This window comes from Frigoribacterium sp. PhB160, assembly GCF_003751785.1.
Classification (GTDB): domain Bacteria; phylum Actinomycetota; class Actinomycetes; order Actinomycetales; family Microbacteriaceae; genus Frigoribacterium.
In genome coordinates, this window is the sequence record NZ_RKIE01000001.1 from 535564 (window position 1) to 589787 (window position 54224).

Here is a 54224-nt window from a genome sequence, read left to right on the forward strand (position 1 = left end):
GCGGCGCGCAGCGCGTGCGGTGGTGGCCGGTGTGGCGAACTCAGGCAGAAGTGTCGCGGCGCAGCCGCTCGGCGGGGCTCCGGGTCTGCGCGGGGCGGCGTTGCCTGAGTCGTCGACGCTGCGCGTCGCGCTCCTGCCGGGCGGCCTGGCGGCGCGCAGCGCGTGCGGTGGTGGCCGGTGTGGCGAACTCAGGCAGAAGTGTCGCGGCGCAGCCGCTCGGCGGGGCTCCGGGTCTGCGCGGGGCGACGTTGCCTGAGTCGTCGACGCTGCGCGCCGCGCTCCTGCCGGGCGGCCTGGCGGCGCGCAGCGCGTGCAGTGGTGGCCGGTGTGGCGAACTCAGGAGAGAGCGTCGCGGCGCAGCCGCTCGACCAGGCTCCGGGCCGGCGCCGGTCGACGTTGCCTGAGTCGTCGACGCTGCGCGTAGCGCTCCCGCCGGGCGGCCTGGCGGCGGCCCGACTCAGCGTCGCAGGAACGGGATGACGGGGAACGTCACCTCGCGCCCGCTCATCGCCTGCACGAGCCCGGTGATCGCCGCGGCCAGGTTGACGATGCCGAGCACGACCCACACGATGACGCTGATGCCCCAGGGGAAGAACCCCTGGGCCTCGATGATGAGAGCCGTGAGCCAGAGGGCGATGCTGGGCACGATGAGCACGAGCACCGTCAGGCCCCAGTTCGCCGCGCGTCGACCGTTGACCTCGGCGAGGCCGCCGTGCTTCCGCTGGGCGAGCCCGACCGCGACCATGACGATGCCCGAGACGAGCAAGTTGACGAACGGCAGGAAGACCAGCCCGAGCAGGGCGAGGCCCCACGGCAGGGCCCCTCGGGCCGGCGCGGGCGCGACCGTCCCGTAGTCGACGGGGGCGGGCGGCAGTGGCGGGGGAGTGGTCACCGCATGAGCGTACCGACCGTTCTGCCGTGATCGATCGTGCGAAACAGGGTCGTCGCTCCGCCCTCTGCACCCGGGCCCGGCACCGTCGGTGGCTCCGCCTACGGTCGCGACATGGGAGTCAGGGGATCAGGGGACGCGATGAAGGCCGTCCTCCGACGGCCGGTGCCGACGCATCCGCTCGCCGTGCCGCCGATCCCCGACGGCTTCGGCGTCTGGCAGGTGCGCCGCGTGCCGGAGGCGCCCCTCGGCTACGTCCGGTCCGAGCACCGTGGTCGCGACCTCGCCTACCACTGCTACGCCCACGGTCGCGACGACGCGGGCGGGCGGCCGTGGCTGCACACGGCCTCGTCGCTGAACAGCGCGGTCGCGTGGCTGCTCCAGCACGAGTCCGAGCTCGGTGCCCAGCGACGAGGCCTCCGGCCCGAGCCGGAGGCGTGGCCGCGCTGAGGAGGCCCTGCAGCACGTCCGGGCGGCCAGCCGTCGGGAGCGAGCAGACTGGAGGAGCCCATCACGAAGGAAGAAGCCTCATGTCAGCGCTGACAGTCCTGTTCATCGGCGGTACCGGGATCATCAGCTCGGCGGCCGCCGTCCGGGCCGTCGAGCTGGGTCACGACCTCACCGTCCTCAACCGCGGGTCGTCCTCGACGCGGCCCGTGCCCGCCGGCGTCGAGGTGCTGACCGGGGACGTGTCCGACCCGGCGTCGATCCGCCGTGCCGTCGGCGACCGGCACTTCGACGTCGTGGTCGACTTCGTCGCCTTCACGCCCGACCAGGTCCAGGCCGACGTCGACCTCTTCACGGGCCGCTGTGGCCAGTACGTCTTCATCAGCTCGGCGTCGGCGTACCAGAAGCCCGTCGCGGCCCTGCCGATCCGGGAGTCGTCTCCCCTCCGCAACCCGTTCTGGCAGTACTCCCGCGACAAGATCGCGTGCGAGGACCTCCTGGTCGCCGCCTACCGCGACCGCGGCTTCCCGGCCACGATCATCCGGCCCTCGCACACCTACGACCGCACCTCGATCCCCGTCACCGGCGGGTGGACCGTCGTCGACCGGATGCGCCGCGGCCTCGAGGTCGTCGTCCCCGGCGACGGCACCTCGCTGTGGACGCTGACGCACCACGCCGACTTCGCCCGCGCCTTCGTCGGGCTGCTGGGCCTCCCGGCCGCCGTGGGCGACGTCTTCCACATCACCTCCGACGAGGCCCTGCCGTGGGACCAGATCTACACGACGCTCGCCGCCGCGGCGGGGGTGGACGACCCGAGGCTCGTCCACGTGGCGAGCGAGAGCGTCGCCGTCGTCGAGCCCGAGTGGGGTCCGGGCCTGCTGGGTGACAAGGCGCACTCGGTGGTCTTCGACAACGCGAAGGCCAAGGCCTTCGTCCCGGGCTGGCGCGCCACGACGTCGTGGGCCACGGGCGCGCGGGAGATCGTCGAGTGGTTCGACGCCGACCCGTCGCGTCGTGAGGTCGACCCGGCGGCCGAGGCCGCCTTCGACCGCCTCCTCGCGGGCGCCCGCGCCTTCGGGGCCTGAGCGAGACGCCGAGGCGAGGCGATAGGTCGCCGCACCCGACGGCAGCGACCTACCCACGGCCGTGACCGTGCCCTCGAACCCCTCGGCTCGAGGTGGCGCTGAGGCTACGCCTGATCAGCCCGCACCGGGAGAGCGGCGGACACCTTCCCTGAAGTCACCGTGGGGGAGGTGCCCGCTGACCGGTACCCGACCAGGCGGGTCTGATGTGATCAACGCGATGCCTGAGGTTCGGGTTCAGGGCTGGATCACCAGACGTTCGCTGCCTGGTGGTCGTGTTCCGAGAAGATCGGGGCCGACTGCTCCGGAAGCTACACCCGTCGTCGCTCGGCCACCAGGTGCAGTCCTGCGTGCGTCCCCGGACGTCGACCGCGGCTGCGCGTCGCGTCGGGACGACCTCCAGATGAGGTCTTCTCGGGAATCGTTAGGCGATGCGACGATGCGGGCATATGGTCGGCCTCACCGGTCGGGTACCAGCAGTGGGACGGACCACAGGAGGCCCCTCCCTATGCCTGCCTGTCGTCCCACGGGCCCGAGTTCGTCACTGAGGCCCTCGACGGCCGGTGGCTCGAGGTGCCCTGGCTCGACGAGGCGGCAGGGTGCCTCAAGTCGGATCGTCACCCGCCGGCCAGGAACGACCAGAGGAGCTGCCATGGACGTCGACGCACTCGACCGAGCACTCGACTCGACGGTCCTGAGCATCGGACGCGAGCTCGACCGCGCCGAACGGGCCGCGATCCCGGGCCACCGTGTGCTCCGGACACGGTTGCGGAGCGTGTCGGACGGCATGGAGCAGGGCACGCTGACCCCGGCTCATGCCTGGTTCGCCCTCTCCGACGTCCAGACGGGCGTCACTCAGCTCCTCGCCTGAGCGTCGCGCCGCCGCCTCGTCAGCCCCGCCGGTAGCTGCTGCCGTCGCAGGTGTGCACGGCCGTGTCGTCGGCCAACGCCCTCAGGGTGTAGCTCGCGCAGTCGACGAACGTGCCGATGCTGATGCGACGGGACGACCGCTGCAGCTCGCCCTTCGACGGGCCGTCGGAGCCGATGCCGGCGCGGTGGACCATCCACTCGAGATCGCGCGCCTCCTCGTCGAGGTAGCGCATGACCGCCTCGTTGTCCTCGTGCTGGCCGACGTAGCCGCGGGCGAGCGTGCCCCGCACCACCCGGAGCACCGCAGGCAGCCGGGTGCCGGGAGCCGCGCTCAGCCCGCCCGCCTGGTAGAGGAGGCGCCGGGTCCCGCTCCGACGCATGGCCGGCACCAGCCGGCGGACGAGAGCGGTGTTGACCTTCCGCTCCCGCTGCGCGGCCGCGTCGCCCAGCATCATCACGACCGCGTCGGTGCCGTCGAGCAGCGCGTCGAGGTCGAGGTCGTCGTCGATCGACCCCTGCACGACCTCGAGGTCGTCGTCGGCGAGCGTGAGCTTCGAGGGCGTCCTCGCGAGGACCCGGACGCGGTGTCCGGCGGCGAGGGCGAGTCGGGTGAAGTGCTGGCCGGTCTGCCCCGTGCCGCCGAACACCAGGAGGTTCTCGTGATCTGTCATGGTCCCCAAACTAGGCGGTGTCTAGAAAATAGGCAATGCCTAGAGCGGGTTTATGATGACCGGATGACGCAGCAGCCCTTCCACCACGGGAACCTGCGGGCCGTGCTGCTCGACGAGGCGACGACGGTCCTCCGCGAGTCGGGCGTGGAGGGCCTATCGCTCCGCGACCTCGCGCGTCGCGCCGGGGTCAGCCACGGCGCCCCGCGCAGCCACTTCGTCGACCGCCAGGCGCTGCTCGACGCCCTGGCCGAGTCCGGCTTCGTCCGGCTCACGGCGTCGGTGCGAGACGTCTCGGCCGGGGGAGGAGACCTGCCCCGACGGTTCCGCGAGGTCGCGCGGGCCTACGTCGACTTCGCCATCGTCGACGCTGCCCTGATGGAGCTCATGTTCCCGGTGGGGACGGCCCGCCGAGCCGGGCACGTCGACGAGGCGGCCGGGGCCCTGTTCGCCACGCTCGACGGCGCTCTCGGACCCGCGGCGGACGGCGCGGAGCAGGTCGAGTACCGCGACGTCCTCAAGATGCTCTTCGCCTCGACCATGCAGGGCATCGCCGCGCTCGTCGTCTCCGGTCGCGTCGCGCGCGACCAGGTCGACGGCCTCGTCGACGCGGCCGTCGACATGATGCTCGGCTCGGAGCTCCGGCGGAGGGCGATCGCCGTCGACTGACGCCGTGGTCAGCGTCCGCCACGCCGCGGGTCGCATGATGGGGCGGTGTTCATCCCCACCAGGGCCGCGGGCCTCGAGGCGCTCGCCGAGTTCGTCCCCGTCGCCGGCCCCGACTACGCCCGTGACCGCAACCACGACCTCGGGCCGTCCGAGCGGGCCGTCTCCGGGCTGTCGCCGTACCTCCGGCACCGTCTCGTCACCGAGCACGAGGTGGTCGCCGCCGTCCTCGACCGGCACAGCCTCCAGGCCGCCGAGAAGTTCGTCCAGGAGGTCTTCTGGCGCACCTACTGGAAGGGCTGGCTGGAGCAGAACCCCGAGGTGTGGCGCCGGTACCGTCGCGAGGTCGACGAGCTCGCCGCCGGTGACGCCCCGGCGGGCCTCGAGGCCGCCCTCGCCGGTCAGACCGGCATCGAGGCGATGGACGCCTGGGTGCGCGAGCTCGTCGACACGGGCTACCTGCACAACCACGTGCGGATGTGGTTCGCGAGCATCTGGATCTTCACCCTCGAGCTGCCGTGGCAGCTCGGCGCCGATTTCTTCCACCGTCATCTGCTCGACGGCGACGCCGCCTCCAACACCCTCTCGTGGCGCTGGGTCGCGGGCCTGCAGACCCGGGGCAAGACCTACCTCGCGTCGGCCTCGAACATCTCGCGGTACACGGACGGGCGCTTCTCGCCGGAGGGCCTCGCCACGAGCGCCCGTGCCCTCGACGAGGAGCCGCTCCCGCCCCGGACGACCGTCGAGCCCGGCGACGTCGACGGGACGGTCGGCGAGCGGGCCGGGCTGCTCGTGCACGAGGAAGACCTCGAGCCGGCGAGCCTCCTCGCCGAGCACCCCTCCCTGGCCGGCCGCCTGGCGGCCGCGGCCGTCTCCTCCGACCCGGCCGGACGTTCCCCCGCCGGCGTCTCGGACGCCGTCGCCGCGTTCACGTCCGGCGCCGTGGCGGACGCCGCGGAGCGGACCCTCGACGCGACGGGCCGGGGGGCGCGTGTGCTCTCCGACGCCGCGCCGTCGACGGTCGTGGACTGGGCGCGGTCGGAGGGCCTCGACGCGATCGTCGTCCCCCTGGCCCCGGTCGGCCCCGTCCGCGAGCGGCTCGACGCGCTGCGGCCCGTGCTCGCCTCCGAGGGCGTCGCGCTGGTGACCCTGCGCCGCCGGTGGGACGGCGTGGCCTGGCCCCACGCCTCCCGCGGGTTCTTCCCGTTCCGCGAGCGCATCCCGGAGCTCGTGCGTCAGCTCTGACGCGCCCCCGGCGTCGTGGTCACCGCTCGAGGGTCTGCCGAGGGGACTCGCCGTAGGCCTCCCGGTACGCGCGGCTGAACCGGCTCGTGTTCGTGAAGCCCCACTCGAGGGCGACGTCGGTGACGGTCGTCTCGTCCGGGGTCGCGCAGGTCAGCTGGGTGCGGGCGTGGCTCAGGCGGGCTCGGCGCAGGTAGTCCGTGGGCGTCGTGTCGAGGGCGCGCCGGAAGGCGAGCTGCAGGCCCCGGACGCTCATCCGGGAGGCCTCCGCGACCTCCGCGACCCCGATGGGCTCGGCGGCATGGTCGTCGATGAACTGCACGGCACGACGGACGGCGCCCGGCAGGACGACGTCGCCGGCGGGGGACCGGACCGTCTCGACGGTCAGGCCGAAGGCGTCGACCGCGGAGGCGAGGACCAGGTCGATCGTCGCCCGGCGCACGAGTTCGTAGCCGCTCAGGGCCGGCGCGGAGAAGACGCTCCCCGCATGGCGCGCCACGTGGCGCCAGTAGTTCCCGGCGGCGTCGGTGAGCGGCGCCGTGGACGGCATCCGGAGGCGCGCCCCGGCCCTCGCGGACCCGTCGCCGGCCCCTGCGCTGCGCGTGAGCGCCGCGAGGTCGAGGTTGACCACCGTCAGGTCGTGGTGCGTGGACCACGACCGGGCGGTGCCCGGTCGGATGAGGAACGGCTTCGCGGCGTCGACCGGGTCGTCGTTGGTCGCGGCACGGTAGTCCCCGCCGGAGGCCGTGGCGATCCCGACCACCCCGTCGAACTCCACCGCGAGCTCGGACCGGGAGCTGACCTCGAACCGGGCGACGCTGACCGAGGCGTCGTCGCCCACGACCCGTTGCCGGAACGTGAAGGGCGAGTCGCAGTCGCGGAGGGTGCTGCCGGGGTAGACGCGTCGGTCGAGGTCCTCTGCCTCACCGCGGTCGTGGGTCGTGAACCCTGCGTCGACGAGCATGCCTGTCCTCCCCTGGGGTCGTCGCCTGGTCCGGGCGTCGGCTGGTGGGGCCCGCTCGGATCCGTCCAGAGTAGTGAGGGCGCGCCCGGCTCGTCCGCCGACGTCGCACCTCCCGCACCGCCCGGCGCCGTGGCGCTGTCACCGGGCGCCCGGGGGTGCGGAAAAGCCCCGCTGCGCGATGCGCAGCGGGGCTCCACCGGGAACGCCGACGTGGTGGGCGTCGGCGTGGGCCGTCGCCTGTCGGGGTGCTACTTGGTGGCGACGGTGATCTTGGCGACGCCGACGAGCATCTCGTCCTGGACCGCGGTCGTGCCGAACGTGGTGTTCAGCAGCGCGGCGGCGTCGGGGCTGATGTGCACCGTGGTGCCCTCGAGGATGGCGTTGTCGCCGTCGGTCTGGAGGGGCTTCAGCGAGCCGCCGTAGAGGTTGAACAGGTACGCGTCCTCCGCGGCGACCTCGCCGTTGGCGGTCACGGTGCCGTAGAGCTTCGACTCGCCCGGGTCGATGCGGAAGTCGCTGAGCTCGACGACGGTGTCGCCGGCGGTCAGGCTGAGGCCCGAGCCGTCGTGGTCGATCTCGCCCTGGACGTACGGGCGCACGTCGCTGGCGGGGTCGTAGTAGTCGACGTTGCCGCCGGTGATCGGGAAGGCGAAGGTGCCGGTGCCGCCGTCGAAGGTGGCGGAGCCGACGACGCCGGGGGTCAGGCCGAGGCTCGTGAGGGCGTCGACGAAGCTCTGGTCGACGGTGACCTCGGTGTCGACGCCGTTGCTGAGGTCGGCGATCGAGGCCAGGGGGGTGGCCTCCGCGGCGGGCTCGGACGCCGACGACGACGCGGAGCTGGTGTCGGTGGATCCGGCGTCGTCCATGGAGCAGGCGGCGAGGGAGAAGACGAGGGCGCCCGAGGCGACGACGCCCAGGCCGGCCTTGACGATGTTCTTGCGCGTGAAAGCGTTCATGATCAGGTCCTTTTCTGTGATTTCCCGGTGGGGATGCAAGGGGTTCGCCGCCCTCACGGAAAAGGGTTGGTGCCGTTATGACTTCGTGACCTCGTCGGCCCGACCACCGCGGGACCCTTGGCGCCTTGACGCGTGACCCGGCCGGGACGAGTCTTGCGCGCATGACCCTCTTCATCTCCTGTCCGGTCGACGACGTCGACCGCGCGACCGCCTTCTACTCGGCCCTCGGCTGGGAGCTCGACCCCACGATGTCGCGGGCCGAGGTGTCCGCCTTCGTCATCGCCCCCGGCCAGTACGTGATGCTCGCCAGCCGCGCGATGTACGCCAGCGTCGGAGGCGTCGAGGACCTGATCGGCGGACCCGGCACCCCCTCGAAGGTGGCGGTCTCGTTCGACCTCGGCAGTCGCGAGGAGGTCGACGACCTCGTCGCCCGGGCCGAGGCCGCGGGTGGTCGCGTCGGCGACACGGACGACTACCCGTTCATGTACCAGCGCCAGTTCGACGACCCCGACGGCTACCACTGGTCGCCGTTCTGGATGAAGCCCGAGGTCGAGGAGGCCGCCCCCACGGCCTGACCCGGCCGCCGGCGCGGGCGTCGGCGGCCGGTCCCCGAGGCGCGACACGCCCGGGACGTGGACACCGACACGCCCGGGATGTACTGTCGCTTCCCGTGCCGATCGTCGGCACCACCCGTCGCCTCGTCGACGTCGAGCCCCGAGAGAGAGGACCGCACCGTGTCGAACCGCACCCTGACCGACCTGCGTGCACCGCGCCTCCTCGACGGCCGTGTCCTCGCCTGGTATAACGCGCAGCACGCACTGCCCGAGCAGCAGCACGACACCACGCTCGAACTCGACACCCTCTCGTAGGCCGCGCGCGTCACCCGACGCCCCGAGCCCACGAGGGCCGGGGCGCATCTCTCGCATCCACCGACACTGCAGGGTCGGCGTGCGTCCGTCCGTCCGTCCCGGACGACGACACCCCACCCCACAGAGGACCGAGAGGATTATGGAGAAGATCACCGCCCGGCTGTTCAGCTGGGCCAGCCTGCTCGAGGAGAAGACCGAGCACCAGGCCAGGACGACGTCGACGATGCCGTTCATCCACCCGCACCTCGCGCTGATGCCCGACGCCCACCTGGGCCTCGGCGCCACCGTCGGGTCGGTGATCCCGACGCTCGGCGCCGTGATGCCGGCCGCCGTCGGCGTCGACATCGGCTGCGGCATGATCGCCGTGCGCACGCAGTTCACGGCGGCCGACCTGCCGACCGACCGCAAGCTGCTCCGCGAGCAGATCGAGCGGGCGGTGCCGACCTCGGCCGGCGCCTACAACCGCAAGGTCGTGGCGACCGCCGCGCCCCGCGTCGCCGAGCTCGAGGCCCTGGCGGCCGAGGCCGGCTTCGACCCCGCGTCGTACGCCCGCACCTGGCAGCTGCAGCTCGGCACCCTGGGCAGCGGCAACCACTTCATCGAGGTGAGCCTGGACGAGGCGGACGCCGTGTGGCTGTTCCTGCACTCGGGCAGCCGAGGCGTCGGCAACAAGATCGCCCAGGCGCACATCGAGGTCGCCCAGGCGGCCATGAAGAAGTGGTGGATCACGCTGCCCGACCCCGACCTCGCCTACCTCGTCGAGGGCACCGCCGAGTTCGACCGGTACATCGCCGAGCTCGGGTGGGCGCAGCGCTTCGCCCTGCTCAACCGCGAGGAGATGATGGACCGGGTCGCGCGCCAGTTCGCCGACTGGGTCGGCTCGCCCGTCGAGGAGCAGGAGCGGATCAACTGCCACCACAACTTCACGCAGCGCGAGCGGCACTTCGGCAAGGACGTCTGGCTGAGCCGCAAGGGCGCCATCTCGGCGCGGGCGGGGCAGGCCGGGCTGATCCCCGGCAGCATGGGCACCGCCTCCTACGTCGTCGAGGGCAAGGGGAACCCCGTCGCCCTCGAGTCGTCGCCGCACGGCGCCGGCCGGGCGTACTCGCGGAGCGCCGCCCGCAAGACGTTCACCCACGACGAGCTCCGCGCCGCGATGGAGGGCATCGAGTACCGCGACACCGACGCGTTCCTCGACGAGATCCCCGCGGCGTACAAGCCGATCGACCAGGTCATGGCCGACGCGGCGGAGCTCGTCACGATCCGGCACACCCTGCGCCAGATCGTCAACGTCAAGGGCGACTAGCCGCCAGGAGGCGCGGGTCGGGTCCCCGGGGCCCCGCCCCGCGCCTGCCCGCCCCGACGGCCGTCGCACGACCGCCCGCGCACGCCGCGCGGGCGGTCGTGCGGTACTTTGCGAGGCGTGGCTGAACTCGACGACCTCGACCGGCGCCTCCTCTCGGCCCTCCGGGTCGACGCCCGCGAGTCGGCCGCGAGCCTGGCGCGACGCCTCGGCGTGACCCGGGCGACGGTCACCTCGCGGCTCGAGAAGCTCGAGTCGTCGGGCACGGTGCTCGGCTACACGGTGCGCGTCCGCGAGGAGCACGACCCCGACCTGATCCGCGCGATCGGCTTCATCGAGATCGAGGGCCGGTCGACCGACCACGTCATCCGCCAGCTGCGCGGCTTCGCCGAGGTGGCGTCCCTGCACACGACGAACGGCGGCTGGGACCTCGTCGTCGAGCTGCGCACCTCGTCGCTCGGCGCGTTCGACCGGGTGCTGGCGCGCATCCGGAGCATCGAGGGCGTCGTCAACAGCGAGACCAGCCTGCTGCTCAGCTCCGTCCTGCGCTGACGGCGTCGGGGAGCGTCGTCACCAGGCCGTCGGGTCGGTCGCGCCGGCCGCGACGAAGACGCAGAACGGGTGCCCCGCGGGGTCGGTGAAGACGTAGAGGGCCTCCTCGGGGTCGGCGCTCTGGTCGTCGACGACCGTCGCCCCCAGCGAGACGGCCCGGGCCCGGCTCTGCTCGAGCTCGTCCGCGTCGGCGACCATGAAGTCGAGGTGCAGCTGCTGGGGCACCGGGCCCTCGGGCCACGTCGCCCGCGGCAGGTCGGCCACGCGCTGGAACGCGAGACGCACCCCGGCGGGCGTGCGGAACGTCACCCACTCGGCGCCGTCGTCCGAGCCGTCGGCCGGCGGCTCGTCGCCGGGACGGTAGGTGCCGCCGACGAGGGAGTGGTAGAACGCGGCGAGCCCGCGCGCGTCCTCGGCGTCGAGGACGGTCTGTCTCAGCTGGAGGGTCACGCGCGGCAGGCTACGCCGGGTCCGGGGCGGCCGCCAGCGCCGCGGCCTGGGCGGCCGCCAGCCCGGGCCGCCCGGGCCGCCCGGACGACCCGGGCAGCCCGGGCCGCGCGCGCAGCCCGGGCTGTTGCCTACGCCTCGCGCCCGGCGGGCATCTGCGTCTTGCGCGGGTCGGTCTCGGCGAGGCCTTCGAAGATCGACTCGATCCTCGCCAGCACGTCGGCCTCGAGCGTGACGCCCGACGCCTTCGCGTTCGACTCGACCTGCTCCGGGCGCGACGCCCCGATGATGGCCGACGCGACGTTCTCGTTCGACAGCACCCAGGCGAGCGAGAGCTGCGCCTGCGTGAGCCCGAGGTCGTCGGCGATCGGCTTGAGCTGGGCCACGGCGTCGAGCACGTCGTCGCGCATCCAGCGCTCGATCATCGCCGCGCCGCCCTTCTGGTCGGTCGCGCGGCTGCCCGCGGGCAGCTCGGCACCCTTGGTGTACTTGCCGGTCAGGACGCCCTGCGCGATGGGCGACCAGACGATCTGCGAGATGCCGAGCTCCTTCGAGGTCGGGACGACCTCCTCCTCGATGACGCGCCAGAGCAGCGAGTACTCGGGCTGGTTCGAGACGAGCTGGATCTTCAGCTCACGAGCCAGGGCGTGCGCCTCGCGCAGCTGCTCGGCGTTCCACTCCGAGACGCCGATGTACAGCACCTTGCCCTGGCGCACGAGGTCGGCGAACGTCTCCATCGTCTCCTCGAGGGGAGTCTCGACGTCGTAGCGGTGCGCCTGGTACAGGTCGACGTAGTCGGTCTGCAGGCGGGTCAGCGACGCGTCGATCGACTCCGTGATGTGCTTCCGGCTGAGGCCGGTGTCGTTGTGGCCCTTGGGGCCGGTCGGGCCGTAGACCTTCGTGAAGATCTCGACCGACTCGCGACGCTCGCCCTTGAGGGCCTCGCCGAGCACGACCTCGGCCTGGGTGTTCGCGTAGACGTCGGCGGTGTCGAACGTCGAGATACCGACGTCGAGCGAAGTGCGGACGCAGGCGGTCGCCGTGTCGTTCTCGACCTGCGAGCCGTGGGTGAGCCAGTTGCCGAACGTGAGCTCCGAGACCTTGAGGCCTGAGTTGCCGAGGTACCTGAATTCCATGGGGTTCTCCTTGTCGGGCACGCTCCGCTGCGCACCGACGTCGACGCTACGCCTCGTCGGCGTGAACGTTCACGCCGGTGCGCATCGCGTCCGCCGCCTCGCGGTGCCCCGTCAGGAGGCGCGGGGCGCTTCGTCCCCGCCACCGTCGTCCCCGGGGCCGTCGGCCTCCGGGTCGGCAGCCGCAAGTCCCTCGGCGGGCGCAGGCCCGGCCGGCGTCGGCGTCGGGATCCGCTCCGCGAGGAGCAGCTGGAGGCGGAGCTCCCGGTCCCGGGTCGCGACGGCGAGGAAGCGGGACGCTCCGAGGAGCACCCTCACGAGCAGGACCGTCAGCAGCACGACCACCGCGGCGAAGGCCAGGGTGAGGAAGATCTCGACGACCGTGGAGATGCTCGGTCCGTAGTAGGCCAGCGCGGGCTCGTCGTCGTACACGGTCCGACGCTAGGGGCGACCGCCTCGTCGGCGCGCCCCCGCGATCGAGGGACGCCGCGCCTCCCACGGGTCAGGCGTCGTCGGACCCGCCGGGGGCGTCCTGTCGGCGGAGGGCGCGACGGATGCTCCTGACGCCGAAGTAGAGGCCCACGGCCACCAGGGGCAGCCCCGCCCACGGAGCGTCGAGGGTCATGACCAGGGTGAAGCCCGTCATGGCGAAGACGACCGCCAGGGCGGTGTCCGTCTCGCCCGTGGCGGCGCCCTCCGCGCCCTGACGATCCGTGCCGTGCCGTTCCGCGTCGTCCATCCGTCGACGCTACGGGAGGCGAGGCGACCTCGCCTCCCTCGGGCGGCGGATCAGGCATCCGGGACCGCTCAGCGGCGCGAGGTCGGGTCGCTCCGGAGGGTGCGGACGTTCAGGTACATCGTGATCATCGCGCCGGCCAGGGTGAACCACATGCCGGGACGGCCCGGGTCGGCCGCCAGCAGCACGATCGCCGCGATGGCGACCAGCCCGGCGAGCACCAGCAGGGCCCACGAGATCGGGCGGTTCACGGGCTGTCGTCGGTCGTCGGCCATGACTCGACACTCTCTCTGATCCGCCGCGAGGTCAAGGCGGCCGGCAGGGGACGCCCGCCCGGCGGCGGCGTCGCGCCCGCCTCGGGTGACAGCCTGGGCGGCCCGGAGGCGCCCCGGAGCAGAGTCGGGGCATGACCGACCGAGACGACGCCTTCACCGCCCTCAGCGTCCAGCGTGCCCAGGAGAACGTCGACGCCGGGGGCAAGCCGTTCGCCTGCCTGCTGGTGCGCGACGGCGAGGTCGTCGTCGAGGCGGCGAACCACGTCGCCCAGACGGGCGACCCCACCGCGCACGCCGAGATCCGGGCCATCCGGCTCGCGGCGGAGCAGGGCATCTCCGACCTCGCCGGGTTCACCGCCTACGTGACGGCGTACCCGTGCCCCATGTGCCTCGGGGCGCTCTACTACGCCCAGCCCGACCGGGTGGTCTACGCGGTGTCGCGCGAGGAGGAGGGCGAGCACTACGAGGACGGCAACCGCCTCATGAGCCTCGACACGTTCTACGACGAGTACGCCAAGCCGATCGGCGACCGCGCGCTGGCGGCGGAGCAGGGCAGCGCCGCCGACGCGACCGCGCCCTTCCGCGACTGGACCGCCCGCCACGCCTCCTGACGGCTCGACCGGCCGCTAGGGCAGCCAGCCCTTCTCCATCGCGAGGGTGACGGCCCGGGTCCGGTCGCCCACGCCGAGCTTCTCGAACACGTGCAGCAGGTGCGTCTTGACCGTCGCCTCGCCGACGAACAGCCGCAGGCCGACCTCGCGGTTCGAGCAGCCCTCGGCGACCAGCGCCAGCACCTGCGTCTCGCGCGGGCTGAGCGGGCTCGGCGCGGGGCCGGCGGCGCTTGCGGCCGACTCGGCCTGCGTCCGTCTCGCCCGGCCCACGAGCAGCGCGGCCATCGACGGCGCCAGGGCGACCTGGCCGCCGACGACCGACCGCAGCCCGGCGAGCAGCTCGTCCTCGGGCGCGGCCTTGAGCAGGTACCCGCTGGCACCGGCCTCGATCGCGCCGAGGATGCTGTCGTCCGACTCGTAGGTCGTCAGCACGACGACCCGCGCCGTCGGCACGTCGCGCAGCACGGCCTCCGTCGCGGCGACGCCGTCCAGGCGGGGCATGCGCAGGTCCATCAGCACGAGGTCGGGCCGCAGCCGGGCGGCGAGCTCCACCGCCTCGACGCCGTCGGCGGCCTGCCCGACGACCTCGAAGTCGGCCGTCGTGGCGAGCAGCGCGGCGAGGCCCTGGCGCACGATCGGGTGGTCGTCGACGACGAGCGTGCGGACGCTCACGTCGTCGCCCCGGGCAGGTGTGCGGTCACCGTCGTGCCCGCCGGGCCGCTCGTCACCTCCAGACGGCCGCCGGCGAGCCGCAGCCGGTCGGCCAGGCCGTCGAGGCCGAACCCGCCGCGCGGCGCCTCGGCGTCGAAGCCGGCGCCCTCGTCTCGCACCGAAAGCACGAAGCCCGGCGCACCGGGCAGGCCGGGCGCGCCCGGCGCGGAGTCCGCCGCACCGCCGCGCCCGCCGGCCGGCCCGAGCGAGACGTGTGCCGAGCGCGAGCCGCTGTGCTTGCGGACGTTGGCGAGCGCCTCCTGGGCGGTGCGGACCACGACGACCTGCTGGTCGCGGGGGAGGGCCGACCCCGGGGCGACGTCGACGGTGACGACGACGCCGCTCTCGCGCGAGAACCGCTCGGCGAGGCGGCGCAGGGCGACGGCGAGGTCGCCGCCGTCGAGCCCGGGGGAGGCGGTGGCCGCGACGAGCGTGCGGGCGTCGGTGAGCGCGTCGCGGGCCGACGCCTCGATCAGCTCGACCCGCGCGAGCCCCGTCGACGCGTCGCCGGCGACCAGGGCGCTGCGGGCCTGCTGGCTGAGCATGACGAGCCCGGTGAGGCTCTGGGCCACCGTGTCGTGGATCTCGCGGGCGAGCCGCTCGCGCTCGGCGACGGTGCCCGCGTCGCGGTGGTGGGCCGCGAGCTCGTCCTGGGCGGCGCGCAGCTCGTCGAGCAGGCGGCCGCGTTCGGACCCGGTGCGGGCGATGGTGGTGATCCACAGGCCGAGGGCGACGCTGAACGCGAGCGACAGCCCCTCGCTCGTCACGGCCGTCACGAGGGTCTCGGTCGACCAGCCGAGGCTCACGACGAAGCCCGCCGCGACGGCGAGGCAGAGCGCAACGTTCGCGGCGATCGCCGACCGCGGGGTGGGCAGCACCGTCCAGAGCAGCGGCATGAGGAAGGCCTGCAGCACGGCGAGCTGCGGCGCGCCGGCGACGGCGAGGCCGCCGACGAGCACGGCGCCGACCACGACGGCGAGGTCGGAGGCGCTCACCCGCTCGTCGTCGCGTCGGACGGCGGGCCGGGCGAGGGCGATCCAGAGGACGACGAAGGCGACGCCGGCCGCCGCGGCGACGACCGGGTGCCCGACGGGCGAGGTGACGGCGAGGGCGGCGACGACGACGGCCGTCGCCGCGGCGCCCAGGTCCCACCACCGGGTCGAGAGCGGCGCGGGCGCGGGGAGGGCGTCGGCGGCCGTGGCGGTCATGCCCGCCACCGTATCGTCCCGGCCGAGCGGGATCACCCGCGCCGGCGCCGTCGCGGGCGCCGTCCAGGGCGTCGGCCCGCTCACGCGTCGCGCCGTCCCCACCGGAACGCCAGCCGCGCCGCGACCGCGCCCGCCACGAGCCAGACGGCCAGCCAGAGCGCCACGCCCGCGAGGTCCCACGAGCCGCCGACCTCGGCCGCCGCCGACGACTTGGGCAGGAACACGCTGCGCATGCCCTGCGCGAGCCACTTGAGCGGGAACGCCGACGCGACCTGCTGCAGCCACGTCGGCAGCTGCGCGAAGGGCAGGTACACGCCCGAGACGAACTGCAGCACGAGCGCGATGGGCACGATGACGGCGGTCGCGCTGCGGCCGGTGCGGGGGAGGCGCGAGAGGGCGATGCCGAGCAGGGCCGACCCGGCGAGGCCGAGCAGCCACACCCACCCGAGCGTCGCCCACGACGTGGCGTCGGTCGGCAGCGGCACGCGGAAGAGCACGGCGGCCACGACGAGCAGCAGCGCCACCTGCAGCAGGCTCGTCGTCACGACCTGCCCGAGCTTGCCGAGGAACCACGAGGCGACGGGCAGCGGCGTCCCGGCCAGACGCTTGAGGGTGCCGTCGGACCGCTCGACGGCGATCTCGACGCCGAGGCCCTGCACGCCCGAGAGCAGCACCCCGGCCGCGATCATGCCGGGGAGGTAGTACGCCGCCGCGTCGACCGCCGAGCCGTCGGGCCGCACGCCGTAGGGGCCCGAGGCGCTGAACGCCGTCGAGAAGATCGCCAGCATCACGACGGGGAAGAGGAAGGTGAAGAACACGGTGTCGCCGGCGCGGAAGTAGGTGCGCACCTCGTGCCGCACCTGCACGCCGCCGAGCGTCAGCACGCGGCGGAGGCCGGACGACGAGGAGGCGCGCGGCCGGGTCGTCCGCGTGGCGGTGCCGCCCCCCACGCCGCTCACGAGGCCGCCGCCTCGGCGACGAGGTCGAGGTAGACGTCCTCGAGCGACGGGCGGACGACCTCGAGGTCGCGCAGCTCCGAGCCCGCGCCGTGCAGGCGCGCGACGAGGCCCCCCGGGTCGGCCGTGCGCTCGTCGTGGCGGCCGTCGGCGTCGGTCCATCGCACGCGCGGCGTCCGCGACTCGGCGCTGCCGAGCTCGTCGGGCCGGCCCTCCGCGACGACGCGTCCCCCGATGACCACCGCGACGCGGTCGCTGAGCTGCGCGGCCTCGTCGAGGTAGTGCGTGGTGAGGAGGATGCTCGTGCCGGCCTCCCTCAGCGACCGGATCAGGCCCCAGAAGCTGCGCCGCGCCTCCGGGTCGAAGCCCGTGGTCGGCTCGTCGAGGAAGAGCAGCTCGGGGTCGCCGACGATGCCGAGCGCGACGTCGACGCGGCGGCGCTGGCCGCCCGACAGCGCCCGGACCCTCGTGCGCGCCTGCGCCTCCAGGCCGACGGCCGCCACGACCTCGTCGACGTCGCGCGGCCGCGGGTAGAGCGCCGCCACGTGGGCGACCTGCTCGCGGACGGTCGAGGTGCCCTGCTCGGCGGAGGTCTGCAGCACGATGCCGAGCCGCGCCTTCCAGTCGAGGCCGCCGACGCGAGGGTCGACGCCGAGCACGGTCGCCTCGCCGCCCGTGCGGTCGCGATGCCCCTCGAGGATCTCGACGGTGGTCGACTTGCCCGCCCCGTTGGGGCCGAGCAGGGCGAGCGTCTCGCCCCGGGCGACGTCGAAGGAGACGCCGTGCAGGGTCGTCGTGCGCCCGTAGGCCTTGGTGAGGTCGCGCACCCGCACGACCGGATCTGATGTCATGCCCCGAGCCTCGGGCAGGAGGCGCGGGGCGCGGAACGGCGGACCGGTCGACCCGGCATCCCCCGACCGGTGGACCCCGGCGCCCTCGCCCGCCGCACGGTGGCTGGGAGGTTGCCCGGGCGGCAGGCGACCCGGTCGGGCGGGGCCTACCGTCGCCCGCAGCTGGAGCACTCCGGCGTCCCTGACACGAAGGAGCAGCACATGAGCATCGGAGACAAGGCGAAGGACGCAGTCCAGAAGGCCGCCGGTCACGTCGAGGAGGCCGTCGGCAAGAAGACCGACGACGCCGAGCTGACCGCGCAGGGCCAGAAGGACAAGTCCATGAGCGAGGACCGTCTCGACACGGAGCGCGCCAAGGACGACGGCAAGCTCTAGCGACGAGCCTCGGGGCCACAGCCCCACCGAGCCCGGCGATCCCCTCGGGGACGCCGGGCTCCGTCGTGCCCGGGCCGGACCCGGGTCACGAGCCCGGGGGCCTGGCCGCCCGGCGTTTCTTGGGCTGGGCGTCCTCGCTGGGGTCGACGGTCCAGTCGACCGGGTCGCCCGAGCCGTGAGGCAGGCGGGTGCCGGCGTCGCGGACGGGTTCCGGCACCTCGTGGAGGCCGCGCCCGGAGGTCGCCGCCTCGTAGAGGGCCGCGAGCCAGGTCGGGTTGATCTCGGGCGTGCGGCTGCCGGCGAACTTGAAGCGCAGCGCGATGTTCGGCGAGAGCCAGACGGAGGCGCGGCCGTCGCCGGTCTCGACCGGCTCGTGCCAGGAGAAGAGGAACGAGCGGTTCTCGCGGAACATGTTGACGATGACGATCTGCAGGTGGGAGAGGAGGCGGTCGTCGACCTTGAACTCGAGGACCTCCCCGTCGTACACGATGTATCCCATGGGGTGCTCCTGTGGAGGCATGCCGGAGACGGCCCAGCGGGGTCTCGGCTGAGGATGGTGTGCGGGTGCGCCCTCGCACGGCGCCATGACCCGTCTGCGCGGTCGCCTCGGGCGACTCGATCTCCCGTGCCGGTCGGCACGTGCGCGGGTCCTCCTCTGCGGCCCAGCGTACGTCCTGCCGGACGGTGCGGGGGCGTCGGTGAGGGATGCGGGTCGAGGTGCACACCCGACGTGCTCCTCGACCCGCAGCCCGCTGACCTGGGTCGCCACCCGACGCGGTGCCCTGCGGTCAGCCCCGAGGCCCTGATCCGTCCTCGAGGTGTGTCGAGCATGGTCGTGCGGACCGGCTGTCTCCAGTCCTAGACATAAGGATCTCTCAGTGCTAGAGCGCGTCCAGGCGGTCTGGGCTGCCTAGAGGAAGGCGCCCGCCGCCAGCGCCAGCACGGCGACGAGCGTGATCGCGGCGACGACGCGGCTCGACCCCATCACGAGGCGTCGTCGCGGCCCGGGCGAGAGCGGCTCGTCGTCGTCGGTGTCGCGCAGCTCGGGCGGCAGCTCGGCCTCGCGCCGTCGACGGGCTTCGTGGCGAGCGGCGAGGGCCGCGCGGTCATGGTCTCGGCGGCGTGCCTCCTCCGCCTCCCGGTCGCGCTCGACGAGCGCCTCGAGCTCACGGTGACGCTCGGCCGACCAGGCGTCGAGGTCGTCGTTCGTCTCGTCGGGCGTGCCGTCGTGTCGCATCAGGGAGCCTCCGGGCCGGTGGGGGTGTGACCCGAGGCTAGCCGCCGTCGGCCGTGGGCGCGCGACGCCGGGCGCCCGGCGACGGGCCCGGCGTAGGGGAGCCGTAGGGATGGCGTCCGCGGGCGTGAGGAAGTCGTGAGGGGCGCCTCCCGGCGGTCGGCCGCGGTGTCTACTGACTCGCTGTGCCCGCCTCGGGCACCGGGCCTCGCGGCCCGCCGCTCGTCACCGGGAGTCGTCCGTGCTCGACATCGTCTACGTCCTCGCCACCCTCGCCGTCTTCGGCGTCGTGGCCCTCGTCGCCAAGGGGGTCGAGAAGCTGTGATCGTCCTCAGCGTCGGCGCGGCCGTCCTCGCCGTGGCGGCCCTCGCCTACCTCGTCGCCGCGCTCGTGAAGCCCGAGGACTTCTGATGGAGGCGCTCCTCGGCATCCTCCAGGTGCTCACCGTGGTCGTCGTGCTCGTGGTGGCGTACCGCCCGCTCGGCGACCACATGGCGCGGGTCTTCTCGTCGGCACGGGACGCCCGCGCCGAGCGCCTGCTCTACCGCGCGATCGGCGTCGACCCGTCGTCCGAGCAGACCTGGCCCGCCTACCTGCGCGGCGTGCTCGCGTTCTCCCTGGTCGGGGTGCTGTTCGTCTACGCCGTCCAGCGCCTCCAGGCGGTGCTGCCCCTCTCGCTCGGGTTCCCGGCCGTGCCCGAGGGCCTGTCGTTCAACACGGCGGCGTCGTTCGTCGCCAACACGAACTGGCAGTCGTACTCGCCCGACGTCACCCTGGGCTACGGGGTGCAGGTGCTCGGCCTCGTCGTGCAGAACTTCGTCTCGGCGGCCGTCGGCATCGCCGTCGCGGTGGCCCTCGTGCGCGGCCTCGCCCGGACGCGCACCGGCACCCTCGGCAACTTCTGGGTCGACCTGACCCGGGCGGTGACCCGGCTGCTGCTGCCGCTCTCGCTCGTCGCCGCGGTCGTGCTGATCGCCGGCGGCGTCATCCAGAACGTCGCGGGCCCCGTCGAGGTGGCCACGCTCACCGGGGGCACGGCGACGATCCCGGGCGGCCCCGTCGCCTCCCAGGAGGCGATCAAGCTGCTCGGCACGAACGGCGGCGGCTTCTTCAACGCCAACAGCGCGCACCCGTTCGAGAACCCGACGGCCTGGACCAACGTCTTCCAGGTGCTGCTGATGCTCGTGATCCCGTTCTCGCTGCCGCGCACCTTCGGCCGCATCGTCGGCTCGACCCGGCAGGGCGTCGCGATCGCGGCCGTCATGACGACGATCTTCGCCGTCTCGCTCACCGCGATGACCGCCTTCGAGCTGCGGGGCGCCGGCACGGCGACCCAGCTCGCCGGCGGTGCCATGGAGGGCAAGGAGGCGCGGTTCGGCATCTGGGGATCCACCCTGTTCGGCTCGACCTCGACCCTGACCTCGACCGGTGCGGTCAACTCGATGCACGACTCGTACACGGCCCTCGGCGGCATGACGGCGATGCTGAACATGATGCTCGGCGAGATCGCCCCCGGCGGCGTCGGCTCGGGCCTCTACGGCATGCTCGTGCTGGCCGTCATCACGGTGTTCATCGCGGGCCTGCTCGTCGGCCGCACCCCCGAGTACCTCGGCAAGAAGATCGGGCCGCGCGAGATCAAGCTCGCGAGCCTGTACATCCTCGTCACGCCGACCCTCGTGCTCACCGGCACGGCGCTGAGCTTCGCGATCCCCGCGGTGCGCGCCGACGTCGAGGGCACGTCGATCTGGAACCCGGGCCTGCACGGCTTCAGCGAGGTGCTCTACGCCTTCACCTCGGCCGCGAACAACAACGGCTCGGCCTTCGCCGGACTCACCGCGAACACGCCCTGGCTGAACACGGCCCTCGGCGTCGCGATGCTGCTCGGCCGGTTCGTGCCGATCGTGCTCGTGCTCGCCCTCGCCGGCTCGTTCGCCGCGCAGGACCGGGTGCCCGCCACGGCCGGCACGCTCCCCACCCACCGCCCGCAGTTCGTGGGCCTGCTCACCGGGGTCTCCGTGATCGTCACCGCGCTGACCTACTTCCCCGTCCTCGCTCTGGGACCGCTCGCCGAAGGGCTCGTCTGACCATGTCCACCACCACCGAGACACCCACCACCGACCCCGCGTCGGGCGCCGCCGCCGACCCCGCGACGCCGACGACGAGCACCCGGGGAGGCGCGTTCAGCGCCGCCCAGCTGGTCGCCGCCCTGCCCGGCGCGCTCCGCAAGCTCGACCCGCGCGAGATGTGGCACAACCCCGTCATGTTCATCGTCGAGGTGGGCGCCGCCTACACGACGATCCTCGCCGTCGCCGGGCTGTTCGTCGGCCCGCAGACCTCGGGCGGCTCGCCCGTGCCCGCCTCGTTCACCGCGGCCATCGCGATCTGGCTCTGGCTGACCGTCGTGTTCGCGAACCTCGCCGAGTCCGTCGCCGAGGGGCGGGGCAAGGCGCAGGCCGAGACCCTCAAGGCGACCCGCACCAGCACCGCGGCACACCGGGTCACGGGGTACGACGCGACGGGCGACGCCGGGGCGGAGCGCGCCTCCCTCGAGTCCGTCTCGTCGGCCGACCTCGCCCTCGGCGACACGGTCGTCGTGACCGCCGGCGAGCTGGTCCCCGGCGACGGCGACATCGTCTGGGGCATCGCCAGCGTCGACGAGTCGGCGATCACGGGCGAGAGCGCCCCCGTCATCCGCGAGTCGGGCGGCGACCGCAGCGCCGTCACCGGCGGCACGCGGGTGCTCTCCGACCGCGTCGTCGTGCGCATCACGAGCAAGCCGGGCGAGACCTTCGTCGACCGGATGATCCGCCTCGTCGAGGGCGCCTCGCGGCAGAAGACGCCCAACGAGATCGCGCTGAACATCCTGCTCGCGAGCCTGTCGATCGTCTTCGTCGTCGTGGTGCTGACGCTGAACCCGATCGCGAGCTACAGCGACGCGGCCGTGAGCGTCCCGGTGCTCATCGCGCTGCTCGTCTGCCTCATCCCGACGACGATCGGCGCGCTGCTCAGCGCGATCGGCATCGCCGGCATGGACCGCCTCGTGCAGCGCAACGTGCTCGCCATGTCCGGCCGCGCGGTCGAGGCCGCGGGCGACGTCACGACCCTGCTGCTCGACAAGACCGGCACCATCACCTACGGCAACCGCCAGGCCGCCGACTTCACGCCGCTCGACGGCGTGGCCCGGGCCGAGCTCGTCGACGCCGCCGCGCGGTCGTCGCTCGCCGACCCGACGCCGGAGGGGAAGTCGATCGTCGACCTCGCCCTCGGCACGGGCTGGCACGACGCCGGCGGGCCGCGGGGCGAGATCGTGCCGTTCACGGCGCAGACCCGCATGTCGGGCCTCGACCTCTCCGACGGCACGCAGATCCGCAAGGGCGCCGGCGCCTCGGTCATCGCCTGGGTCGAGGACGGCGGTCGGCTCGCCAGCACCGAGCACGACGAGCTGCAGACGCGCATCGACGAGATCTCGAACGCGGGCGGCACGCCCCTCGTCGTCGCGACGAAGGGGACCACGGCCGACGCCCGAGTCCTCGGCGTCGTCCACCTGAAGGACGTCGTCAAGACCGGCTTGCGCGAGCGGTTCGCCGAGCTGCGCAGCATGGGCATCCGCACCGTCATGGTGACGGGCGACAACCCGCTCACCGCGAAGGCGATCGCCGCCGAGGCGGGCGTGGACGACTACCTCGCCGAGGCCACGCCGGAGGACAAGCTCGCCCTCATCCGCCGCGAGCAGGAGGGCGGCGCCCTCGTCGCCATGACCGGCGACGGGACGAACGACGCCCCGGCGCTCGCGCAGGCCGACGTCGGCGTGGCGATGAACACCGGCACCTCGGCCGCGAAGGAGGCCGGCAACATGGTCGACCTCGACAGCGACCCGACGAAGCTGATCGACGTCGTGCGCATCGGCAAGCAGCTGCTCATCACCCGCGGCGCGCTGACGACGTTCTCGATCGCGAACGACGTCGCGAAGTACTTCGCGATCATCCCCGCGATGTTCGCCGGGGTGTTCCCGGGGCTCGGGCTGCTGAACGTCATGCAGCTGAGCTCACCGGCCTCGGCGATCCTGTCGGCGATCGTCTTCAACGCGCTCGTGATCGTCGCGCTCATCCCGCTCGCCCTCCGTGGCGTGCGGTACCGGGCCGCGTCGGCGTCGTCGATCCTGTCGCGCAACCTCCTCGTCTACGGGCTCGGCGGCGTCGTCGCCCCGTTCGTCGGCATCAAGGTCATCGACCTCGTCGTCAGCCTGATGCCCGGCTTCTAACCGGCCCTGCCCCGCCCCCCGACACACCCCAGAGAGAAGACCATGTCCGTCCGCACCCTGTCCCGCCAGTACGGCGTCGCGCTCCGCGCGATGCTCGTCGCCACCGCCGTCCTGGGGGTCGCCTACACGGCCCTCGTCACGGGCGTCGGCCAGCTCGCCCTCGACGCTCGCGCCGACGGGTCGCTCGTCGAGGTCGACGGCCGGGCCGTCGGCTCGTCGCTCGTCGGCCAGTCGTTCACCGACGCCGACGGGGCCGCCCTGCCCGAGTGGTTCCAGTCACGGCCCTCCGCGGCCGGCGGCGGCTACGACGCCTCCGCCTCGGGCGGGAGCAACCTGGGCCCGGAGAGCGACGACCTCGCCGCCGCCGTCGCGGAACGCCGGGCCGCGATCGCCGCGAGCGACGGCGTCGACCCGGCGAGCGTCCCGGTCGACGCGCTCACCGCCTCCGCGTCCGGGCTCGACCCCCACGTGAGCCCGGCCTCCGCGCGGCTGCAGGTGGAGCGGGTCGCCGCCGCCCGCGACCTGCCGGTCGCCGAGGTGTCGGCCCTCGTCGAGCAGCACGTGCAGGGCCGCGACCTCGGGTACCTCGGCGAGCCCACGGTCGACGTGCTCGAGCTGAACGTCGCGCTCGCGGCCCTCGCCGGTCGCGTGGGCTGACGCACCCGGCGGCGCCGCCGTCGCGTCGCGTCACGTCCCGAGCGTCGCGTCGCGGCGGAACGTGACGCGACGCGCGCTCCGTGACGTCGCGCGACGTTCGCCGGCCGGTACCGCCCTCGGCGACGAACACCCGGCCTCGGCGAGAGGCGCGACCGTCAGGAGGCGCGGGCCGCGTCGGCCCCGGAGCCCGCGCCCCGCGCCCCCGACGCCCAGAGCTGCACCGCCAGCCCCACCGCGATGAAGCCGAGCATGAGCGAGCCCATCGCCGTCGCGGTCCCGCCGAGCGCCCCGGCGAGCGGGGTCGCCGCCCCGCCGAGCCCGAACTGCAGGCCGCCGACGAGCGCGGACGCCGTGCCCGGGTGGCGGTGGCCGAGCGCCTGCGTCAGCGTGATCGAGCCGGGGATCACCCAGCCCCAGCCGGCCGTGACGAGGGCCAGCGCGGGCCAGACGAGGGCGGGGCCGACGCCGCTGACCGCGCCGACGAGCACGAGGGCCGAGCCGGCCGTGCAGGTGACGAGGCCGATCGTGTAGAGGCGGTCCTCGTCGAAGCGGCCGACGAGGTGGCGGAAGACGAGGGTCGACGCGATCATGCACGACGCGTTCGACGCGAAGACGATCGTGTAGAGACCCTCGCCGAAGCCGTACTGCTGCTGGAAGACGAACGACGACGTCGCGATGTACGCGAAGAAGCCGATCGTCGCGGCGCAGCCGGTCACGAGGTACCAGCGGAAGCGCGGGATGCGCAGCAGCTCGGCCATGCGTCCGACGACCGCGCGGGGCGAGCTGCCGCCGGGGTTCGTCGCGAGGAGGGTCTCGGGCAGCAGCCGGGCCGCGGCCACGGTCAGCCCGAGGCCCAGCACGGCCAGCACGACGAACGCGGCCCGCCACGACGAGAACGACAGCACGAGCCCGCCGACGAGCGGGGCGACCACCGGGCCGACCGAGTTGACCACGGCGAGGGTCGCGAACAGGCGGCTGCGGAGCGTGCCGGTCGCGGCGTCGCCGACCATGGCCCGGCCCGAGACGGCGGCGGCCGCGCCGCCGAGGCCCTGCACGACGCGGGCGAGCACGAGCGTCGTGACGTCGGGCGAGAGCGCGCAGACGACGCTGGCGACGGTGAAGAGGGCGGTCCCGGCGAGGAGGATGCGCCTCCGGCCGACCCCGTCGCTGATCGGCCCGACGACGAGCTGGCCGACGGCGAAGGCCACGAGGAAGGCGGTGAGCGTCAGCTGCACCGAGGCCGTCGAGGCGCCGAGGTCGGTCGCGATGGCGGGCAGGCCGGGGATGTAGAGGTCGGTCGCGAAGGGCGAGATGCCGACGATCAGGGCGAGCGTGAGGAGGGGGCCGCGCCGGGCGGTCCACGCGGTCCGCGGGTCGGGGGCGCCGTCGGGGCCGGGGTGTCGGGCGTCGTCGCTCATCCCGATCGACAGTAGCCCGTGCCCGGTCGCGGGGGCGGGCCTGCGCTCGGGCCGAGGGCGCCCCGGGACGAGGGAAACCCCCCTCCCGTCCACGAGACGAGAGGGGGGTCCACCGGGAACACCGGCGCACAGGGCGCCGATGTCGCCGCCGCCAAGAGGGAGAGAGGTTACTTGGTGGCGACGGTGATCTTCGCGACGCCGACGAGGAGCTCGTCCTGGACGGCCGTGGTTCCGAAGGTCGTGTTGAGCAGCGAGGCCGCGTCGGGGCTGATGTGCACCGTGGTGCCCTCGAGGATGGCGTTGTCGCCGTCGGTCTGCAGGGGCTTCAGCGAGCCGCCCCAGAGGTTGAAGAGGTAGGCGTCCTCGGCCGCGACCGTGCCGTCGACGGTGACCGTGCCGTAGAGCTTCGAGGCGCCCGGGTCGATGCGGAAGTCGCTGAGCTCGACGACCTTGCCGCCGCCCGTCAGGCTGAGGCCCGAGCCGTCGTGGTCGATCTCGCCCTGCACGTACGGACGCACGTCGCTGGCGGGGTCGTAGTAGTCGACGTTCCCGCCGGTGATCGGGAAGGCGAAGGTGCCGGTGGCCGAGTCGAACGTGGCCGAGCCGACGACGCCGGGGGTCAGGCCGAGGCTGGTGAGCGCGTCGACGAAGCTGCCGTCGACGGTGACCTCGGTGTCGACGCCCTTGCTCAGGTCGGGCAGCGAGGCCAGGGGGGTCGCGGCCGCGGAGGGCTCGGACGAGGCCGACGACGAGCTGCTGCTCGACGAGCTCGATCCGGCGTCGTCCATGGAGCAGGCGGCGAGGGAGAAGACGAGGGCGCCCGAGGCGACGACGCCCAGGCCGGCCTTGACGATGTTCTTGCGCGTGAAAGCGTTCATGATCAGGTCCTTTTCTGTGATTCCCGGTGGGGATACCAAGCATTCGCCGCCCTCGCGGAAATCGGTTGGTCGGATCGGCTGGGCGTTCCCTGAGAGCGACACGCGCCTCGTGGCGGACGGGATGCGAACGGGACCGGCACCGCGAGACCGTCGAGGGCGCATGGTGGGCCCGGCGACACCGCGTCGCTCGTCACGCAAGGAGGAACCATGTACTTCCACGCACAGACCTGGATCAACGACATCGCCGACGGCGAGCCCGACCCCGCCGCCGCGAACGCGCTGCAGGAGGGCCTCGGCGGCCAGTTCGGCGAGATGCGCACCATGATGCAGTACCTCTTCCAGGCCATGAACTTCCGCGGACCGGCGGCGAAGCCCTACCGCGACCTCATCCAGGGCATCGGCACGGAGGAGATCAGCCACGTCGAGCTGATCGGCACGACGATCTCGCGCCTGCTCGACGGCAGCCCGCAGTACACCGGCAAGCTCACCGACCCGCTCGACACCCCGGGGGCAGGAGGCGCGACCCCCCTGGGCATCGCGCTCGACACGGGCAACATCCACCACTACCTCGTCGGGGCGCAGGGCGCTCTGCCCGTCGACTCGGTCGGCAACCCGTGGAGCGGCAGCTACGTCTACAACAGCGGCAACCTGCCGCTCGACCTGCTGTACGACCTCATGCTCGAGTCGACGGGGCGGCTGCAGAAGAGCCGCATCTACGAGATGACCGACAACCCGGTCGCCCGCAAGACGGTCGCGTACCTCATCGTCCGCGACCAGGCGCACGAGAACGCCTACGCGAAGGCGCTCGAGACCCTCGGCGTCGACTGGGGCAAGCTGCTGCCGATCCCGAAGACGAACGCCGAGGCGTTCCCCGAGGTCAAGGAGCTCCTCGACCTGGGGCTGCAGAGCAAGCAGTACACGTTCGACCTCGACGGCAAGTCGGAGGCAGGCAAGATCTTCCAGGGCGCCTCGCCCTCGGGCGACGGCACCGACCTCACCGCGACCGAGCAGGCGCCGACGGGCGCGCCCTCGACCATCTCGCCCGAGCGCCTCGAGGAGTTCTCACCGGGCCTCGACGAGGACCTGCTCTCGCTCATCCAGCAGACCGCCGAGATGGAGCTGGCCGACATCGAGTCGTTCTACGGCCCCACGACGTAGGCCTGCCGTGCGCCCACGAGGGCCACGGCGCACGAGGTGACCGGACGCGGGAGGCGCGGTGCAGCTGCTGCTGCACCGCGCCTCCTGCGTGTGGTGGGCTATGCCGCCACGGGGCTCCGCTGCCCGACGGTGGCGCCGGCGTCCGCGGCCGCCGTGTCGGCGCCGGCCTCGGTGGGGGTGCCCCGACGCACGAAGCGCTTGAGGCCCACGAGGACGACGGCCGACACCACGGTGCCCGCGAGGATCGCGACGACCCACATGCCGAGGTTCTCGATCGCGAAGAACACGAAGATGCCGCCGTGGGGAGCCTGCGAGGTGACGCCCGCGGCCATCGAGATCGCGCCGGTGACGGCGCCCCCGGCCATGCTGGCGGGGATGACGCGCAGCGGGTCGGCCGCGGCGAACGGGATCGCGCCCTCGGAGATGAACGAGGCGCCGAGCAGCCAGGCCGCCGTGCCGTTCGAGCGCTCGACCTGAGTGAAGCCCTTGCGGTACAGCACGGTCGAGGCGAGGGCCATGGCGAGCGGGGGCACCATGCCGGCGCCCATGACCGCCGCCATGATCATCAGCGGGGCGGGGTTGTCGGACAGCGACCCGGCCGAGAGGCCGGCGACGGCGAACGAGTACGCCACCTTGTTGACGGGGCCTCCGAGGTCGACGCACATCATGAGCCCGAGCACGACGCCGAGCACCACGGCGCCCGTGCCGTTCAGGCCGTTGAGGAAGTCGGTCAGCGCGACGGTGAGGGCCGCGATGGGGCCGCCGAGCACGAGGACGAGCAGGCCGCTGGCGAAGATCGACGCGAGCAGCGGGATGATCACGACGGGCATCAGGCCCCGCAGCCAGCGGGGGACCGTCGGACGACCGATCCAGTAGGCCGCGAACCCGGCGAGCAGGCCGCCGACGAGGCCGCCGATGAAGCCGGCTCCCATGAAGACGGCGACGGCTCCCGCGACGAACCCGGGCGCGATGCCCGGACGGTCGGCGATGGCGTAGGCGATGTAGCCGGCGAGGGCCGCGACGAGGAAGCCCATCGACAGGTTGCCGATCTGGAAGGCGGCGGCGCCGAGGAAGTACTGCAGGCCCTGGGGCGGCAGGTTCGTCAGCGAGTAGTCGGTGAGGACGGTCGCGGCGTTGCCGGCGATCTCGTAGCCCGAGAGCAGGAAGCCGAGCGCGAGGAGGAGGCCTCCTCCGGCGACGAACGGGATCATGTACGAGACGCCGGTGAGCAGCCAGCGCTTGAGGGACGAGCCGAAGCCCTCCTTCGCGACGTGCTCCTGCGTCGCCGACGAGTCGGCCGAGCCGGCCACGCGGGGGGCGTTCGGGTCGGTGGACGCGGCCACCGCCTCCTTCACCATCGCGTCGGGGGCGTCCACGCCGCGCTTGACCGGGCCGCGGACGACGGGCTTGCCGGCGAAGCGCGACTGGTCGCGCACGTCGACGTCGACCGCGAAGATCACGGCGTCGGCCGCGGCGATGACGGCGGGGTCGAGCGGGGTGACCTTCGACGAGCCCTGCGTCTCGATCTGCAGGTCGGCGCCGAGGCGCTTCGCGGCGGCGACGAGCGCGTCGGCGGCCATGTAGGTGTGCGCGATGCCGGTGGGGCAGGCGGTGACGCCGACGAGCTGCGGGCGCCGGGCCGCGGAACCGTCGGTCGCGGCGGCGCCGGTCGTCGCGCCGGTCGTGGTGGTGCCGGTCGTGCCGCGGGTCTCGGCCACCTCGCCGCTCACCTCGCGGTCGACCAGCTCGACGATGTCGGCGGGCGTGGCCGCGGCGCGGAGGGCGGCGGTGAAGTCGTCGCGGATCAGCGCCCGGGCCAGGGTGGAGAGGACCGTCATGTGGTCGCTGTCGGCGCCCTCGGGCACGGCGATCATGAAGACGATGTCGGCGTCGCCGTCGGGGGCGCCGAAGGGGACGGTGCGCCGCAGGCGCGAGAAGGCGAGCGTCGGCTCGGTGACCGACGACGACCGGGCGTGGGGGATGGCGATGCCGCCGGGCACGCCGGTGCCGACGGAGGCCTCGCGGGCGATGGCGTCGTCGGCGAGCGAGTCGGCCGAGCCGGCGCGGCCCGAGGCCGCCACGCGACCGGCGAGGGTGCGGATGACGTCGGTCGACGTCGCTCCCAGGTCTTCGTCGAGACCGACGAGGTCGGTGCTGATCAGTGCGGACATGGTGGTGTGCTCCTTGGGGTCAGGCGACGGTGTCTGAGGGGTGGCGGTGCTCGGTGCGGGTGCTGCGGGGCGTGCCGGTGGTGCGGGGGCGGTCAGGCGTGCTCGACGACGGCGGGGGCCGCCTCGACGACGTCGATCGCCTCGGGGGAGGTCTGGTCGAGGGAGGGGACGATGCTGCCGGGCAGCGACGCCGCGGCGGCTCCCGACGCCACGGCCTGGGCGAGGCGGGCGGGCGCCGCGGCGCCCGCCGTCTCGGCGAGCAGGTAGCCGGCCAGCGACGAGTCGCCGGCCCCCACCGTGCTGAGGGGGACGATGGTCGGCGCCGCGGCGAACCAGGCGCCGTCGCCGTCGACGAGCACGGCGCCGACGCTGCCGAGGGTCAGCAGCACGGCGTCGACGCCGAGCGCGCGCAGGCGCTGGGCGCCCGCCACGGCCGCGTCGACGTCGGCCTCGAAGGTCTCGGCGTCGCCGCCGACGATCTCGGCCAGCTCTTCGGCGTTGGGCTTCGCCAGGTCGACGCGGACGCCCGAGGCGACGAGCGCGGCGAACGGGGCGCCCGACGAGTCGACGGCCACGCGGGGGGCCGAGTCGCCGCAGGAGGCGCGGACCGCGTCGACGACGTCGGCCAGCCAGGTCGTGGGGAGGCCGGGCGGCAGCGAGCCCGCCAGCACGAGCCACGAGGCGAGCGGCGCGTGCTCGACGACGAGCGCGGTCAGGGCGTCGGCATGGGCGCTGAGGTCGGGGCCGAGCTCGTTGATCTTCGTCGTGGTGCCGCCGGGCTCGGTGACCGTGACGTTCGCGCGGAGGCGCTCGTCGATCGGCAGGTTCACGGTCGCGACGCCGCGGCTGCGGAGGGCGGTGAGCACCGGGTCGTCGAGCAGGCCGGGCAGGAGGGCGACGGTCTCGGCGCCGGAGGCGGAGAGCGCCCGCGAGACGTTGACGCCCTTGCCGCCGGGCTCGTCGGTGGTGCGCGCGGCGCGCTGCACCTGGCCCCTCTGCAGCTCGCCCGTCAGCTCGATCGTGCGGTCGAGCGAGGGGTTCGGCGTGACGGTGAGGATCATGCGCGGGCCTCCTGCTGGTCAGGGCGCCTGCGTCGGTCGGGCTCGATCGTCGCGGAACGCCGTCGTTCTCCCGGGTCCGGCTGGTGGAGCTCGATCCCGTTCGGACGATGAAACCACATGAACGGACAGAAAACAACACAAACGAAGAAAGCCCTTCCCCTGCCGGCACGCGTCGCGTCACGTTCCGCGCATCACGTCCCGGCAGGACCCGACGCGACGCGCAGAACGTGACGCGGCACCCGTGGGCGCGGACGACCGCAGCCCCGGCCGCGCGAGGCGGTCGGGGCTGCGGTCCGGAGGGCGGAACCGTCCGGCGGGGGCGCTACGCGCGGCGGCGGCGGTGCACGAGCAGCGCGACGGCGCCCGCGAGCATCGCGAGGGCGGCGGCGGCCACGCCGACCCGGGCGTCGGTGCCGCCCGTGTAGGCGAGCGACCCGGAGGCGCTCGTCACCGGGGTGCCGCTCCCGTCGGCCGCGTCCGAGCCGGGCACGACCGGGCCCGCGCCGGGCGCGCCGGCCACCGGGCCGCCGTCGACCGGGGTGCCCGGGTCAGCAGGCGTGCCGGGGTCAGCAGGCGTGCCGGGGTCGGCAGGGGTGCCCGGGTCGGTGGGCGTGCCGGGGTCGGCGGGGGCCTCCGGGTCGGTGCAGGGCAGCGTGCCCTGGCGCAGCGAGAACCCGTCGGTGTCGGCGTCGTCGGCGTAGAACGTCAGGCGTGCGCCGCCGGAGCAGGTCGCGGCGTCGGCCACGGCGAAGCCCTCGTTGGCGAGGCCGCGGTCGGCGTTCGTCGGGGCCTCGTACCGCGCCTCCTCGACGAAGGTGCCCTGGTCGAGGCCGAAGAGCGCCGTCCGGCCCGAGCAGGCCTCGTCGCAGACGACCCACATCGCGTCGAGGTCGGCGTCGAACTGCACGTCGGCGACGACGTCGAGGCCCGTGCCGATCGTGGCGACGCGCTGCGCCGAACCGTCGGCCATCAAGGCGTAGCCGTAGACGCTCGCCGTGCCCTCGACACCGACGAAGAAGAGGCCGTCGCCGTGTCCGGGGTACGAGGCCGGGGCGTAGGAGGCGCCGGTCGCCTCGTCGAGGAAGCCCCGCTCCGTGAGCCACGCGTCGGGCACCCACGTGATGCCCTCGAGGCCGGCGTTCGCGCCGAGGCCGGGGAAGTCGGCGGCCAGGTCCCACTCGTCGGTCGCGACGAGGGCGTCCGAGCCGGTCGCGCCGGTCACGTCGTAGCGCAGCACCGACGGCCGGCTCGTGCCCGAGGCCGCGTTGTCGCGCTCGGACGAGACGTAGACGCCGCCGGCGGAGGAGTCGCCGGCGACCGTGACGCCCTCGGCGTCCACGACGCTCGTCGTCACGCCGTCGGGGTAGCGGAGGGTCGCACCCGCGGTCCATCCCGCGGCGGGCGCCCAGCCGCCCGCGCCGTCGGAGACGATGCGGTACAGCAGGCCGTCGCCGTTCTGCACGGCCCAGAGGGTGCCGTCGGCGGCGGTGCCGGAGGGCTCGTAGTCGAGGCCGCTGAGGTCGCCCGCGAAGGTGCCCTCGTCGTCGAGCGCGACGTCGTCGGGGCCGCCGGGCCACGGCTGGGCGAGGACGGTGCCCTCGAACACGTTCGCGGAGCCCTTGGTGGCCTCGGTCGTCGCGGCGAAGTCGCCGGTGCCGTCGGGGCTGCGGCCCCAGGTGACGGCGGCGTGCTCGGTCCAGCTGTACGAGTCGAGGACGGTCACGCCGTCGGCCGCGAGGAGGCGGGCGCTGTCGGCGCCGCCGAGGCCGAAGTCGAACCCGGGGGCGGTGTCGCTCAGCTCGTCGACGACGAGGAAGCCGCCGGGCTCGACGACGGAGCCGGTCGGCAGGGCGTAGCGGTGGGCGTCGTCGTCGTCGGAGAGCACGAGGCCCGTCGCGTCGAGGGCCGTCGTGCCGGTGTTGACGAGCTCGACCCAGTCGCCCGGGTCGCCGCCCTGCGACTCGACCTCGTTGATGCGCAGCGGCGTCGAGACGTCGTTCGCGCCTCCCTTGGTCGAGGTCGTGGTGGTGACGAACGCGCCGGTGCCGTCGGGGGAGCGGCCGTAGGTGACCGGGCTGTGCTCGGTCCAGGAGTACGAGGCCACGAGGGCGCCGGCGGCGTCCGAGAGGCGGGCCGTGTCGGCGCCGCCGAGGCCGAAGTCGAAGCCGGGGCGCGTGCCCTGCGCCTGGTCGACGACGAAGAAGCCGCCGGGGGAGACGGACGAGCCCGCGGGCAGCACGTACGGCGCGTGGCTGTCGTCGTCGTCGAGGAAGGACCAGCCCGAGAGGTCGACGGTCGCGTCGCCCGTCGTGGTCAGCTCGACCCAGTCGGTGTCGTCGCCGTTCGACTCGACCTCGTTGATGACGACGGGGGAGGCGGCGGCGACCGTGGGCACGGCGGAGGCGGGGGCGGCGGCGAGGCCCACGAGGCCGACGGCGGCGACGCAGCCGACCATCGTCGTGGCACCGAGGCGCAGGAGCAACGGGCGCATGCGGAGGGTCCGATCTGAGGGGTGGAGGGCCCCGGAGGCGGGGCTCCGCACACCCTGCCGCCTCCGCGGGTGCGACGGGTGAACCGGATGTGAACGACAGGTGTCGCTGGGCCGGGCCGAGTCGGGTCAGGCCGGGCAGGGTCGGGTCGGGTCGGGCGCGTCAGCCCTCGTCGGGGTCGAGGTCGTCGTCCTCGTCGTTCGCCGCGGTCTCGATCCAGTCGGTCGCCTCGTCGGAGAGGAAGAACTCGTCGCCCCCGACCTCGCCCACCCAGTCGTCGTCGTCGGTCGGCTCGCCGGTGATCGCCGTGATCTGCTCGAGCACCCACGGCGCGACCGCGTCGCCCGCGTTGTCGGTCAGCCACTGCCGCGTGGCCGGCAGGAGGTCGGTCCACCACTCGTCGATGCGCATGGAGCGAGCCTGGCACAGCCGCGCCCCGGGTGCTCGGAGGCGGGCGGGGCAGGGAGGAGGGCGCGCCTCCGGGGCTCGGGGGACGCCTCCGGCGTCAGATCTCGTTCGGGTCGAGGTTGATGATCGTGCCCTCGAGCAGGTACTGCTGGTCGCCGAGCACCATCAAGTTCTTGTTCAGGTAGATGAGGGCGGCCGGCGAGATGCCGAAGCGTCCGGCGACCTCGCCGAGCAAGTCGCCCGGGGCGACGAGGTAGGCGCGCGGGCCGCCGGTCGCCGTGGTCGTCGGCACGGTGCCGACCGCGAAGTCGCGAGCGCCGGCGTCGACGGGGGTGATGTTCGACTGGCGCTCGGGGATGTCCCAACGGAGGTCCTCGACGGCGAGCACCTTGTCGGGGCCGATCTCGACGGGCAGGTCGGGGTCGGAGGCGGCGGCCGAGTAGGTCACGAGGGCGAGCAGGTACGACGGCTGGCCGACGCCGCCGAGGCTGGCCGACGACGCGAGCGCCGTGCCGGAGGTCGGGCCGCCGAGCTGCAGGTCGCCCGTGCCGTGGTCGGCGAGGCCGTCGCCGACGCTCGGGGCGAGCTCCTTGAGGGTGACGCCGACCGGCACGGGCAGCGTCGAGGTGAAGCCGGAGTAGTCGGCCGTGTAGGTGTCGTCGCCGTTCGCGACCATCCGGTAGTGGAAGCGGATGCTGCCCTTGGGCGAGACGACGTCGCCCTCGGCCACGACGGTGCCGGCGGGGACGGACGTGACGAACGGGTCGGGCGCGCCGGCGGGCACGGGCTCGGCGGTCGCCGGCTGCGGCGTCGCGGAGGCGCTCGGCTCGGGCGTCGGGCTGGGCGTGGTCGTGGCGGTGGGGCTGGCGCTCGCGGACCGCGTCGCACCGCTGGACGGCGTCGCGGTGGACGTGCTCGCCGTCGGCTCGGACCGGTTCGACGACCACACGACGGCGGCGCCCGCCACGATCGCCAGCACGACGGCGATGCCGCCCGCCGTCAGCCAGAACCGGCGACGCCCGCTGCGCGGTGCGTCGCTGCCTTCTTCTCCCCCGAGACTCATGTGCCCCTCCCCGCCGACGATCGTAGCGGGCCGTGCGGCGGCGCGGGCGCGTCGCGTCACGGTCCGGGCGTCGCGTCGCGACACAACGCGACGTGACGCGCGGGACGTGACGCCGCACGGCCGCGCCGCTAGGGTGACGGGTCAGTGAAGGGGGCTCCACATGACCACAGCCATCGTCCTCATCGTGGCGTTCGTCGCCGCGATCGTCGTCGTCACCGTCGCCCTCGCTCGGCGTGATCGCCGTCCGGGCGGCGTGCCCTCAGGGCTCGAGGCGGAGGGCGACGCCCTCCGCGACGAGGCCCGGGCCCGCCTCGAGGGCGAGGCCGGCCGCGGCCAGGCCAAGGGCATGTCGGGCAGCGCCTCGACGGGCCACCTGCTCTGACGCGAGGGCCATGTGACGCCCGGGTCAGGTGCGTGCGAGGGCGGGGTCTGCCGGCGCCGCCCCGGGGTCAGGCCCGCGCGAGGAAGGCCCGTGAGCGCTCGATCACGAGCCGCGTCGCAGCGGCGTCGTGCTGCGGCAGCGAGCTGTCGGTGAACAGGTGGGTGTCGCCCGGGTACGTGAACAGCTCGGCCTGCTCGGGGCCGACCACGTCGACGAGCTCGCGGGCCGCGTCGAGGTCGCCCTCGAGGGCGAAGAACGGGTCGGCGTCCATCCCGTGCACCTGTGCCCGGACGCCGGCCGGCCAGGGACCGAACGACCACTCTGCGCCGAGCGCGACGAACGCCTCGTAGAGCAGCGCCCCTCGACAGCCCGGTCGCGTCTGGGCCAGGCGCTGGGCGTGCATCGCACCCCACGAGAAGCCGGCCACGACGAGGTCGGCGGGCAGTCCGTCGGCGATCGCGTCGACGCGGGCGCCGACCTCGTCGCGGTCGAGCGACTGCGCGTGGGCGATGCCGGCGTCGATGTCGTCGAAGAGCCGGCCGTCGTAGAGGTCGGGCACGTGGACGACGTGCTCGTCGCCCGCGAGCCGCGCCGCGAAGTCGCGCACCCCGTCGGTCAGCCCTTGCACGTGGTGGAACACGAGGATCTCGGTCATGGGTGCTCCCGTCGAGGTGGTCGTCCGTCGCGTCGGTCGCGGAACAGCCCGACGGGTCGTGACGTCGAGGCCGACTCTACGACCGGCCTGAGCCCGCCGGTAGGCCCGCGCCCGGCTCAGGCGCGGGGCACCGCCGCGAGCAGCTCGGCCTCCTCGGCGAGGGTGAGCCCCGACCCGTGCGGCCCCGCGTCGGGTCGTCGCCGCTCCGCCTCGAGGGCGTCCCGCAGCGTCTCGTCGAGCGGCCGCAGGCGGAGGCCTGCCGCCCTCGCCGCCGCGCCCGACCGCGCGTTCATGCCCCACGCCTCGCGCTCCGCGATCCACAGCGGCAGCGACCGCGGTCCGGCCCACTGGGCGACCCCCTGCGTCAGCAGCCACTCCGGAGGCGCGGTGACGACCGGCCCGTCGTGTCCGGCCACGCGCCGGGCCGCGTCGATCAGCTCGGGGAACGGGCGCGACGTCCCGACGGCGTCGAACGCGCCGCCGGGGCCGCGGGTCGCGAGCCGGACGATCCAGGCCGCGAGGTCGCGCACGTCGACCATCGACGTCGGCAGCTCAGGAGCGAGCGGCACGAGCACCTCGTCCGGGCCGTCGGCGGCAGCGTCGACGACGACGTCGCCTGAGTCGCCGACGGCGGAGCGCGCGAAGCGCGCCGGCCACCAGCTGCTGCGACCCGTCGGGTCGCCGGGCCCGCCGATGAGTCCCGGCCGGACGATCGTGGCCCGGTCGGGGCCGAAGCCGGCGACGACGGCCTCCTCGCCCGCGACCTTCGCGGCGCCGTACTCGTCCGCTCCGGCGTACTCGTCCGCGGCCAGGGGCGGGAGGAGCGCGGCTCGCTCGTCGGCCCCGAGCTCGGCCTGCGACGCGTAGGCGCTGACGCTCGACACGAAGACGTAGCGGTCGGCGACGGGCTCGAGGTCGCGGACCGCCCGGCGGACGTGGCCCGGCTGACGGGCGACGTCGACGACCGCGTCCCACGACCGGTCGGCCACGCCCGCCAGGGCGTCGTCGTGGTCGCGGTCGGCCCGGACGAGGTCGGCGCCCGCGGGGACGTCGTCCCCTCGGGCGAGGCAGGTGACGCGGTGTCCGGCGTCGAGGGCGGCGGAGGCCACGGCGTGGCCGAGCCACGCGGTGCCGCCGAGCACGAGGAGGTCCATCGGCCCAGCCTGCCCACCGACGCGCCGCGTCGGCACGCGTGTTCGCCCTGAGCGCGCGCACCGCCCGAGGCCTGCCGCGCGGAGGGCCGGACGACCGAGATCGAACGGGCCCTACCGACCGCCGGGCGCCGAGCCCGCCGTCGGGGTGGTCGCCGTGTCGACGCGTGCCGTCAGCGCGACCGCGTACCCCCGGGTCGCGTCGCCCGTGGTCGTGCCGAGCTGCAGGGCACCGCCGTCGTCGCCGAAGACGCCGTCGCTCGTCAGGCTGACCTGGCCCAGGTTCCGCGACGAGCCGTCGTAGTCGGCCAGGGCGTAGACCGTCTCGCAGGCCGCCTGCGGCATCGCGACCTGCGACGTGGCGATCGTCGACGACGAGTCGGTGACGGACGCGGCGTCGGGGTAGACCTCGAAGTGGATGTGCGGCCACCGCCCCGAGTAGCACGCGGGGAAGATCGAGGTGAACGTGACGGCACCGTCGGCGTCGGCCACCTGGACTCCGCGCAGGTACGTCTCGTCGGTGATGCCGTCGGAGTACATCGAGTACCCGCCCGACGCGTCGCAGTGCCACACGTAGACGGCGACGCCGGCGAACGGGGCGTCGCCCGCCGCCTGGTCGAGGATCGTCAGGGTGAGGGTCATCGGCACCCCCGCGGCGGTGGCGCCGCCGTCGAGGCTCGAGCGGATGTCGCTGCGCACGATGCCCGAGCGCGCGAGCACGTCGGGCCCGTTCGACCCGTCGCCCGGGTAGGGACCGGCCGTCTCGTCGGGGATCTCCGCCGCGGGCACGGCGGCCGTGCTGCCCGAGGTCGGCTCGGCGGAGGGCGTCGCGCTCGCCGTCGCGCTGCCCGTCGCGCCTGAGGTCGACCCGCCCCCGGTCGTGCAGGCCGCCAGCACGAGGCTGCCGGCGCCCGCGCCGAGCACGGCGAGCAGACCGCGGCGGCTCATCAGGGTGCGGACGTCGAAGGCGACGCCCTGGTCGACGACCTCCTCGTCGGGGCGGTCGAGCAGGCGACCCTCCCAGGCGGGTCCGTCGGGCGTCTCGTCGGGTTCGGGGATGCGCGTCATGGGACGAGCGTGACCGAGCTCCTTCGGGAGCGTCGATGCGCCTCCTCTGCATCACCCCTGAGACCGGGCACGCGGAAGCCCGGCCGCCGGGCGTCAGGCGACGTCGAGGTCCCAGGTCGGCGGCGTGTAGGGGCGGCCCCACCCGTCCCGCAGGCGGGTCACCGCGCGGTCGTAGGAGTCGAGCACGTCCATGCGCGGTCGCACCATCGACTGCAGCTGCAGTCCCTCGTAGATCGCGACGAGCTGCTCGGCGCCGCGCGACGGGTCCATCGTGTCGGGCTCGCGGCCGAGGTCGACGTCGCGGCGGAGGCCGTCGGCGACGACGCGGTAGAACGCCTTCCAGTCGTCCTGCAGCAGCTGGCCCATGGGATGGCCCGGGGTGGCGGCGACGTTGACGAGGGCGCTCAGCAGGCGCATCAGCGCCGGGTCCTCGGCGTTCGACTTCACGATGCGGCGGAGGAACGCCACGGTGCCGTGGCTCTCGACGAGCGGGAGGAGCGGCGCCGTGCGCTGCCCCGTCCACCGCTCGGCGGCGGTCAGCACGAGGCCGTTCCACACCGGGAACTGGCTGGTCACGACGCCGACGGGCAGCCCCGCGATCTCGGCGACGACCGACGCGTCGACCTCGTGGAAGGCGTTCCTGCGGAAGGCCTCGATCGCCGCGGCGACGATCTGCTTGCGTCGTTCGGAGTGGGCCGACGACGCGTAGAAGTCGTCGGTGGGGGCGTCCATGGCCGTGGTCGCGTCGTGCTCGTCGTGCATGGTCCGATCCTGGCGGCCGGGGGTCCGCGGCGGCAGTCCCCGTTGTGGGCATGGCGCGGCGACGACGAGGTCGGTGCTGAGCCTGGCTCACGCCTGGGGGCGGGGAGGCGCGCGGTCAGGCGCGCACGACCCGCGCCTCCCACGGTCCGAGCGTCAGGCCCGTCGAGCCCGGCGCGTTCGTGACGACGACCTCGGGCAACATGCGTCGTCGCAGCGAGGGGTGCAACGCCGGGTCGAGCTCGTACGGCTCGCCCGACACGTTCGCGAGGACGAGCAGGCCCTCGTCGCCGAGCGTCCGCGTGAACGCCCAGAGGCGGTCGTCGTCGGGCGCGAGCAGCTCGAAGGCGCCGAGGGCGACCACGGGCGACTCGTGCCGCAGCGCGATGAGGCGGCGGTAGTGCTCGAAGACCGACCGGCCCGAGGAGGCGCGGTCCGCCTCCACCGTCAGCTCCGGGCGTCCGGCGGCGACGTCGATCCACGGGGTGCCGGTGGTGAAGCCCGCCCCCGCGCCCCCCGCCCACGGCACCGGGGTGCGGGCGTTGTCGCGACTGCGGGTGCGCAGGGCCTCGAGCAGCGCCTCCGGGTCGTCGCCGGCCGCGAGGCGCTCGGCGTGCCAGTTGAGGCTCTCGATGTCGCGGTACTGGTCGATCGAGGTGAACCCGGCGTTCGTCATGCCGATCTCGTCGCCCTGGTACACGTACGGCGTGCCGCGGTGCAGGTGCAGCACGGTCGCGAGCAGCGTGGCGGCCTCGTACCGGTGCTCGCCGTCGTCGCCGAAGCGCGAGACGGAGCGGGGCTGGTCGTGGTTGCCGAGGTAGAGGCTGTTCCAGCCGCGCTCGGCGAGGCCGTCCTGCCAGCGGGCGAGCGAGGCCTTGAGCGGCACGAGCTCGACGGGCCGGTTGTCGAACTTCGAGTCGGGGCCGCTGTCGAGCCCGACGTGCTCGAACTGGAAGACCATGTCGAGCTCGCCGCGGTCGGCGGCCGTGAAGAGCACGGCGTCGTCGACGGAGACGCCGGGCATCTCGCCGACGGTGATGAGCTCGCGGTCGGGGCGGTGCGCGAAGACCTCGCGGTGCATCTCCTGCAGGTGCTCGTGGATGCGCTCGCCCATGACGAAGCGCGGCGAGCCCGGCTCGAGCGACGCCGGGTCCTTCGCGATGAAGTTGATCACGTCCATGCGGAACCCGTCGACGCCGCGGTCGAGCCAGCGGTTCATCATCGCGTGGACCTCGGCCCGCATCTCCGCGTTCTCCCAGTTCAGGTCGGGCTGGGCCGTCGCGAACATGTGCAGGTAGTACTGGCCCGTGGCCTCGTCGAGGGCCCAGGCCGGGCCGCTGAAGAAGCTCCGCCACTCGGTCGGCAGCGACCCGTCGGCCCCGCCGTCGCGCCAGACGTACCAGTCGCGCCGGGGCGAGTCGAGGGACGAGCGCGACTCGACGAACCACGGGTGCTCCTCGCTCGTGTGGTTGACGACGAGGTCCATGACGAGCTTCATTCCGAGCGCGTGCACCTCGGCGAGCAGCGCGTCGAAGTCGTCGAGCGTGCCGAAGAGCGGGTCGATGTCGTCGTAGTCGCTGATGTCGTAGCCGGCGTCGGCCTGCGGCGAGCGGTAGATCGGCGACAACCAGATCACGTCGACGCCGAGGTCGTGCAGGTGGCCCAGGCGCTGCCTGATGCCCCCGAGGTCGCCCACGCCGTCGCCGTCCGAGTCGGCGAAGCTGCGCGGCCAGATCTGGTAGACGACCGCGCTGGTCCACCAGGCGGGCTCGGGGAGGCGGGGGGCGCCTCCGGCGGTCTCGGGGGCGGGGGTCGCGTCGTCGGTCACGGTCCGAGCCTCGCACGGACGCGGTGCGGAGGGCCGGTGCGGTCGGACGCGGTCCGCGGTCGGGAGCGCGGCCCGCGGTCGGGAATGCCGCCCGCGGTCGGGAATGCCGCCCGCGGTCGGCAGTGCCGCCCGCCGCGGCGCCGGGCTGCGTCAGCGGGGTGCGTCGAGCGCGTCGAGGGCGTCGACCTCGATCAGCACGAGCGACTCGGGGAAGAGCACCGGTGCCTGCAGCCCCGCCGTCGCGAGGGCGCGGCCCGTGAGCACGAGCGGCTCGAGGGTCCACTCGAGCGGCGACTGGCCGGGGCCGGCGAGCTCGGCGACCGGCTCGGCGAGCCGCACGCGGTACGCCCGGTCGTCGTCGAGGCCGGGCAGCACGACGCGGGGAGGCGGGTAGCTCGTGCTCGCCGTGACCTGCGTGTACGTGAACAGGCCGCGCGCCCCGTCGGCCGAGACGACGCCGCGAACGTCGGCCGACTCGTCGGCGAGGTCGGCGAACACGGCGCGGCCGGTGTGCAGCATGGCGCGGTCGCGGACGTGGGCGGAGACCCACGCGGCGAGCTCGTCGAGCTCGGCGTCGTCGAGGGCGGTGATGTCCCACTCGATGCCGAAGTGCCCGGGCAGCGCCACGCCCGCCCGCAGCGACAGGTCGTGCCGACGCCCGGTCGAGTGCGAGCGGGGGCCGCTCATGTGCGCGCCCATCAGCTCGTACGGCACCAGCAGGCTCGTGCCCGCCTGGATCGTCAGCCGCTCGACCGGGTCGATGCAGTCGCTCGTCCAGACACGGTCGGTGTGGTCGAGCACGCCGAGGTCGACGCGCGCCCCGCCGGAGGCGCAGCTCTCGATCTCGAGACCGGGCCGGCGCCGCTTCAGCTCGTCGAACAGCCGGTACACGGCGAGCACGTTCTCGTGCACCGCGGGTCGGCCCGTGCGGGGACTGACCGCCTCGACGAGGTCGCGGTTGTGGTCCCACTTCAGGTAGCCGATGTCGTACGCGCCGAGGAGGGCGTCGAGCGACTCGAGCACGTGCGACCACGCGCCCGGGTCGGACAGGTCGAGCACCTGCTGCTGACGACCGGACGCGGGGAGGCGCGGGCCGGGCCCCAGGATCCACTCGGGGTGCGCTCGGGCCAGGTCGCTGTCGGGGCTGATCATCTCGGGCTCGACCCAGAGGCCGAACTGGAGGCCGAGCCCGGTGACGTGCTCGACGAGCGGACCGAGGCCGTCGGGCCAGACCGTCTCGTCGACGGTCCAGTCGCCGAGCGACGTCGTGTCGTCGCGGCGACCGTGGAACCAGCCGTCGTCGAGCACGAACCGCTCGACGCCGACCCGCGCGCCGACGTCCGCGAGGGCGGTGAGGCGGTCGAGGTCGTGGTCGAAGTAGACGGCCTCCCACGTGTTGAGAGTGACTGGCCGGGGCGTCGACGGGTGGTGCGGCCGGGCGCGGAGCAGGTCGTGGAAGCGGGCCGAGAGCTGCGTCAGGCCGTCGCCCCAGCTCGCGACGGCCGTCGGCGTCGACCAGCTCTCGCCGGGCGCGAGGCGCACCTCGCCGGGCGCGAGCCGCTCGGCCGCGCGGAGCACGCTCATGCCGCTCGGGGTGCGCTCGACGCCGAGGCGGTGGTCGCCGCTCCACGCGAGGTGGACGGCGTGGACGACGCCGCTGCCGCGCTGGTGGCCGAAGCCGGGTGTGCCGACCGCGAGCAGCAGCGTCGCGTCGGCGCCGGGGCGCCCGCGGCGGCTCTCGCGCTCGTAGCGACCCGTCGTCAGCGCGTGCCGCTGGGGGGCGCGCTCGCGGAGGTGCCGGCCCGTCGTGTCGAAGACCTCGGTCGCGGTGGCGGGGAGGGGGAGCGTGGCGGCGAGCTCGGCGATCTCGTAGGGGGTCGCGGTGCCGGGGGCGGTGCCCGTCGGCTCGGTGCCGGTGCCGGTGCTCGTGCCGGTCGGCTCGGTGTTGGTCAGGGTGAGGGTCTGGTGCAGGAGGCCGTGCGCGTCGAGGATCACGACGACCTCGAGGGCGAGGCGGGCGTCGTCGTCGACGGCCGACACGACGAGGGTCCGACCCGCGCCGTCCGCGGTCGGGTCGAGGCCGACCTGCGTCGTGCGGAAGGACGTGGTCGCGTCGAGCCCGCCGCGGCTGCCCGTCAGGCCGGGGGTGCCCTGCCAGCCCCGCGACTCCTGTGGCAGGAGGCTGGGGCGCGCCGTGTGGTCGAGGCCGCCGGAGACGCGCTGCGGACGGGCCGCGACGGCGAGGCCGTGCAGCACCTCGTCGGCGACCGGGCCGAGGTCGGCGCCCCACCACACGATGGTCGGCAGGCCCTCGGTCGTCGTGTCGACGACGACGCTCGTGCCGCCCGCGCGCAGGTGGAGCTCGGGCCGGGTGGTCGGCGTCGGGGCGGTCGAGGTCTCGTCGTCGGTGCGTCGCTGCATGTCGTAATTTCTACGGTGCAAATAAGTCGCGTGTCAACCCGGCCGGTGCTCCATGATGGTGCGATGACCACCGACGAGCGTCTGGGCGAGCGCCCTGCCGAGCGCCCTGCCGACAGCCCTGTCGACCGGCCCTCGTCGCCGAGTCGCGAGCTCGCCCGCGAGGTGCTCGTGCACGGGCCGATCTCCCGCGCCGAGCTGGCGGTGCGCCTCGGGCTCTCGGCGGCGAGCCTCACCCGGCTGAGCCGGCCGCTGCTCGACGCGGGCTGGCTCGTCGAGACCGACGACCACGTCGGCGGGGCGGTCGGGCGCCCGGTCCGGCCGCTCGACGTGCGGGTCGGGTCGGCGTGGCACGTCGGCGTCAAGCTCACCGGCGAGCGGGCGTTCGGGGTCGCCACCGACCTCCGTGCCGCCGTGCTGGCGGAGGCGACCGTCGACCTGCCGGGGCACGACCCGTCGCAGGTCGTCGACGCGGTGGTCGAGGTCGTGGGGCGACTGGCGGCGGTCGTCGGCACCGCGCCTCCGGACGCTCTCGGGGTGACTGTCGGCGGGTTCGTCGCGCGGTCGCGGGTGGCGGTGCGGGCACCGTTCCTCGGGTGGCGCGACGTCGACCTCGGGGGGCTGCTCGCGGCGGCCACCGGCCTGCCCGTCGTCGTCGAGAACGACGTCGTCGCCCTCGTCGAGGCCGAGCACTGGTTCGGGCTCGGGCGGGGGCTCGACCGGTTCGCCGTCGTCACGACGGGCGCGGGCGTCGGCTACGGCCTCGTCGTGCACGGACGGCAGGTGCGGACGGCCGACACCGGCCTCGGCCTCGGCGCGCACGTTCCGCTCGACCCGGCCGGGCCGACCTGCCCCGAGGGGCACGTCGGGTGCTCGACGGCGCTGCTGTCGACGGGCAGCGTCGTCGCCCGGGTCGGGGAGGCGCTCGGGCGGGTCGTGTCGTACGACGAGGTGCTCGCGCTCGCGGCCGCCGACGAGCCCGCCGCCCGGTCCGTCGTCGACGAGGCGGGACGGGCGCTCGGACGGCTCGCCGGCCTCGTCGCCGACCTCGCGATGGTCGAGGCCGTCGTTCTCGGCGGGGAGGGGATCGGCCTCGTCGACGTGGCGCGCGCGGCGTTCGACGACGCGCTCGCCTCCGGACGGGACCCCGCGGCCACGCCGGTGCGGGTGCTCGTGGGCGAGTCGACGTTCGACGTCTGGGCCCGCGGGGCGGCGGCGGTCGCGATCCAGTCGCGGGTCGGGGTCGTCGGCCCGGGGCACGACGGCCCGGGGGTCACCAGGCCGAGATGAGGCTCTCGATCGCGTGGTCGAAGGCCGTGACGGCGTCGAAGCTCGGGCGCAGCATCGTCTGCAGCTGGAGCCCCTCGTAGAGCGCGACGACGGTCGTCGCGAGCGAGCGCACGTCGGTGCCCTCGGGGACCACGCCCTCGGTGACGTCGAAGGCGAGGCCCTGCTGCACCATGCGGTGGAAGTCGAGGTAGAGCTCACGCAGGTACGGCGCGCCGATGTCGCCGGGCTCGGTCGCCTCGACGGAGAGCGCCATCAGCGTGCGCGACAGGCCCTGGTGCGCGGCGCTGTGGGCGACGAGCCCGCGGAGGAAGCCGAGGGTCGCGCCCCCGGCGGTCTCGCGGGCGACCTGCTCGAAGCGGTCCTGGTTCCACCGGTCGAGGGCGGCGAGCAGCAGGCCCTTCCAGTCGGGGAACTGGCGGTGCACGCAGGCGACCGACATGTCGGCGGTGCGGGCCACCTCCTCGACGGTCGTCCGGCGGTAGCCGAGGCGCTCGAGGGTCTCGACCGTGGCCGCGACGATGCGCTTCCGGTCGACGACCGCGAGGTCGAAGGCGGTCTGGTCGGCCGGGGCCATGTCGATGGTCATGCGTTCTCCCTGAGGAGTGGTGGGGTCCTCGTCCCCAGCATGGCGAGCCGGGGCGGCGTGGCAAAGCCCCCTGACGGGGGGTCGGTGCGGCGACGGGGCGACGCGGGTGGGCCCTGTCGACGAGTCAGGAGCCGTCGGCGATGCGGGACCGGGCACGGGGGAGTCGGGGGTCGGGGCGACGGCGATCCCTGAGTCGTGCACCGGGTGCGGGCCTGACCGCGAGGTGCCGGTCAGCGGCCGCGGCCCGCGCGGGTGACGGCGCGCGCGGAGCGCGACGAGAGGACGGCGGCGCGCGAGCGCCACGACAGCACCGCCAGCAACGACAGGCCCGAGCCGATCGCGAGCAGGGAGCCGAACGACCCGATCGCCCCGATCGAGAGCGCCGAGCCGACGCTGCCGATCGAGAGGACCGAGTCCTTCGACGCGATCGACAGCGCGCTGCCCGTCGACCAGAGCGAGAGCACGCTCGAGTCGTTCCGCCGCCGGGGTGCTCGTCCGCTCGTCATGCGCCCAGTGTGCGCCCGCGGCGCTCGCTGCGTCGCCGTGTCGCTGCGTCGACGACTCAGGGATCGCCGTCGTCCGCCGCCGCAGGGCCCGGTCGCGGCGGGCGCCTCGCGCACGCCCTCCTGAGTCGTCGACGGCGTCGGGCCCGTCGGCGACGACGTCTCGGTCGGCGCCGTCGACTCGTCAGGAGCAACTGTCGGCGACGCGCGGCGTGCTCGGGGTGCACGTCGTCTCGCGACGAAGGTGCCTGAGTTGCTGACGGGACGGGTGGGTGAGGCGGGGGCGGTACGGCTGCGCCGTCGGCTCGTCAGGAGGAAGCGGTGGCGGGGAACGGCGTTGGCGGGGTGCGGGTAGTCCGGCGACGAGGGCGCCTGAATTGTTGACGGGACGGGACGGGACGGGTGGGTGTGGCGGTGGGGGCGGTACGGCTGCGCCGTCGACTGGTCAGGAGGAACCGTCGGCGACGGACGGCGCGGGTGGGGTGCGGGCCGTCCGGCGACGAAGATGCCTGAGTTGTTGACGGGACGGGACGGGACGGGACGGGGCGGGACGGGACGGGTGGGTGCGGCGGTGGGGGCGGGACGGCTGCGCCGTCGACTCGTCAGGAGGAACCGTCGGCGGGCGACGGCGTCGGTGGGGTGCGGGCCGTCCGGCGACCAAGACGCCTGAGTTGTTGACGGGACGGGTGGGCGCGGCGTCGGGGGCGGCACGGCTGCGCCGTCGGCTCGTCAGGAGGAACCGTCGGCGACGGACGGCGCGGGTGGGGTGCGGGCCGTCCGGCGACGAAGGTGCCTGAGTTGCCTGCGAGGGGCACGGGTGCGGCCAGCCCCCCGACGCGACGAGACCCGGCACCGCCCACGCGGGCGGCACCGGGTCTCGTCAGGTCGAGCGGGCGGCAGGGCCTACAGCCCGACCCCGACCCCGGCACCCCGCGGCGCCACGCCGAACTCCGCGTCGAGCGCGGCCAGCTCGGCGTCGACGCGGGCACGCAGCGCCGCCTTCTCGCCGGCGGGCAGCCAGGACGCCTCGACGCCGGCCCGGGCCATGGCCCGCACCTGGTCGGCGTCGGCGCCGATCTGCTCCGACACGATGCGGTACTCGGCGGCCAGCGACGTCGGGAACATGCCCGGGTCGTCCGACGCCGGCACGACGTTCAGCCCGGCCTCGAGCATCGCCGCGATCGACGCGCGGCGCCAAGGTCGCCACGACCGTCGCGACGTGGTCGACACGACGGTGAAGGCGACCTGCTCGTCGCGCATCCGCGCCACGACGTCGTCGTCCTCGAGCACGTAGTACCCGTGGTCGATGCGGTCGCAGCCGAGCTGGTCGAGGCAGGTGATCGTGTTGACGGCGGTGGGCGCGTGCTCCGACGAGTGCGCCGTGCGGCCGAGCCCGGCCGCCCCCGCGAGGCGGTAGGCGTCGACGAAGCGCTCGGGCGGTCCCTTGGTCTCGAGGTTGTCGAGGCCGATGCCGGCGACGTACTCGTTCGGCGCGTCGACGACCTGCTGCACGAGCGCGAGGGCGTGCTCGCCCGACCGGCTGCGGTCGATGCCCTGGATCATGCGGCCGGTCATGCCGAAGTCGCGTTCCGCGAGCCGGATGCCCTCGGCGTAGGCCTCGACCGACCCGGCGTAGCCGAGCGAGGCGAGGTGCGGCGGCACCGCGTCGAAGAACAGCTCGAGGTGGCGGGTGCCGCTCCGGTGCGCGTCCTCGAACGCCTCGTAGGTGATGCGGGTGAGGTCGTCGGCGTCGCGGAGCACCTCGACGACCCACTCCGACGCCTGGAACAGCGAGTACGACACGTCGGGCTCGCCCTCGCTCGGCCCCTGCGGCACGGGGATGCGCGTGTCGCGGTAGAGCGCCGGGTCGGGCGGCAGCGAGTTGATGTCGGCGAAGACCCGCTCGGGCTCGGCCGGCAGCGCGAGGCCCTCGCGCCGGGCGAGCTCGGCGAAGGTCGAGGCCCGCACGGTGCCGATCAGGTGGCAGTGCAGGTCGACCTTCGGCATGCGGTCGAGGTACGCGCCGGGCAGGGCGCCCGGCAGCGCGCCGGGCGACGACGGGGGCGACGTCACGGCCATCAGCGCGACGTCACCTCACGCGCGAAGCGGTCGACCCAGTCGGCGCGGGTGGGCACGAGCTCCGTCGGGTCGAGCGTCTCGTAGCCGGCGGCGACCGGGTCGGCGGCGATGTCGCCCACGACGGCGGTGATGGTCGACGGCACGGTCGCGCCCGGGTTGACGGGCAGGTCGCCGACGATCTCGGCCGACGACGACTGCGCCTCGACGCCGAGCAGGTAGTCGATGAACTGCGACGCACCGTCGACGTTCTCGGCCCCGGTCGGGATCATCGCGCGGTTGGTCGCCATGTACTTGCCGGTCGCCGGCGGGGTCCACGCGACGGCCTCGCCCGAGTCGACGAGGTCGGTCGCGAAGCCGCTGAGGGCGTCGGCCGCGACGATCTCGCCCTGGGTCAGCAGGTTCGTGACCTCGGTCGACGAGCTGTAGAACTGCAGCACGTTGGGCGCCCACTCGCCGAGCTGGTCGAGCGCGGCGTCGATGTCGTAGGGTCCGTCGCCGACCTCCGCGGCCACGCCCGAGACCATGAGCTGGCCGGCGGTGACCGAGATGTCGGGCAGCGCGACGCGGCCCTCGTAGGCCGTGTCGCCGTAGAGCGACCAGTCGGCCGCCTCCTCGGCGCTGAGCTCGTCGGTCGAGTAGAGGGTCCCGTTGAGCTGGTAGCTGTAGGCGGGCCCGACGTACTCCTCCTCGGTCGCGAAGTCGGAGATCTCCGACAGCGTCGGCACGGCGGAGGCGTCGACCTGCTGGAAGAGCTCGTCCTCCTGGCCGAGGGCGGCGTAGTAGTCGCTGATGAGCATGACGTCGATGCCGGGGTCGCCGTCGGCGAGCTGCAGCTTCGACAGGCGGTCGGCGTTCGAGCCGGTCTCGACCTCGACCTGGATGCCGGTGGCCTCGGTGAACGGGTCGACCACCGCCTCCTGGAACTCCTCGACGCCGAACGGGAAGGTGCTGACGACGATGGTGTCGGCGTCGGGCTCGCCGGAGCTGCTCGACGAGCAGCCGGCGAGCACGACGGCGCCGACGGCGAGGCCGGCCGCGACGGCCAGGCGGCGGGGGCGGGTGGTGGGCGACATGAGGTGTCCTCTCAGAGCGGGCGGAGCAGAGCGGGCGGAGCAGGGCGGGTCAGGGCAGGGGACGAGACGAGGAGGCGCGGCGCGGTGCGCCGACACCGCCGCCGGTCGACGGGTCGGTTCAGTCGGGCAGGCGCACGAGCCGCCCGGCCGGGGCGGTGACGACGACGTCGTCCCCGGGCGACAGCGGCGACGTGCCGGTCGCGCGGACGTCCGAGACGAGCCGCACGCGGGCGCCCGTCTCGTCGACGGCGACGACCGTGACGAGCAGGTCGACGCCGCGGTAGGCGACGTCGGTGACCGTGCCGGTGAGCTGGAGGCCTCCTGCGGTCTGGTCCGCGCCTCCTCGGGGGACGGTCGCGGGCTCGACCGCGAGGTGCTCGGGCCGCACGGTGACGGTGCCGCCGGCGGTGAGCCCGACGAAGTTCTCGTAGCCGAGGAAGTCGGCGACGAAGCGGTTCGCCGGCGCCGGGAAGACCTGCTGCGGCGAGCCCTGCTGCATCACGCGGCCGGCGCGCATGAGCACCATGTCGTCGCTCATCTCGAGCGCCTCGTCCTGGTCGTGGGTGACGAGCACGACCGTGAGGCCGGTCTCGCCCTGGATGCGGCGGATCTCGGCCCGCATCTGCACCCGGAGGCGCGCGTCGAGGTTCGAGAGCGGCTCGTCGAGCAGCAGCAGCGTCGGTCGGATCGCGATGGCGCGGGCCAGCGCGACGCGCTGCTGCTGGCCGCCGGAGAGCTTCTTCGGCTTGCTCGCCGCGAGGTGGCCGAGGCCGACGAGGTCGAGCGTCTCGCCGACCCGGGCCTCGCGCTCGGCGGCGGGGACGCGGCGCAGCTTCAGGCCGTAGGCGACGTTCTCGGCGACAGACAGGTGCGGGAAGAGCGCGTACGACTGGAAGACCATGCCGAGCCCGCGCTTCTCGGGCGGGGTGCGCGTCATGTCGTCGCCGCCGATGAGGATCGTGCCGCGCGTCGGCGCCGAGTAGCCCGCCAGCATGCGGAGGGTCGTCGTCTTGCCGCAGCCCGAGGGGCCGAGCAGGGTCGTCAGCTTGCCGGGCTGGATCGCGAGGTCGACGTCGTCCACGGCGGTGAAGTCGCCGAAGACCTGGCTGACGCCGCGCAGCTCGGCGGCGGGGGTGGTGCTCGCGGCGCCGGTCGAGGGCGAGGGGGTGGCGGGGGTCGGGGTGCTCACTTGTTGATGCCTCCGAAGATCTTGGCGAAGCCGACGGTGCGTTCGGCGATGACGGCGACGACGACGGTGGCCGCGAGGATGAGCGTCGCCATGGCGGCGACCATGGGGTCGTAGCTCTGCTGGACGTAGTCGAGCATCGTGACCGGCAGGGTGCGGAAGTCGCGGTCCTGCAGCAGCAGCGACAGCGGCACGTTGTTGAACGAGGTGACGAAGCTGAGCAGCGCCGCCGAGAAGATGCCCGGGCGCAGCATCGGCAGCGTCACGGTGAAGAACGCCCGCACGGGGCTCGCGCCGAGGCCGCGGGCGGCCTCCTCGAGGGCCGGGTCGGCGAGGGCCAGGGAGGCGCCGGTCACCCTGACCGCGTACGGCATCATCAGCGCGGTGTGGCCGATCAGCAGCGTCGGGAAGTTCGAGAGCCCGAAGCCGATCATCAGCTGCTGGTAGAGCGCGAGGCCGACGACGAGCTCGGGCACGATCAGCGGCGAGAGGAAGAGCCCCTCGACGATCGAGCGGCCGGGGAGGCGCCCGCGGTGGATCGCCAGCGTGACCGGGATGCCCACCGCCAGTGCGAGCAGCGTCGCGAGCAGGGCGAGCTGGAGGCTCGACACGAGCGCCCCGGTGAACGGCTCGTACGTGACGGCCCGCTCGAACCACCGCAGCGAGAAGCCCTGCGGCGGGAAGGTGAGGGTACGGCCGCCGGTGAACGCCGTCGCGACGACGAACAGGATCGGCACGATCATCACCACGTAGCCGAGCACCGCGAGGGTGCTCGCGACCGGGCGGCGGGTCTTCGGCATGGTGCTCATCGGGTGGCTCCCCTGCGGGCGACGAGGGCCGAGAGCCCCGAGACGACGAACACGAGCACCGTCATGACCAGGGCCGTCGCGGAGGCGCCCGCCCAGTCGATCGTGACGCTCGAGTACGAGAACAGCTGGGTCGCCAGCATCCGCTGGCTCGACCCGCCGAGCAGGTAGGGCGTCGTGTACGCCGTGACCGACCCCGCGAAGACGAGGGTGGCGGCGACGACGATGCCGGGGCTCGAGAGCGGCACGACGATGCCCCAGAAGGTGCGGGCCCGGCTCGCCCCGAGGCCGCGGGCGGCGTCGTCGAGACCGGCGTCGACCTGGGCCACGGCCGAGTAGCAGGAGATGATCGCGAGCGGCAGGAAGAGCTGCGTCAGGCCCAGCACGATCGCGAGCTCGGTGTAGAGCAGCTGCGGCGCGCGGTCGACGAGCCCGAGGCCGACGAGCGCCTGGCCGACGGCGCCCTGCGAGCCGAGCACGACGAGCCACCCGAAGGTGCGGACGACGTTGCTGAGCAGCAGCGGGAAGATCGCCAGCGCGAGCAGAACGCTCGCCCAGCGCGAGGTCGATCGGGCGAGGAGGTACGCGATCGGGAAGCCGAGCACGACGCAGACGACCGTGACGATGAGGCCGAGCCCCACGGTGCGGCCGATGATCCGCAGGTCGTAGGGGTCGCTGAGCATCTGGCCGAGGCGGGCGACGACGTCGACCGCGGTGACCCCGGGAGGTGCGAACAGCATCGCGAGGGACGGCACGAGGAACCCGCAGAGCAGGAACGCGAGGCCCGGCAGCAACAGCAGCAGGGCCGGTCTTCTGGAGGTCACGACGAGCCTTCCGGTGGCGGTCGGGGCACGAGATCTTCGTGCGGTCGGCACGAGGCCGTGGAACCGGTTGTGCAACCGGTCTCATCCACCGTAGGGGACGGCGCGCGGCCGCCGGGACCGATCGTGTTACGAACACGTAAAACCCGTGCGGGGCGGGGATGAGACCGGTTCCACGGGTGCCCTAGGCTCGACCCGTCACGACGACGAGGGGGACGCATGTCGACATTGGCCGACGTCGCGGTCCTCGCGGGCGTCTCGAAGGCCACCGCCTCGCGCGCCCTGAACCGGCCCGAGATGGTGCTGCCCGACACGGCGGCCCGCGTGCTGGCCGCGGCCGAGCAGCTCGGCTTCGTCGCCAACCGCGCCGCGCGCCAGCTGGCCCGCGGTCGCAGCGGGCTCGTCGCCCTCGTCGTCCCGACCCTGGACAACTCGTTCTTCACGCCGGTCATCGCCGGGGCGCAGGCCCGCGCGGGCGAGGCGGACGTGCAGCTGACGGTCGCCGTGCACCCGCTGTCGAGCGCGGGCGAGCTCGTCGCCTTCGAGCGGCTGTCGGCGCAGGTCGACGGGTTCCTCGTCGTGGCGCCGCGCGGACCCGACTCCGTGGTGGCCGCGGCGGCGGGCCACAAGCCGACGGTGCTCGTCGACCGCGAGGTCGCCGGGCTGCCCTCGGTCGTCGCCGACACCGCCTCGGCCTTCGGCTCGCTCGTCGGTCGCCTCGTCGACGACGGCCACGAGCGCATCGCCTACGTCGGCGGGCCCGACGGCTCGTGGCAGAACGAGCAGCGCACGGCCGCGGTCGTCGCGGCCGCGGCGGGCCGGGCCGAGCTCACCGTGCTCGGGCCGTGGCCCTCGACCTTCGCCGCGGGGGTGGGGGTCGCCGACGAGGTGCTCGCCTCGGGCGCGACCGCCGTCGTGCCGTACGCGACCGCGATCGGGCTGGGGCTGATGTTCGCGCTGGGTCGGTCGCGCGCCTCCTCGTCGGTGGTCGTCAGCTCGGAGCGCATGGTCGTCGACTCGCTCGGGCTCGAGGGCGTGCCGGCCATCGACGTCGACGGCGAGGAGCTCGGACGCGTCGCGGTCGGGCGCCTGCTCGAGCTCGTCGACGGCGGTGCGGCCGCGGGGCTGCGGGCGGGGGAGCAGCAGCGGTTGTCCGTGCCGGTCCACTGGCCGGCTCGGCGGTAGCGGGGCGGGTCCGGCCCGGGCGGGTCGTGCGCCCTCAGCGGGCGAGCGTGTCGCGGGGGTGCTCGCCGAAGCGGGCGACGTAGGCGGCCGAGAAGCGACCGAGGTTGCCGAAGCCCCAACGGCGGGCGACGTCGGAGACCAGCGACTCGCCGGGGGAAGCGGCGAGCAGCTCGCGGTTCACCCGCTCGAGCCGCACCTGGCGGAGGTAGGTCATCGGGCTGGCTCCGAGGTGGTCGGTCATCGCCTGCTGCAGCGTGCGGGTGTGCATGCCCGCGGCCCGCGCGATGTCGGCGGGGGTCAGGGGCCGGTCGGCGTGGGTCTGGACGAACTCGGCGGCGGTCCGGAGGCGCGCGGTGCGCGGGGTGCGGAGCGTCGCGGGGACGTCGACCGCGGTCCACGGCACGAGGTCGAGCATCGCGCGGACGAGGTCGGCCTGCGCGGCGTGGCGGCGGAGCGGCGGGGTGGCAGGGTCGACGACGACGGGCGTGGCCCGGCTGACGACCGTGCGCCAGGCGAGCAGCGCGGGCGTGGTGGGCGTGGCCGTGTGGTCGAACGCGATGCGCTGCGCCGGTCCGCCGTGGCGCTCGGTCGCGACGTCCTCGAGGAACGCGGCGTCGGCGTGCACCATGTTGTTGCGGTGGGGGGTCATGAAGAACGAGAACGACGTCTCGGAGGGGAGGAGGAACGGCTGGCCGCCGAGGCTCGTCACCTGCCCGCCATGGTGGTCGATCGTCAGCGAGCCGCTGCGCAGCCAGGAGACGACGTAGTCCTTCGACCAGGGGACGTCGCCCTGCAGGTGCCCGAGGAAGGTCGCGGTGCGGAGGCTCAGACGGGCGTCCCCGGCGGAGGCGTAGCGGAACTCGAACGTCTCCTCGGCGGCGCGGCGGGCGGAGAAGGCGCGGCCTGCGTAGAGCTCCTGCAGCCGGGCGGCCGCGCTGCCGAGGTCGTCGCCGCCGTCGGAGTCGCGGCGGAAGGGGAGCTCGGCGGGGCGCGTGGGGTGGTGGCGTGCGGGGTGGTGGTGCGCGGGGTGGTGCGGCGGGGCGGGGTGGTGCGGGCCGGCGGCCCCGGGGGTCGCGCGGGTGGCGCGGGGGAGGGTGGTGGTCGTGGTGGTCGTGGTGCTCGTCATGGTGGCTCCTGTCCGGTGCTGCCCGCGTCGGCGCGCTCGGTGAGGCGGGCCGGTGGTCGACGGGACGGCGGGTCGGGTCGGGTCGATCGCGGGACGTGCTGGGGTTCGGAGGGGCGCCGAGGGGCGACGGGCCCCGGCCGCGCCCCAGAAGGCGGGTAGACCGGGCCGTCGGCCGTCGGCCGTCGGCCGCTGCGGGGCCGGACCCCGTGGCGAACTCAGGAGTTCCCGGCCGCGGCCTCCGTCGCGACCCCACGCCCGCGTACGGGTGGTCACGTCCACCTGACTCGTCCACGCGAGCGTGGGGCCGCCGCGGTCGTCCGCCCCGATCCCATCGCGAACTCAGGAAAGACTGTGCGGCGCGAGCCACCCGCCCCGCCCCGGCAGATGCGGGCGACGCTGTTTCCTGAGTCGTCGACGCGGGACGTCGCGCTCTCGAGCGCTGCGCGGCGGGGCGGGCGTCGCCGGGCGGCATCGAGTTCCGCCCCGATCCCGTCGCGAACTCAGGAAGGACTGCGCGGCGCGAGCCGTCCCTCCTGTCCCCGGGGGTGCGGGCGACCTTGTTCCTGAGTCGTCGACGCGCGGCGTCGCGGTCTCGTGCGCTGCGCGGCGGAGCGGGCGTCGCCCGGCGGAGCCGTCGTCCGCCTCGATCTCGTCGCGAAGTCAGGCACGAACGCCCGGCGACGCGCCGGCGGCCCGATC

General features: G+C 74.1%; 55 protein-coding genes. 19 read left to right on the plus strand and 36 right to left on the minus strand.

Annotated elements, in window-relative coordinates; translation table 11 throughout:
* Nucleotides 1-457: 457 nt before the first annotated feature.
* Complete coding sequence (locus EDF38_RS02555) at nucleotides 458-892, minus strand: DUF4870 domain-containing protein (protein ID WP_123353813.1); 435 nt, start codon at nucleotides 890-892, stop codon at nucleotides 458-460.
* Between the two features lie 111 nt (nucleotides 893-1003).
* Between EDF38_RS02555 and EDF38_RS15810 the strand changes: the two genes are divergently transcribed.
* The 3 genes from EDF38_RS15810 to EDF38_RS02565 all read left to right on the plus strand — a co-directional run bounded on the left by EDF38_RS15810 (nucleotide 1004) and on the right by EDF38_RS02565 (nucleotide 3289).
* On the plus strand, nucleotides 1004-1339 hold the full coding sequence (locus EDF38_RS15810; protein ID WP_158613307.1) for a hypothetical protein: 336 nt from the start codon (nucleotides 1004-1006) through the stop codon (nucleotides 1337-1339).
* Between the two features lie 80 nt (nucleotides 1340-1419).
* The gene (locus EDF38_RS02560) at nucleotides 1420-2421 is read left to right on the plus strand and encodes an NAD-dependent epimerase/dehydratase family protein (protein ID WP_123354974.1); all 1002 of its coding nucleotides are present in this window, start codon (nucleotides 1420-1422) and stop codon (nucleotides 2419-2421) included.
* A 649-nt stretch (nucleotides 2422-3070) separates the two neighbouring features.
* Entirely contained in the window at nucleotides 3071-3289 is a 219-nt protein-coding gene (locus EDF38_RS02565; protein WP_123353814.1) for a hypothetical protein, read from the plus strand.
* 19 nt (nucleotides 3290-3308) lie between these two features.
* On the opposite strand, the gene EDF38_RS02570 is transcribed toward EDF38_RS02565, so the two are convergent.
* Entirely contained in the window at nucleotides 3309-3959 is a 651-nt protein-coding gene (locus tag EDF38_RS02570; RefSeq protein WP_123353815.1) for an NAD(P)-dependent oxidoreductase, read from the minus strand.
* Nucleotides 3960-4022: 63 nt separating this feature from the next.
* Between EDF38_RS02570 and EDF38_RS02575 the strand changes: the two genes are divergently transcribed.
* A complete protein-coding gene (locus EDF38_RS02575) occupies nucleotides 4023-4625 on the plus strand; it encodes a TetR/AcrR family transcriptional regulator (RefSeq protein WP_123353816.1) in 603 nt (200 codons plus the stop codon).
* Nucleotides 4626-4670: 45 nt separating this feature from the next.
* Nucleotides 4671-5867, plus strand: coding sequence for an FAD-binding domain-containing protein (locus EDF38_RS02580; protein WP_123353817.1), 1197 nt, complete (start codon nucleotides 4671-4673; stop codon nucleotides 5865-5867).
* A 19-nt stretch (nucleotides 5868-5886) separates the two neighbouring features.
* Here the strand turns inward: EDF38_RS02580 and EDF38_RS02585 are convergent, their stop codons facing one another.
* On the minus strand, nucleotides 5887-6828 hold the full coding sequence (locus EDF38_RS02585) for a helix-turn-helix transcriptional regulator (protein WP_123353818.1): 942 nt from the start codon (nucleotides 6826-6828) through the stop codon (nucleotides 5887-5889).
* A 248-nt stretch (nucleotides 6829-7076) separates the two neighbouring features.
* Entirely contained in the window at nucleotides 7077-7784 is a 708-nt protein-coding gene (locus EDF38_RS02590) for a hypothetical protein (RefSeq protein ID WP_123353819.1), read from the minus strand.
* Between the two features lie 161 nt (nucleotides 7785-7945).
* Here EDF38_RS02590 and EDF38_RS02595 point away from each other — a divergent pair, with 161 nt between their 5' ends.
* From EDF38_RS02595 to EDF38_RS02605, 4 genes are all read left to right on the plus strand, one after another.
* A complete protein-coding gene (locus EDF38_RS02595) occupies nucleotides 7946-8359 on the plus strand; it encodes a VOC family protein (protein WP_123353820.1) in 414 nt (137 codons plus the stop codon).
* A gap of 159 nt (nucleotides 8360-8518) precedes the next feature.
* Entirely contained in the window at nucleotides 8519-8653 is a 135-nt protein-coding gene (locus EDF38_RS16290; protein ID WP_255409838.1) for a hypothetical protein, read from the plus strand.
* 139 nt (nucleotides 8654-8792) lie between these two features.
* Nucleotides 8793-9959, plus strand: a complete 1167-nt coding sequence (locus EDF38_RS02600) for an RtcB family protein (RefSeq protein WP_123353821.1) — start codon at nucleotides 8793-8795, stop codon at nucleotides 9957-9959.
* Between the two features lie 117 nt (nucleotides 9960-10076).
* Entirely contained in the window at nucleotides 10077-10508 is a 432-nt protein-coding gene (locus EDF38_RS02605) for an Lrp/AsnC family transcriptional regulator (protein ID WP_123353822.1), read from the plus strand.
* A gap of 18 nt (nucleotides 10509-10526) precedes the next feature.
* Here EDF38_RS02605 and EDF38_RS02610 read toward each other — a convergent pair whose 3' ends face one another.
* The 5 genes from EDF38_RS02610 to EDF38_RS02630 form a co-directional block, all read right to left on the minus strand.
* Nucleotides 10527-10958, minus strand: coding sequence for a VOC family protein (locus EDF38_RS02610; protein WP_123353823.1), 432 nt, complete (start codon nucleotides 10956-10958; stop codon nucleotides 10527-10529).
* A gap of 128 nt (nucleotides 10959-11086) precedes the next feature.
* Entirely contained in the window at nucleotides 11087-12091 is a 1005-nt protein-coding gene (locus tag EDF38_RS02615) for an aldo/keto reductase family protein (protein ID WP_123354975.1), read from the minus strand.
* 111 nt (nucleotides 12092-12202) lie between these two features.
* Nucleotides 12203-12520 (minus strand): hypothetical protein, encoded by a 318-nt coding sequence (locus tag EDF38_RS02620; protein WP_123353824.1) that lies wholly within the window; start codon nucleotides 12518-12520, stop codon nucleotides 12203-12205.
* Between the two features lie 70 nt (nucleotides 12521-12590).
* A complete protein-coding gene (locus tag EDF38_RS02625) occupies nucleotides 12591-12827 on the minus strand; it encodes a hypothetical protein (protein WP_123353825.1) in 237 nt (78 codons plus the stop codon).
* A 68-nt stretch (nucleotides 12828-12895) separates the two neighbouring features.
* A complete protein-coding gene (locus EDF38_RS02630) occupies nucleotides 12896-13099 on the minus strand; it encodes a hypothetical protein (protein WP_123353826.1) in 204 nt (67 codons plus the stop codon).
* 131 nt (nucleotides 13100-13230) lie between these two features.
* On the opposite strand from EDF38_RS02630, the gene EDF38_RS02635 reads away from it, so the two are divergent.
* The gene (locus EDF38_RS02635) at nucleotides 13231-13710 is read left to right on the plus strand and encodes a nucleoside deaminase (protein WP_123353827.1); all 480 of its coding nucleotides are present in this window, start codon (nucleotides 13231-13233) and stop codon (nucleotides 13708-13710) included.
* A gap of 15 nt (nucleotides 13711-13725) precedes the next feature.
* Here EDF38_RS02635 and EDF38_RS02640 read toward each other — a convergent pair whose 3' ends face one another.
* The 4 genes from EDF38_RS02640 to EDF38_RS02655 form a co-directional block, all read right to left on the minus strand.
* On the minus strand, nucleotides 13726-14382 hold the full coding sequence (locus tag EDF38_RS02640) for a response regulator transcription factor (protein WP_123353828.1): 657 nt from the start codon (nucleotides 14380-14382) through the stop codon (nucleotides 13726-13728).
* Complete coding sequence (locus tag EDF38_RS02645) at nucleotides 14379-15629, minus strand: sensor histidine kinase (protein ID WP_148061435.1); 1251 nt, start codon at nucleotides 15627-15629, stop codon at nucleotides 14379-14381. Before EDF38_RS02645 ends, EDF38_RS02640 begins: the two co-directional genes overlap by 4 nt.
* Nucleotides 15630-15709: 80 nt before the next feature.
* Nucleotides 15710-16588 (minus strand): ABC transporter permease, encoded by an 879-nt coding sequence (locus tag EDF38_RS02650; protein ID WP_370275486.1) that lies wholly within the window; start codon nucleotides 16586-16588, stop codon nucleotides 15710-15712.
* Entirely contained in the window at nucleotides 16585-17436 is an 852-nt protein-coding gene (locus EDF38_RS02655; protein ID WP_123353830.1) for an ABC transporter ATP-binding protein, read from the minus strand. Before EDF38_RS02655 ends, EDF38_RS02650 begins: the two co-directional genes overlap by 4 nt.
* 201 nt (nucleotides 17437-17637) lie before the next feature.
* On the opposite strand from EDF38_RS02655, the gene EDF38_RS02660 reads away from it, so the two are divergent.
* The gene (locus EDF38_RS02660; protein ID WP_123354977.1) at nucleotides 17638-17811 is read left to right on the plus strand and encodes a CsbD family protein; all 174 of its coding nucleotides are present in this window, start codon (nucleotides 17638-17640) and stop codon (nucleotides 17809-17811) included.
* Between the two features lie 85 nt (nucleotides 17812-17896).
* Here EDF38_RS02660 and EDF38_RS02665 read toward each other — a convergent pair whose 3' ends face one another.
* Both EDF38_RS02665 and EDF38_RS02670 read right to left on the minus strand, forming a co-directional pair.
* Nucleotides 17897-18310, minus strand: a complete 414-nt coding sequence (locus tag EDF38_RS02665; RefSeq protein WP_123353831.1) for an ATP-dependent DNA ligase — start codon at nucleotides 18308-18310, stop codon at nucleotides 17897-17899.
* A 411-nt stretch (nucleotides 18311-18721) separates the two neighbouring features.
* Entirely contained in the window at nucleotides 18722-19048 is a 327-nt protein-coding gene (locus tag EDF38_RS02670; protein WP_123353832.1) for a hypothetical protein, read from the minus strand.
* Between the two features lie 318 nt (nucleotides 19049-19366).
* Here EDF38_RS02670 and EDF38_RS02675 point away from each other — a divergent pair, with 318 nt between their 5' ends.
* The 4 genes from EDF38_RS02675 to kdpC are packed head-to-tail and all read left to right on the plus strand — an operon-like array spanning nucleotide 19367 to nucleotide 23963.
* Entirely contained in the window at nucleotides 19367-19456 is a 90-nt protein-coding gene (locus EDF38_RS02675; protein WP_123353833.1) for a potassium-transporting ATPase subunit F, read from the plus strand.
* The gene (kdpA, locus tag EDF38_RS02680) at nucleotides 19456-21129 is read left to right on the plus strand and encodes a potassium-transporting ATPase subunit KdpA (protein ID WP_123353834.1); all 1674 of its coding nucleotides are present in this window, start codon (nucleotides 19456-19458) and stop codon (nucleotides 21127-21129) included. The genes EDF38_RS02675 and kdpA overlap by 1 nt, the downstream gene beginning before the upstream one ends.
* 2 nt (nucleotides 21130-21131) lie before the next feature.
* Nucleotides 21132-23306 (plus strand): potassium-transporting ATPase subunit KdpB, encoded by a 2175-nt coding sequence (gene kdpB / locus EDF38_RS02685; RefSeq protein WP_123353835.1) that lies wholly within the window; start codon nucleotides 21132-21134, stop codon nucleotides 23304-23306.
* Between the two features lie 42 nt (nucleotides 23307-23348).
* Nucleotides 23349-23963: a potassium-transporting ATPase subunit KdpC gene (gene kdpC / locus EDF38_RS02690; protein ID WP_123353836.1), complete on the plus strand. Its 615-nt coding sequence runs from the start codon at nucleotides 23349-23351 to the stop codon at nucleotides 23961-23963.
* Between the two features lie 155 nt (nucleotides 23964-24118).
* Here kdpC and EDF38_RS02695 read toward each other — a convergent pair whose 3' ends face one another.
* Together EDF38_RS02695 and EDF38_RS02700 are read right to left on the minus strand one after the other, a co-directional pair.
* Nucleotides 24119-25381, minus strand: a complete 1263-nt coding sequence (locus EDF38_RS02695; RefSeq protein ID WP_123353837.1) for a multidrug effflux MFS transporter — start codon at nucleotides 25379-25381, stop codon at nucleotides 24119-24121.
* Between the two features lie 167 nt (nucleotides 25382-25548).
* Entirely contained in the window at nucleotides 25549-26259 is a 711-nt protein-coding gene (locus EDF38_RS02700) for a hypothetical protein (protein WP_123353838.1), read from the minus strand.
* 207 nt (nucleotides 26260-26466) lie between these two features.
* Here EDF38_RS02700 and EDF38_RS02705 point away from each other — a divergent pair, with 207 nt between their 5' ends.
* Nucleotides 26467-27417: a manganese catalase family protein gene (locus EDF38_RS02705; protein ID WP_123353839.1), complete on the plus strand. Its 951-nt coding sequence runs from the start codon at nucleotides 26467-26469 to the stop codon at nucleotides 27415-27417.
* Between the two features lie 98 nt (nucleotides 27418-27515).
* On the opposite strand, the gene EDF38_RS02710 is transcribed toward EDF38_RS02705, so the two are convergent.
* The 5 genes from EDF38_RS02710 to EDF38_RS02730 all read right to left on the minus strand — a co-directional run bounded on the left by EDF38_RS02710 (nucleotide 27516) and on the right by EDF38_RS02730 (nucleotide 34609).
* Nucleotides 27516-29588 (minus strand): fructose-specific PTS transporter subunit EIIC, encoded by a 2073-nt coding sequence (locus EDF38_RS02710; protein ID WP_123353840.1) that lies wholly within the window; start codon nucleotides 29586-29588, stop codon nucleotides 27516-27518.
* A gap of 92 nt (nucleotides 29589-29680) precedes the next feature.
* Entirely contained in the window at nucleotides 29681-30649 is a 969-nt protein-coding gene (locus EDF38_RS02715; RefSeq protein ID WP_123353841.1) for a 1-phosphofructokinase family hexose kinase, read from the minus strand.
* 322 nt (nucleotides 30650-30971) lie between these two features.
* On the minus strand, nucleotides 30972-33140 hold the full coding sequence (locus EDF38_RS16335) for a lamin tail domain-containing protein (protein ID WP_123353842.1): 2169 nt from the start codon (nucleotides 33138-33140) through the stop codon (nucleotides 30972-30974).
* A gap of 160 nt (nucleotides 33141-33300) precedes the next feature.
* Nucleotides 33301-33549, minus strand: a complete 249-nt coding sequence (locus EDF38_RS02725; protein ID WP_123353843.1) for a hypothetical protein — start codon at nucleotides 33547-33549, stop codon at nucleotides 33301-33303.
* A 94-nt stretch (nucleotides 33550-33643) separates the two neighbouring features.
* On the minus strand, nucleotides 33644-34609 hold the full coding sequence (locus EDF38_RS02730; protein WP_148061436.1) for a LysM domain-containing protein: 966 nt from the start codon (nucleotides 34607-34609) through the stop codon (nucleotides 33644-33646).
* 160 nt (nucleotides 34610-34769) lie between these two features.
* Between EDF38_RS02730 and EDF38_RS02735 the strand changes: the two genes are divergently transcribed.
* Nucleotides 34770-34991 (plus strand): hypothetical protein, encoded by a 222-nt coding sequence (locus EDF38_RS02735; protein WP_123353845.1) that lies wholly within the window; start codon nucleotides 34770-34772, stop codon nucleotides 34989-34991.
* A gap of 67 nt (nucleotides 34992-35058) precedes the next feature.
* On the opposite strand, the gene EDF38_RS02740 is transcribed toward EDF38_RS02735, so the two are convergent.
* The 6 genes from EDF38_RS02740 to EDF38_RS02765 form a co-directional block, all read right to left on the minus strand.
* On the minus strand, nucleotides 35059-35766 hold the full coding sequence (locus EDF38_RS02740) for a dienelactone hydrolase family protein (protein ID WP_255409851.1): 708 nt from the start codon (nucleotides 35764-35766) through the stop codon (nucleotides 35059-35061).
* Nucleotides 35763-36800 carry an NAD-dependent epimerase/dehydratase family protein gene (locus EDF38_RS02745; protein ID WP_123353847.1) on the minus strand — a complete coding sequence of 346 codons (1038 nt, stop codon included), beginning with the start codon at nucleotides 36798-36800 and terminating at the stop codon, nucleotides 35763-35765. The genes EDF38_RS02740 and EDF38_RS02745 overlap by 4 nt, the downstream gene beginning before the upstream one ends.
* 111 nt (nucleotides 36801-36911) lie before the next feature.
* On the minus strand, nucleotides 36912-37865 hold the full coding sequence (locus EDF38_RS02750; protein ID WP_123353848.1) for an intradiol ring-cleavage dioxygenase: 954 nt from the start codon (nucleotides 37863-37865) through the stop codon (nucleotides 36912-36914).
* Between the two features lie 93 nt (nucleotides 37866-37958).
* The gene (locus tag EDF38_RS02755) at nucleotides 37959-38627 is read right to left on the minus strand and encodes a TetR/AcrR family transcriptional regulator (protein ID WP_123353849.1); all 669 of its coding nucleotides are present in this window, start codon (nucleotides 38625-38627) and stop codon (nucleotides 37959-37961) included.
* Between the two features lie 115 nt (nucleotides 38628-38742).
* Nucleotides 38743-40452, minus strand: a complete 1710-nt coding sequence (locus EDF38_RS02760) for an alpha-glucosidase (protein ID WP_123353850.1) — start codon at nucleotides 40450-40452, stop codon at nucleotides 38743-38745.
* A 150-nt stretch (nucleotides 40453-40602) separates the two neighbouring features.
* Nucleotides 40603-42873, minus strand: coding sequence for an alpha-galactosidase (locus EDF38_RS02765; protein ID WP_123353851.1), 2271 nt, complete (start codon nucleotides 42871-42873; stop codon nucleotides 40603-40605).
* A 63-nt stretch (nucleotides 42874-42936) separates the two neighbouring features.
* Between EDF38_RS02765 and EDF38_RS02770 the strand changes: the two genes are divergently transcribed.
* Complete coding sequence (locus EDF38_RS02770) at nucleotides 42937-44160, plus strand: ROK family transcriptional regulator (protein ID WP_123353852.1); 1224 nt, start codon at nucleotides 42937-42939, stop codon at nucleotides 44158-44160.
* Here EDF38_RS02770 and EDF38_RS02775 read toward each other — a convergent pair.
* The 7 genes from EDF38_RS02775 to EDF38_RS02805 all read right to left on the minus strand — a co-directional run bounded on the left by EDF38_RS02775 (nucleotide 44144) and on the right by EDF38_RS02805 (nucleotide 51217).
* Nucleotides 44144-44746: a TetR/AcrR family transcriptional regulator gene (locus EDF38_RS02775; protein ID WP_123353853.1), complete on the minus strand. Its 603-nt coding sequence runs from the start codon at nucleotides 44744-44746 to the stop codon at nucleotides 44144-44146. The genes EDF38_RS02770 and EDF38_RS02775 overlap by 17 nt on opposite strands.
* A 230-nt stretch (nucleotides 44747-44976) precedes the next feature.
* On the minus strand, nucleotides 44977-45252 hold the full coding sequence (locus tag EDF38_RS02780) for a hypothetical protein (protein ID WP_123353854.1): 276 nt from the start codon (nucleotides 45250-45252) through the stop codon (nucleotides 44977-44979).
* A 900-nt stretch (nucleotides 45253-46152) separates the two neighbouring features.
* Entirely contained in the window at nucleotides 46153-47322 is a 1170-nt protein-coding gene (locus tag EDF38_RS02785; RefSeq protein ID WP_233572159.1) for a hypothetical protein, read from the minus strand.
* Nucleotides 47323-47327: 5 nt separating this feature from the next.
* A complete protein-coding gene (locus tag EDF38_RS02790) occupies nucleotides 47328-48401 on the minus strand; it encodes an extracellular solute-binding protein (protein WP_123353855.1) in 1074 nt (357 codons plus the stop codon).
* Nucleotides 48402-48519: 118 nt separating this feature from the next.
* A complete protein-coding gene (locus tag EDF38_RS02795) occupies nucleotides 48520-49590 on the minus strand; it encodes an ABC transporter ATP-binding protein (RefSeq protein WP_123353856.1) in 1071 nt (356 codons plus the stop codon).
* Nucleotides 49587-50396: an ABC transporter permease gene (locus tag EDF38_RS02800; RefSeq protein WP_123353857.1), complete on the minus strand. Its 810-nt coding sequence runs from the start codon at nucleotides 50394-50396 to the stop codon at nucleotides 49587-49589. The genes EDF38_RS02795 and EDF38_RS02800 overlap by 4 nt, the downstream gene beginning before the upstream one ends.
* Entirely contained in the window at nucleotides 50393-51217 is an 825-nt protein-coding gene (locus EDF38_RS02805) for an ABC transporter permease (protein WP_233572160.1), read from the minus strand. Before EDF38_RS02805 ends, EDF38_RS02800 begins: the two co-directional genes overlap by 4 nt.
* Nucleotides 51218-51433: 216 nt before the next feature.
* Here EDF38_RS02805 and EDF38_RS02810 point away from each other — a divergent pair, with 216 nt between their 5' ends.
* A complete protein-coding gene (locus EDF38_RS02810) occupies nucleotides 51434-52399 on the plus strand; it encodes a LacI family DNA-binding transcriptional regulator (protein ID WP_123353858.1) in 966 nt (321 codons plus the stop codon).
* A gap of 34 nt (nucleotides 52400-52433) precedes the next feature.
* Here the strand turns inward: EDF38_RS02810 and EDF38_RS15815 are convergent, their stop codons facing one another.
* Nucleotides 52434-53525 (minus strand): helix-turn-helix domain-containing protein, encoded by a 1092-nt coding sequence (locus EDF38_RS15815; protein WP_158613308.1) that lies wholly within the window; start codon nucleotides 53523-53525, stop codon nucleotides 52434-52436.
* Nucleotides 53526-54224: the final 699 nt, after the last annotated feature.

What these genes read in the sequence shown, in the direction of transcription:
- EDF38_RS02635 (WP_123353827.1), top strand. Translation starts at nt 13,231, where the DNA reads ATGACCGACCGAGACGACGCCTTCACCGCCCTCAGCGTCCAGCGTGCC.
- EDF38_RS02790 (WP_123353855.1), bottom strand. Translation starts at nt 48,401, where the DNA reads ATGTCGCCCACCACCCGCCCCCGCCGCCTGGCCGTCGCGGCCGGCCTC.
- EDF38_RS02625 (WP_123353825.1), bottom strand. Translation starts at nt 12,827, where the DNA reads ATGGACGACGCGGAACGGCACGGCACGGATCGTCAGGGCGCGGAGGGC.
- EDF38_RS02730 (WP_148061436.1), bottom strand. Translation starts at nt 34,609, where the DNA reads ATGAGTCTCGGGGGAGAAGAAGGCAGCGACGCACCGCGCAGCGGGCGT.
- EDF38_RS02755 (WP_123353849.1), bottom strand. Translation starts at nt 38,627, where the DNA reads ATGCACGACGAGCACGACGCGACCACGGCCATGGACGCCCCCACCGAC.
- EDF38_RS02565 (WP_123353814.1), top strand. Translation starts at nt 3,071, where the DNA reads ATGGACGTCGACGCACTCGACCGAGCACTCGACTCGACGGTCCTGAGC.
- EDF38_RS02595 (WP_123353820.1), top strand. Translation starts at nt 7,946, where the DNA reads ATGACCCTCTTCATCTCCTGTCCGGTCGACGACGTCGACCGCGCGACC.
- kdpB (WP_123353835.1), top strand. Translation starts at nt 21,132, where the DNA reads ATGTCCACCACCACCGAGACACCCACCACCGACCCCGCGTCGGGCGCC.
- EDF38_RS02585 (WP_123353818.1), bottom strand. Translation starts at nt 6,828, where the DNA reads ATGCTCGTCGACGCAGGGTTCACGACCCACGACCGCGGTGAGGCAGAG.
- EDF38_RS02810 (WP_123353858.1), top strand. Translation starts at nt 51,434, where the DNA reads ATGTCGACATTGGCCGACGTCGCGGTCCTCGCGGGCGTCTCGAAGGCC.
- EDF38_RS02775 (WP_123353853.1), bottom strand. Translation starts at nt 44,746, where the DNA reads ATGACCATCGACATGGCCCCGGCCGACCAGACCGCCTTCGACCTCGCG.
- EDF38_RS02765 (WP_123353851.1), bottom strand. Translation starts at nt 42,873, where the DNA reads ATGCAGCGACGCACCGACGACGAGACCTCGACCGCCCCGACGCCGACC.
- EDF38_RS02570 (WP_123353815.1), bottom strand. Translation starts at nt 3,959, where the DNA reads ATGACAGATCACGAGAACCTCCTGGTGTTCGGCGGCACGGGGCAGACC.
- EDF38_RS02630 (WP_123353826.1), bottom strand. Translation starts at nt 13,099, where the DNA reads ATGGCCGACGACCGACGACAGCCCGTGAACCGCCCGATCTCGTGGGCC.
- EDF38_RS02725 (WP_123353843.1), bottom strand. Translation starts at nt 33,549, where the DNA reads ATGCGCATCGACGAGTGGTGGACCGACCTCCTGCCGGCCACGCGGCAG.
- EDF38_RS15815 (WP_158613308.1), bottom strand. Translation starts at nt 53,525, where the DNA reads ATGACGAGCACCACGACCACCACGACCACCACCCTCCCCCGCGCCACC.
- EDF38_RS02700 (WP_123353838.1), bottom strand. Translation starts at nt 26,259, where the DNA reads ATGAACGCTTTCACGCGCAAGAACATCGTCAAGGCCGGCCTGGGCGTC.
- EDF38_RS16335 (WP_123353842.1), bottom strand. Translation starts at nt 33,140, where the DNA reads ATGCGCCCGTTGCTCCTGCGCCTCGGTGCCACGACGATGGTCGGCTGC.
- EDF38_RS02695 (WP_123353837.1), bottom strand. Translation starts at nt 25,381, where the DNA reads ATGAGCGACGACGCCCGACACCCCGGCCCCGACGGCGCCCCCGACCCG.
- EDF38_RS02750 (WP_123353848.1), bottom strand. Translation starts at nt 37,865, where the DNA reads ATGACGCGCATCCCCGAACCCGACGAGACGCCCGACGGACCCGCCTGG.
- EDF38_RS02615 (WP_123354975.1), bottom strand. Translation starts at nt 12,091, where the DNA reads ATGGAATTCAGGTACCTCGGCAACTCAGGCCTCAAGGTCTCGGAGCTC.
- kdpA (WP_123353834.1), top strand. Translation starts at nt 19,456, where the DNA reads ATGGAGGCGCTCCTCGGCATCCTCCAGGTGCTCACCGTGGTCGTCGTG.
- EDF38_RS02560 (WP_123354974.1), top strand. Translation starts at nt 1,420, where the DNA reads ATGTCAGCGCTGACAGTCCTGTTCATCGGCGGTACCGGGATCATCAGC.
- EDF38_RS02780 (WP_123353854.1), bottom strand. Translation starts at nt 45,252, where the DNA reads ATGACGAGCGGACGAGCACCCCGGCGGCGGAACGACTCGAGCGTGCTC.
- EDF38_RS15810 (WP_158613307.1), top strand. Translation starts at nt 1,004, where the DNA reads ATGGGAGTCAGGGGATCAGGGGACGCGATGAAGGCCGTCCTCCGACGG.
- EDF38_RS02590 (WP_123353819.1), bottom strand. Translation starts at nt 7,784, where the DNA reads ATGAACGCTTTCACGCGCAAGAACATCGTCAAGGCCGGCCTGGGCGTC.
- kdpC (WP_123353836.1), top strand. Translation starts at nt 23,349, where the DNA reads ATGTCCGTCCGCACCCTGTCCCGCCAGTACGGCGTCGCGCTCCGCGCG.
- EDF38_RS02735 (WP_123353845.1), top strand. Translation starts at nt 34,770, where the DNA reads ATGACCACAGCCATCGTCCTCATCGTGGCGTTCGTCGCCGCGATCGTC.
- EDF38_RS02800 (WP_123353857.1), bottom strand. Translation starts at nt 50,396, where the DNA reads ATGAGCACCATGCCGAAGACCCGCCGCCCGGTCGCGAGCACCCTCGCG.
- EDF38_RS02770 (WP_123353852.1), top strand. Translation starts at nt 42,937, where the DNA reads ATGACCACCGACGAGCGTCTGGGCGAGCGCCCTGCCGAGCGCCCTGCC.
- EDF38_RS02705 (WP_123353839.1), top strand. Translation starts at nt 26,467, where the DNA reads ATGTACTTCCACGCACAGACCTGGATCAACGACATCGCCGACGGCGAG.
- EDF38_RS02710 (WP_123353840.1), bottom strand. Translation starts at nt 29,588, where the DNA reads ATGTCCGCACTGATCAGCACCGACCTCGTCGGTCTCGACGAAGACCTG.
- EDF38_RS02745 (WP_123353847.1), bottom strand. Translation starts at nt 36,800, where the DNA reads ATGGACCTCCTCGTGCTCGGCGGCACCGCGTGGCTCGGCCACGCCGTG.
- EDF38_RS02665 (WP_123353831.1), bottom strand. Translation starts at nt 18,310, where the DNA reads ATGGGATACATCGTGTACGACGGGGAGGTCCTCGAGTTCAAGGTCGAC.
- EDF38_RS02600 (WP_123353821.1), top strand. Translation starts at nt 8,793, where the DNA reads ATGGAGAAGATCACCGCCCGGCTGTTCAGCTGGGCCAGCCTGCTCGAG.
- EDF38_RS02670 (WP_123353832.1), bottom strand. Translation starts at nt 19,048, where the DNA reads ATGCGACACGACGGCACGCCCGACGAGACGAACGACGACCTCGACGCC.
- EDF38_RS02575 (WP_123353816.1), top strand. Translation starts at nt 4,023, where the DNA reads ATGACGCAGCAGCCCTTCCACCACGGGAACCTGCGGGCCGTGCTGCTC.
- EDF38_RS02660 (WP_123354977.1), top strand. Translation starts at nt 17,638, where the DNA reads ATGAGCATCGGAGACAAGGCGAAGGACGCAGTCCAGAAGGCCGCCGGT.
- EDF38_RS02715 (WP_123353841.1), bottom strand. Translation starts at nt 30,649, where the DNA reads ATGATCCTCACCGTCACGCCGAACCCCTCGCTCGACCGCACGATCGAG.
- EDF38_RS02645 (WP_148061435.1), bottom strand. Translation starts at nt 15,629, where the DNA reads ATGACCGCCACGGCCGCCGACGCCCTCCCCGCGCCCGCGCCGCTCTCG.
- EDF38_RS02655 (WP_123353830.1), bottom strand. Translation starts at nt 17,436, where the DNA reads ATGACATCAGATCCGGTCGTGCGGGTGCGCGACCTCACCAAGGCCTAC.